Consider the following 57671-nt stretch of genomic DNA (forward strand, 5'->3'; position numbering starts at 1 on the left):
GCTCGCCCTGAACGCGGTCAGCCGCGGCTGGTTCACCCGGGAGACCGGGCTCCTCTACCGCAAGTGGGACGGCCAGGTGACGGCGGCACCCGCCCATGTCGACACCGCCGAGCGCACGGCGCGGATGGCGATCGCCCACGCTCGTGCCCGGTCCCTGGCCTCGCTGGGCTGGCGCCACCCGGTCACGGGCTGAGCAGCCGAGCGGCCGCGCCGAGCCCGGCCCGCTGGTCAGCCGCTCCGGCCGCGCCCCGACTCGCCCAGGGATATCGCCTGGGAGGGACACCACATCGCCGCCTCCCGCACCTCCGGCTCCTCCCCGGCCCCCTCGCGTCCGGGCAGGACGGCCACGTACCCGTCGACCAGGGTGAAGACGGACGGCGCTCTGTGCACGCAGTCGTGGGAGCCGTAGCACCGGCCGGGATCCACGGAGATCTTCATGTGCCCTCCCCTCACGAGGCGGTCACGAGCCCGCCCCCACAGATCTGCCTGCCCTCCCGACAAGCCCTTGAACCGGTCCGCGCACCCGGACAACGCCCCCACCCTTTGCCCTTAGGGGCCCAGAAAGGCCCTAGAAGCCCTAGAAGCAGTCCTCGGCCTGCTCCTGGATCCCCACACCGGTCCGTACGCGTCCCGCCGTGGCCAGCCAGTGCGCCACCCTGCGTACCGTCGTCTCGTCGAGCCGCTCGACGACGGCCTGTACGGCGGTAACGTCGTCCGGGGTGAGGTCATAGAGGCCGGCCTGGCCCAGCCCGGCCATGAGCGCCTGATGCCGACGGTCGAGCATCCGTTCGACGTGGCTGGCGCTGCCCCGCGCCTGCCCAGCCGCACTCGCACCCGGCCCGTCCGCACTTCCACCCGGGCCGGCAGCGACATCGGTATGGGCCTCGGCATCGGTGAGGTCCGCACCGGCATCGGCATCGGCATCGGCATCGGAGGTGTCGGTGTGGGCGTCGGCGGCCCGCCTCAACGCCTGCGCGGTCCCCTCCTGCCGCGCCCACGCCCCGTCCTTCGGCCCCCACAGCGCGACGACCGGTTCCTGCCCCCGGGCTCGCATGGTGTGGGTCATCTCGCCCAGCGCGTACAGCACAGGCGCGCGATGGGGCGACTCCGCGCCCACCCGCCAGGAACCCGAGCTTGCGTCCGAGCCGGAACCTGAACCGGAGCCGGAACCCGAGTCCCATCCCGAGCCGGAACCCGGGTCCGACCCCGAGCCGGAACCCGGGTCCGGCACGTGGAACAGCGCCACCCAGCGCGGCTCCCCCGGCGGCTGCGGACTCTGCGGATGCGTCCGCGAACGTGTCTCCACTTGCGCTCACCCCCTGCGACAGCGGCACGGCGAGGCGACCATAACTGACGGATCGTCAGGTATCCAGGGGTGCGCACAGGGAGCGGACACGATTCGGCACCGGTCTCTCCCCTCGTGGAGACCGGTGCCGAACTCGGGCGGACACGGTGGCTCCGGGCCGTGTCGGCGGCGGTGCGGAGCGTGTTTCAAGAGGTCAGCGCCGTGCCCGGCGGCTGTGCCGCGATCGTGCCAGCCGAGCCGTGGATGGAGGAGGCCCTCCTCCTCAGAGGCCGACGAAATCGCAGGTCAGGGAGGTAGAGTGAGTTTTCCGGTCCGGATGTCCAGGCGGCGGGAGTAAGGGGTGGATGCCTTGAGTTCCGACTCAGGGGCAGCACGCACAGCCTTCGCGGAACGTCTCGCGCTGTTGTACAAGGAAGCCGGCAACCCACCCCTGAAGAGCGTCTCGGAAGCGGTCGTACGACTGCAGCGCGTCGACGAACGAGGACGACCCGTACGGGTCTCCGCCCAGCGGATCAGCGACTGGCGGCGGGCGAAGAACGTACCCGCGCAGTTCGCCGCCCTGGCGGCGGTGCTCCAGGTCCTGGTACCGGCGGCCCGGCGCGCACGGCCCGCTCCGGTCGCCCCGGGGCTGTACGACATCGGCCAGTGGCAACGGCTCTGGGAGCGGGCGGTGGCCGATCCCGTGCTCCCCGCCGGCTCCACCGGCGGTTCCGCCGCCTCCTCCGGAGACGGAACCGCGGCACCGGACCGGCAGCGGGGTCGGGACCCGGCCGAGGAGCCCCCGCCCGTACCCGGCGGGGTGTGCCCCTACCGGGGGCTCGCCTCGTACCGGCGGCAGGACGCCGGCTGGTTCTTCGGCCGGGAACGCAGTACCGAGGCCCTGGTGAACCAGCTGCGGGCGGCCGAGGACACGGGCGGGCTGGTGATGCTGGTCGGCGCCTCCGGGGCAGGCAAGTCCTCCCTGCTGAACGCCGGTCTGGTCCCCGCCCTGGCCGCAGGCGCCGGGGACGACGACACACCTGCCCGGCCGATCCTGCAGTTCGTCCCGGGCGCCGATCCTCTCGGCGAGCTGACCCGCCGTATCCCCGGACTGGCCTCTGTCGTCTCGGCCGCCCGGCGGTTGTCCACCGGACCCCCCGACACGGACATCGCACCGGCCGCCCCGCACGCCCCCTCCCCCCGGCACCCGGATCCCCCACCGCTCCCCGAGGCCGTACGGCAGGTGCAGCAGGCCGTCACCGCCTGGGCCCACCGCCCCGGCGCCTCTGCCGCGCCCCGCCCCGTACTGATCGTCGACCAGTTCGAGGAGACCTTCACCCTCTGCCCCGACGAGAGCGACCGCCGCACCTTCATCCAGCTCCTGCACGCCGCCTGCACCCCGGCCGGCCCCGGCACACCGGCGCCCGCGCTGGTCGTGCTCGGCGTCCGCGCCGACTTCTACGAGCGGTGCCTCGACCACCCCGAGCTGGCCGACGCCCTGCAGCACCGCCACATGGTGCTCGGACCGCTGACCACCGCCGAACTGCGCGAGGCGGTGACCGGCCCGGCCAAGGCGGTCGGCCTGGAACTGGAACCCGGCCTCGCCGAACTGATCGTCCGCGAGGTCAGCGCCGACGGCCCGCGCGGCGCCCACGACGCGGGCGTCCTGCCACTGCTGTCGCACGCCCTGCTCGCCACCTGGCAACGCCGCAAGGCGGGACGGCTGACGCTGGCCGGCTACCGGGCCGCCGGCGGTATCCAGGGCGCGGTCGCGGCGACCGCCGAGCGCGCCTGGTCCCGCCTCGACCCGGCCGCCCGCACCGCGGCCCGGCTGCTCCTGCTGCGCCTGGTCCGGCTCGGCGAGGACACCCGGACCACCCGCCGGCGCGGCACCCGGCGCCAGCTGGCACAGGAGTCGAGTGACCCCGGAAAGACGGAGGAGTCGCTGGAGGCGCTGGTCCGCGCCCGGCTGGTGACGCTGGACGCGGACACCGTGGAGATCACCCACGAGGCCCTGCTGCACGCCTGGCCGCGCCTGCGCGAGTGGATCGACGAGGACCGCGGCGGCCATCTGCTGCGCCAGCGGCTGGAGGAGGACGGCCGGGCCTGGGAGAGCTCGCACCGCGACTCCTCCCTCCTGTACCGCGGATCCCGGCTCGAGCAGGCCCACACCTGGGCGAAGTCCGCCGGCGACACCTCGCTGACCCGCAGCGCGGTCGATTTCCTGGCCGCCTCGGTGCGGCTGCGACGTCGCACGGTGTGGCTCGGGCGGGCCGCGGTGTCCGCCGTGCTGGTCCTCGCGATCGTGGCCGCCGGTGCGGCGGTGGTCGCCTGGCAGCAGCGAAACGACGCCGTGTTCGGCCAGGTCGTCGCCGAGGCCGACCGGGTGCAGTACACCGACCCGTCGCTGTCCGCCCGGCTCGACCTGGTGGCGCACCGGCTGCGCCCGGACGACGAGGACACGTCGAGCCGCCTCCTGTCGATCGTCAACGCACCCCTGGCCACCCCGCTGTCCGGGCACACCGGTGCCGTCTACCTCACCACCTTCAGTCCGGACGGCAGAATCCTCGCCACCGCCAGCTACGACCGCACCGTGCGCCTGTGGGACGTGCGCGACCCGGCCCGGCCGGAACCGTTGGGCGGCGCCCTCACCGGGCACACCAGCTGGGTGAGCAGCGCGGTCTTCAGTCCGGACGGCCGCACCCTGGCCAGCGCGGGCGACGACGGCACGATCCGGCTGTGGGACGTCACCGACCCCGCCGCGCCACGCCCGCTCACCACGCTCACCGGCCACCGGGGCACCATCTACCTGATCGCCTTCAGCCCCGACGGCCGGACCCTCGCCTCAGCCGGCGAGGACGACACCGTCCGGCTGTGGGACATGACCGACCCGCCGAACGCGACCGCCCGCGGCGCCCCCCTGACGGGGCACACGGCGGCCGTCCGGTCGGTCGCGTTCGGCCCCGACGGGCACACCCTGGCTTCGGGCGGCGACGACGACACGGTCCGCCTGTGGGACGTCACCGACCCGAACCACGCGAAGGCGCTCGGTTCCCCGCTCACCGGACACTCCGACCTCGTGCACTCGGTGGCCTTCAGCCCGGACGGACACACCCTGGCCAGCGGCAGCGCGGACGACACCATCCGGCTGTGGGACGTCACCGACCGGGACCGCGCCGAAGCACTCGGCTCCCCGCTCACCGGACACACGGGACCCATCTGGTCGGTGGCGTTCAGCCCCGACGGCAACCTGCTCGCCGCGGCCAGCGCCGACAGTACGGCGAGCCTGTGGAGCGTGGCGGACCCGGCGAACCCGTCGCGGGTCGGTGAGCCGCTCGCGGGCGGCAGCGGCGAGATGTACGCCCTCGGCTTCCGCCCCGACGGCCGCACCCTGGCCACCGGCAGCGGCGACAGCAAGATCCGGCTGTGGTCCGTCCCGACGTCCGACCTGATCGGCCGCAACGGCGCCTTCCGCCCTGACGGCAAGGTGCTCGCCACGGCCGCGCGGGACGGCCGGATACGGCTGTGGGACGTGGCACGGCCGGACCGGCCCGTGCGCCTGGGCAAGCCGTTCCTGTCGGCGGACGGCGGCCAGCGAATGTTGGCGTTCTCCCCCGACGGCCGGACCCTGGCGATCCTCACGAGCAACCGCACGCTGTCCCTCTGGGACGTCTCCGACCCGGCCCGCCCGGTCGCCCACGCCCCACCCGTCGCCCTGAGCACGCGGTTCATGGGCCCGGACGCGCTGGCGTACAGCCCGGACGGCCGCACGGTGGCCACCGCCTACACCGACCGCACCGTGCGGCTGTGGAACGTCACCGACCCGGACCACATCGTCCCCTACGGCCCCCCGATCACCGGCCACCACGGGTACATCAACGCCCTCGCCTTCAGCCCCGACGGCCGCACCCTGGCCAGCGGCAGCGCGGACCGCACCATCCGGCTGTGGAACGTCTCCGACCCGGCACACCCCTCCCGGCTCGGCCGTGCCCTCACCGGTCACACGGGCCCCGTCAACGTGCTCGCCTACCGCCCCGACGGCACCACCCTGGCCAGCGGCAGCGACGACGACACCGTCCGCCTGTGGGACGTCACCGACCCGACGCACGCCACCGCGCTCGGCTCCCCGCTCACCGGTCACAGCGAGGCGCTGGCCTCACTGACCTTCCGCCGGGACGGCCGTACGCTGGCCAGCGGCGGCACCGACAACACGGTGCGGCTCTGGGACGTGTCCCGCCCGTCGGACGCCACCCCCATCGGCCAGTCGATGAGCCCGCACGCCCGCACCGGCACCTACCTGGCCTTCAACCCACGCACCCACCGGCTCGCCGTCTCCAGCGGCGTCGACACCGTGCGCCTGTGGAACCTGGACGTCGACGACGCCGTCGACCGCATCTGCTCGACGACCCGAGGCGTCCTCACCCCCGAGACATGGCAGGAGTACCTGCCCCGCCTCTCCTACGACCCGCCCTGCGACGACTGACCCCGAGGAATCCCAACCCCGGATTCGGTTCCCGCCACCCCATCTGCCTTGTTAGCCTTGGCCCAAGCCCGGTCGCTGCCGCATCCCCCGTCGTCAGCGACCGGGCATCTCCATGCCCGGCCCCGTCGGCCACCCCGATGTTTCACGCGACCCGATGTTTCACGTGAAACACCAAAAGACCCCCGGTCCACCGGACCGAGGGTCTTCACTGTGGGGCTAACAGGATTTGAACCTGTGGCCTCATCCTTATCAGGGATGCGCTCTAACCAACTGAGCTATAGCCCCGCCGCGCTCTGCGGTGTATGTCCCGCGCGCTGACTCCTGAAGATTAGCGCACGACCGGGGCAGTCCCAAAATCGGTTGTCGGGGTACCGCCCCGGAGGGTTCAGCGGCGGGTCACTCGTCCTCCGCCAAGGTCAGCTCGATGCCGCCGACGAAGCCGGCGGAGAGGTTGTAGATGAAGGCGCCGAGAGTGGCGAGCGCCGTGGCGAGGACGACGTCGATGACCGCGATGATCGACGCGAACATCAGCACGTGGGGGAGCGAGAGGAACGACTGCAGGTCGAATCCGTTCGACTCGTTGGAGCCGGTCGCCTCGGAGATGGTGCTGCCCACCGAGGAGAAGACGCCCATCGCGTCCATGACCATCCACAGCATCGCCGACGCCACGATCGTGCAGATGCCCAGCGCGATGGAGAGCAGGAAACTGACCTTCATCACCGACCACGGGTCGGCCTTGGCCACCCGCAGCCGCGCCTTGCGGACCCTCGGCATGGTGCGGGCGCCCGTCCGGGGCCGCCGTACCGCGGCCCCCGCCGGGGCCGGAGCGCCGGCGCCCTGCGCCGGGTACGCCTGCGGCGGGTGGTACGGCCCGGAGGGCTGCTGCGTCTGCCGTTCCCCCGGCAGCGGGGAGGCCGCCTGCGGGCCTCTGGTGTCGGTCACAGTTCCCCCCTGGGATGTCTGCGCGTCGGGAGAGGGCGTGCCGGAGTCCGTCACCTTGACCGCCTTGAGGTTGGTCGTGTGCGGGTCCGCCACCGGTGCGGCGGAGCCACGGCCGCCGCCCTTCTGCTCCGATTCGGCAGAGGTCCCGGTCGATGCCCCGACCGAACCGGCGCCCGTGGCTCCGCTCACGATGACTCACTCCTCGTGCTACTCGGCCGAGGGCGCCTCACCCTCGTCCGTGCCGGTGGTCGCGGCATCCTCGACGGTCTCGTCCACGGCGTCACCGCCGTCGACCTCCTCCGCCTCGCGCCCCGCCTCGGCGTTACGAGCGATGCCGACCACGGCATCGCGCTTGCCCAGGTTGATCAGTTGGACGCCCATGGTGTCACGGCCCGTCTCCCTGACCTCGTTGACTCGCGTACGAATCACACCGCCGGACAGCGTGATGGCGAGGATCTCGTCGGTCTCCTCGACCACCAGCGCGCCGACGAGCGAACCGCGGTCCTCCACGATCTTGGCGGCCTTGATACCGAGGCCGCCGCGTCCCTGGACGCGGTACTCGTCGACAGCGGTCCGCTTCGCGTACCCGCCGTCCGTCGCAGTGAACACGAACGTACCGGGTCGAACAACATTCATCGAGAGCAGTTCGTCGCCCGGGCGGAAACTCATGCCCTTCACACCCGAGGTCGCCCGGCCCATCGGACGCAGCGACTCGTCCGTCGCCGTGAACCTGATCGACTGCGCCTTCCTGCTGATCAGCAGCAGATCGTCGTCGGCCGAGACCAGTTCGGCGCCGATCAGCTCGTCGTCCGAACCGTCCTCGCCCTCCCGCAGGTTGATGGCGATCACACCGCCGGAACGGGGCGAGTCGTAGTCCTTCAGCGGGGTCTTCTTCACCAGACCGGCCTTGGTGGCCAGTACGAGGTACGGGGCCACCTCGTAGTTCCGGATCGCGAGGATCTCGGCGATCGCCTCGTCCGGCTGGAAGGCGAGCAGGTTGGCCACGTGCTGACCACGCGCGTCCCGGCCGGCGTCGGGCAGTTCGTACGCCTTCGCGCGGTACACCCGGCCCTTGTTGGTGAAGAACAGCAGCCAGTGGTGGGTGGTCGAGACGAAGAAGTGGTCGACGATGTCGTCTTCCTTCAGCTTCGTGCCGCGCACGCCCTTGCCGCCGCGCTTCTGCGCCCGGTAGTCGTCCGTCTTGGTGCGCTTGACGTAGCCGCCGCGCGTGACGGTGACGACGATGTCCTCCTCGGCGATCAGGTCCTCCATGGACATGTCGCCGTCGTAGGGCACCAGCATGGTCTTGCGGTCGTCGCCGTACTTCTCGACGATCGCGGCGAGTTCCTCGCTGACGATGCCGCGCTGGCGGACCGGGGAGGCCAGGATCTCGTTGTACTCGGTGATCTTGGCCTGGAGTTCGTCGTGCTCCTGGACGATCTTCCGGCGCTCCAGGGCGGCCAGGCGGCGCAGCTGCATCTCCAGGATGGCGTTCGCCTGGATCTCGTCGATCTCCAGCAGCTCCATCAGGCCGCCGCGCGCGATCTCTACGGTGTCGCTGCGCCGGATCAGCGCGATGACCTCGTCGATGGCGTCCAGAGCCTTCAGCAGGCCGCGCAGGATGTGCGCCCGCTCCTCGGCCTTGCGCAGCCGGAAGCGCGTACGGCGGACGATGACCTCGATCTGGTGCGTCACCCAGTGGCGGATGAACGCGTCCAGGGAGAGGGTGCGCGGCACGCCGTCGACCAGGGCCAGCATGTTGGCGCCGAAGTTGGTCTGCAGGTCCGTGTGCTTGTACAGGTTGTTCAGGACGACCTTGGCGACCGCGTCCCGCTTGAGGACGATGACCAGGCGCTGGCCGGTGCGCGACGACGTCTCGTCGCGGACGTCGGCGATGCCGCCGATCTTCCCGTCCTTCACCAGGTCGGCGATCTTCTGCGCCAGGTTGTCGGGGTTGACCTGGTAGGGCAGCTCGGTGACCACCAGGCACTGGCGGTTCTGGATCTCCTCGACCTCGACCACCGCGCGCATGGTGATCGAGCCGCGCCCGGTGCGGTACGCCTCCTCGATGCCCTTGCGGCCGACGACCAGCGCGCCGGTCGGGAAGTCCGGGCCCTTGATGCGCTCGATGAGGGCGTCGAGCAGCTCCTCGTGCGAGGCCTCCGGGTTCTCCAGGTACCACTGGGCGCCGGCGGCGACCTCGCGCAGGTTGTGCGGCGGGATGTTGGTCGCCATGCCGACCGCGATGCCGGCCGAGCCGTTGATCAGCAGGTTCGGGAAGCGGGACGGCAGGACGGTCGGCTCCTGGGAGCGGCCGTCGTAGTTGTCCGTGAAGTCGACGGTCTCCTCGTCGATGTCGCGGACCATCTCCATCGACAGCGGTGCCATCTTGCACTCGGTGTAGCGCATGGCCGCCGCCGGGTCGTTGCCCGGAGAGCCGAAGTTGCCGTTGGAGTCGACCAGCGGCATCCGCATCGACCACGGCTGGGCGAGACGGACCAGCGCGTCGTAGATGGAGGAGTCGCCGTGGGGGTGGTAGTTGCCCATGACGTCGCCGACCACGCGCGCGCACTTGTAGAAGCCACGCTCGGGGCGGTAGCCGCCGTCGTACATCGCGTAGAGCACCCGGCGGTGGACGGGCTTGAGGCCGTCCCGGACGTCGGGCAGCGCGCGGGAGACGATGACGGACATCGCGTAGTCGAGATACGAGCGCTGCATCTCGGTCTCGAGCCCGACGGGCTCGACACGCATGGCCAGGGCCTCTTCGCCCGGCGTCACGGAGGTGTTGTCGTCGGTCATTGCTGGTGAAGGTCCTTCCTGGTGCGGTCAGCTGAGACCGACTCAGATGTCGAGGAAGCGGACGTCCTTGGCGTTGCGCTGGATGAACTGCCGGCGCGCCTCGACGTCCTCGCCCATCAGGACCGAGAACAGCTCGTCGGCCTGCGCGGCGTCGTCGAGGGTGACCTGGCCGAGGACCCGGTGCTCCTGGTCCATGGTGGTCACGCGCAGCTCCTCGGCGTTCATCTCGCCGAGACCCTTGAAGCGCTGGATCGAGTCCTCGCGCACCCGCTTGCCGCGCTGGCGGCCCATCTCCAGCAGGGCGTCGCGCTCCCGGTCGGAGTACGCGTACTCGACGTCCTCCCGGCCCCACTTGATCTTGTACAGCGGGGGCCGGGACAGGAACACGTGCCCGGCCTCGACCAGCGGCCGCATGAAGCGGAACAGGAAGGTCAGCAGCAGGGTGTTGATGTGCTGGCCGTCGACGTCGGCGTCCGCCATCAGGATGATCTTGTGATAGCGGAGCTTCTCGATGTCGAAGTCCTCGTGCACGCCGGTGCCGAAGGCGGAGATCAGCGCCTGGATCTCCTGGTTCTGCAGGATCTTGTCGATCCGCGCCTTCTCGACGTTGAGGATCTTGCCGCGGATCGGCAGGATCGCCTGGTACTCCGGGTTCCGGCCGGACTTGGCCGAGCCGCCGGCGGAGTCGCCCTCGACGATGAAGATCTCGCACTTGACGGGGTCGTTCGACTGGCAGTCGGAGAGCTTGCCGGGCAGGGACGCCGACTCCAGCAGGCCCTTGCGCCGGGTCAGGTCGCGCGCCTTGCGGGCCGCCACGCGCGCGGTGGCCGCCTGGATGCCCTTGCGGACGATGTCCGCGGCCTCCACCGGGTTGCGGTCCAGCCAGTCGTTGAGGTGCTCGTAGACCGCCTTCTGGACGAAGGTCTTGGCCTCGGTGTTGCCCAGCTTGGTCTTGGTCTGGCCCTCGAACTGCGGCTCGCTCAGCTTGACCGAGATGATCGCCGTCAGGCCCTCGCGGATGTCGTCGCCCGTGAGGTTGTCGTCCTTCTCGCGCAGCAGCTTCTTGTCGCGCGCGTACTTGTTGATCAGGGAGGTCAGCGCGGCCCGGAAGCCCTCTTCGTGGGTACCGCCCTCATGCGTGTGGATGATGTTGGCGAAGGAGTACACGCCCTCGCTGTAACCGCTGTTCCACTGCATGGCGACCTCGAGGGACAGGCTCTTGTCCTTGTCCTCGGCCTCCAGGTCGATCACCGTCGGGTGGACGACCTCCCCCTTGCGGGAGTTGAGGTACTTCACGAAGTCGACGATGCCGCCCTCGTAGTGGTACGTGACGCTCTTGGGCTCGTCCTTCTCGTCCGCGCCCGCCTCGTCCGCGCCGGCGGTGGCCTTGGCCGACGCGCGCTCGTCGGTGAGCCGGATCGTCAGGCCCTTGTTGAGGAACGCCATCTCCTGGAAGCGCCGCGACAGCGTCTCGAAGGAGTACTCGGTGGTCTCGAAGATCTCCGGGTCCGCCCAGAAGGTCACCGAGGTGCCGGTCTCCTCGATCGCCTCGTGCTGCGCCAGCGGTGCCGTCGGGACGCCCATCTTGTAGTCCTGCGTCCAGCGGTGTCCGTCGGTCCTCACCTCGACGGACACCTTGCTGGACAGGGCGTTCACCACGGACACGCCCACGCCGTGCAGACCGCCGGAGACCGCGTAGCCGCCCCCGCCGAACTTGCCGCCCGCGTGCAGCACCGTCAGCACGACCTCGACGGCCGGCTTGCCCTCGGAGGGGACGATGCCCACGGGGATGCCTCGCCCGTTGTCGACGACGCGTACGCCGCCGTCGTCGAGGATCGTCACGTCGATCGTGTCGGCGTGCCCGGCCAGCGCCTCGTCGACGGAGTTGTCGACGACCTCGTACACCAGGTGGTGCAGACCGCGCTCACCGGTCGAACCGATGTACATACCGGGGCGCTTGCGGACCGCGTCCAGGCCTTCGAGGACGGTGATGGCGCTCGCGTCGTAGGACGCGGTGACGGAGGCCTCGGCGCCATGGGCCTCGGCCTCGGTGGACGGGATGTTCTCGTTGGGGTTGCCGGAATCGGCCACGAAGCGCCCTTTCTGGCACAGCACAAGCCAGGCTCCTGGGGGCCTCCCCGGTGGGGGAGCGTCGCCGGAGCGGCTGCGGCATGGTGCGTTGATAAGCCTTGATTCAGCGTTGCTCAGCTTTTCCCGGACGATCCCCTCGTTCGGGGCGGGATTGTCTCCCAGTCTACCGGTACCACTGACAGCGATGAGGGTTTGCCGGTACCTGAGTCCCCATGTGCCGCCCTGAACCGGACTCGGCCGACTCCCGATATACGGAAGGGGTCCCCAAGACGCTCACAGCGGCACTCAGCGCTTCGAGGTGTCAACCCTTGGCTACCGGGGAGTCACGACTGAATGCGTACGGGATTGCGGGCATTTGCCCCGCAGAACGCCGCGCGGCCGGGGCGGAACCCTCGATCCGCCCCGGCCGCCCGCCTCGCCCAGCCCCGCACGACCGGCAGGCGCATGCCTCACACGTGATGTACGTCACCCATAAGTGTCGCCGGGTCCGCTGCTGCCCGGAGCCCGCAGCGGACCGTACCGGCGCGGGCCGCCACCCGGCCCCTGCACCCTGATCTGTCGCACCGCCCCGTGTCCCAGGTCCTGGTTCAGCCGCGCCACCAGCGTCGGCGCCAGCAGCCGCAGGTTCGTCGCCCAGGCCGTGGAGTCACAGCGCACCACCAGCAGGCGCTCCTCCTCGTCGTACCGCTCGGGCACACAGTGCTTGGCCACGTCCTCACCCACGATCTGCGGCCACCGGCCCATCACCCCGCCCACCGCGGCCGGCGCCTCCCAGCCCCGCTCCGTCAACAGCCGGTTGATCGCCGCACCGAGCGCCATGGGGTCGCGCCCGTCGGCCCGCGCGCCGGAGCGCAGGCCGCCCCCGCGCCGGGCCTGCTTCTTCTGCTGCGCCGCATCGCCTCGCGCGCGTGCCTGCTCGCGCGCCGCGCGGAGCGCCACGCGCGCGAGGTCGACACCGGAGGGCTGCGGAGACTTCTCGGGCTCCTCGGCACTCATACGCGCTCCACCGTCCCGTCGGCCACCGCGTACCGGGCCCCGGCCAGCACGTCCGGCACGTCGTCGTCGACCGCGGCCGTCACCAGCACCTGCTCGCCGGGCGCCACCAGCTCCGCCAGCCGCTCCCGCCGCCGCGCGTCCAGCTCGGCGAACACGTCGTCCAGGACCAGTACCGGCTCGTTGCCCTCGGCGCGCAGCAGGTCGTAGGAGGCCAGCCGCAGCGCCAGCGCGTACGACCAGGACTCGCCGTGCGAGGCGTACCCCTTGGCGGGCAGTTCACCGAGCTTGAGCACCAGGTCGTCACGGTGCGGGCCGACCAGGGTGACGCCCCGCTCGATCTCCTGTTTGCGGGCCTCGGCCAGCGCCTCGCTCAGCCGTTCGTACAACTCCTCGCGCGTGTGCGCACCGCCCAGCGGAGCCGAGGGCCGGTACTCCAGCGCCACCGGGCCGCCGCCCGGCGCCAGCTGCTCGTACGCCTTGTCGGCCAGCGGCTGCAGGGCCGCGATCAGATCGAGCCGCCGCGCCAGCAGCTCGGCACCCGCGCCCGCGAGGTGCTGGTCCCACACGTCGAGGGTGGACAGGTCCATCGACCTTCCGCCGTGCCGCCGCGCCAGGGCCGCCGACTTCAGCAGGGTGTTGCGCTGCTTGAGCACCCGCTCGTAGTCGGACCGCACCCCGGCCATCCGCGGCGACCGCGCGGTGATCAGCTCGTCGAGGAAGCGCCGCCGCTCGCCCGGATCGCCCTTCACCAGGGCGAGATCCTCGGGCGCGAACAGCACGGTCCGTACGATGCCCAGCACGTCCCGGGGTCTGACCTGCGAGGACCGGTTGACGCGGGCGCGGTTGGCGCGGCCCGGGTTCAGCTCCAGCTCGATCAGCTGCTGCCGTTCGCCCTGGCGGACCTGCGCCCTGATGACCGCGCGCTCGGCGCCCATGCGCACCAGGGGCGCGTCGGAGGAGACGCGGTGGCTGCCGAGAGTGGCGAGATAGCCGACGGCCTCGACGAGGTTGGTCTTGCCCTGCCCGTTGGGGCCGACGAAGGCCGTGACGCCCGGGTCCAGTGGGACCTCGACCCGGGCGTACGAGCGGAAGTCGGCCAGCGACAGATGCGTGACGTGCATGGTCGGAGCCGACCTCCTCAACAGCCTGTGGACCGCCGTGCGGTCCTGTGGATCACTTCTTCTCGACGGCGTGCCCGCCGAACTGGTTGCGCAGCGCGGCGATCATCTTCATCTGCGGAGAGTCCTCCTGCCGGGAGGAGAACCGCGCGAAGAGGGAAGCCGTGATCGCGGGCAGCGGCACGGCGTTGTCGATGGCGGCCTCCACCGTCCAGCGTCCCTCGCCGGAGTCCTGTGCGTAACCGCGCAGGTCGTCGAGGTGCTCGTCCTCGTCCAGGGCGTTCACGGCGAGGTCGAGCAGCCAGGAGCGGACGACCGTGCCCTCCTGCCAGGAGCGGAACACCTCGCGGACGTTGTCCACGGAGTCGACCTTCTCCAGCAGCTCCCAGCCCTCGGCGTAGGCCTGCATCATGGCGTACTCGATGCCGTTGTGGACCATCTTCGCGAAGTGGCCCGCGCCGACCTTGCCGGCGTGCACCGCACCGAAGTCGCCCTCCGGCTTCAGCGCGTCGAAGACCGGCTGCACCCTGGCGATGTCCTCGGCATCGCCGCCGTACATCAGCGCATAGCCGTTCTCCAGGCCCCAGACGCCGCCGGAGACGCCGCAGTCGACGAAACCTATGCCCTTCGCGGCCAGCTGCTCGGCGTGCTTCTCGTCGTCCGTCCAGCGGGAGTTCCCGCCGTCCACGACCACGTCGCCGGGCTCCAGGAGTTCGGCCAGCTCGTCGACGGTGGACTGGGTGGCGGCGCCGGCCGGAACCATGACCCAGACGACGCGCGGGCCGCTGAGCTTGCCCACAAGCTCTTCCAGGCTGTGGACATCGGCGAGGTCCGGGTTGCGGTCGTATCCGACGACGGTGTGGCCCGCGCGGCGGATCCGCTCGCGCATGTTGCCGCCCATCTTGCCGAGGCCGACGAGACCGAGCTCCATCAGTTGTTCCTTAGGTCGCTGTGGCGTGTGGGGCACATGGTGCCGACGCACGAGCCTAAACCCGGACGCTGACGCACAACTGTGGGCATAGGCGCTCATACGTACGCCCTGACCTGCACAGGCTCCCGCGGACCCCTGCCTCGGCCGCGGTGCCGGGCACCCACAAGCACCCGGCACCCTGTGGACGACCGTCAGCCGCTGAGCCGCACCGGCATGATCAGGTACTTGTAGGCCACGTCCGCCTCGGCGTCCAGGGCGGGCTTGCCGCTCAGCAGCGCCGGCTTGGTGGACGTGGTGAACGACAGCTGCGCGACCGGCGAGTCGATCGCGCTGAGACCGTCCAGCAGGAACGTCGGGTTGAAGGCGATCGAGATGTCGTCGCCCTCCAGCTGCGCGTCGACACGCTCCACAGCCTGTGCGTCGTCGCTCGAACCCGCCTCCAGGATCAGCACGCCCTGCTCGAAGCTCAGCCGCACCGGAGTGTTGCGCTCGGCCACCAGGGCCACACGCTTGACGGCCTCCACGAAGGGCGCGGTCTCGATCACGGCGACGCTGTTGAACTCGGTGGGGAAGAGCGTCCGGTACTTCGGCAGATCGCCTTCCAGCAGCCGCGTGGTGGTGCGGCGGCCCGCACCCTCGAAACCGATCAGGCCCTCGCCGGAGCCGGAGCCGGAGAGCGCCAGGGTGACGCTGTCACCGGCGCCCAGCGACTTCGCGGTGTCCAGCAGCGTCTTGGCGGGCACCAGGGCGACCGCGGAGGCTTCCGGGTTCTCCGGCTTCCACAGGAACTCGCGGACCGCGAAGCGGTAGCGGTCGGTGGAGGCGAGGGTGACGGTGTCGCCCTCGATCTCGATGCGCACACCGGTCAGCACCGGCAGGGTGTCGTCCCGGCCGGCGGCGATGGCCACCTGCTGCACCGCCGAGGAGAACACCTCGCCGGGGACGGTGCCCGTCGCGTTGGGCATCTGCGGCAGCGCCGGGTACTCCTCCACCGGCAGGGTGTGGAGGGTGAAGCGGGAGGAGCCGCAGACCACGGTCGCCCGTACACCGTCTGTGGAAATCTCCACCGGCCGGTTGGGGAGCGCGCGGGAGATGTCGGCGAGCAGGCGGCCGGAGACCAGCACCGTGCCCTCCTCCTCGACCTCCGCCTCGACGCTCACCCGCGCGGAGACCTCGTAGTCGAAGCTCGACAGGCTCAGCTGCCCGTCCTCCGCCTTCAGCAGCAGGCCGGCGAGGACCGGCGCCGGCGGACGGGCCGGGAGGCTGCGCGCCGCCCAGGCCACTGCCTCCGCGAGTACGTCGCGTTCCACCCGGATCTTCACCGTAAGCCGCCTCCTGCTGTTGCCGGCGCTTCTCGCCCTGCTTCGCTTCGTCGTCTGTCTGGGTGTCGCGGCTCCCTGTGCCGGGAAGGACACCGGGAACCAGTCTGACGCACCGCACTGACAGCTGGTGCCCCTGTGGGTCAAGTCGTGACTCGGGGCGGCCGGGCAGCTCGGAGCGAGTTGTGCACAGGACCCGCTTCAAAACGATTCCCGGGCTCTCTCTAGTCGGGAGTAGTAGTAGGGCCTGTGGATACCGTGGATAACTTCGTTTCCGCAGCTCAGAGGCGATATTTTGTCCACTGGTCCTGTGGGCGGAGGCGGTGGACAACCCGGGGCTTCTGTGGAGAACGGAAAGTTCTGCACACCCCGTGCACAGGTTGGTGCGACTTCTCCCCAGCGCCGTCCCCAGCTTTGCGCGTCTTTCCCACAGGGCCTCCGGGCAACGTGGTGTGACGCCTTTCACTCGACCCGGTCAGGGGACGCGTCGCGTTGCCGAACAGTGGACAGAGATGTGGAGAAGCCGGTGATCGCTGGGGACAAGGGGCCCTAGCCTGTGGGTGGCCGGTGGACAACTCCGCGCACAGCCTGTGGACCGGCAATTCGTCCACAGGCTGTGGATTTCTTTCGTCCACGAATCCACACCCCGCTGACCTGGCAGGACGCCGAACCGGTCGACCGACCTGTGGACACGATCTGAACAACTTCCCGGTCCCCAGCGTGTGGACGGAAGAAAGTCACCGAATCTGTGGAGAGCGGCCGTAACCCGGCAGGTAATCGAACAACCGGTGTCCGCCGGGCATCCACACCGGTCGCCCGTGCCGGTTCCGGAAGCTCCCTCACGGCGCACCGTCGTCTCACCGGACAGCGCCCTTCGGCGCCCTTCGGGCCTCTGGGAGCCCTGCTGAGCCCGTCGGCACCCCGAGGTGTCCCGAGAGCGCCCTACATGTCGGCACACGCCTCTGAGCCGCCCACGTCCTCCACCGCGCGCACGCCCTTCCCCGCGCCCATGTCCTTCACCGCGGGCACGCCCTTCCCCGCGCCCTCGCCTCGGACGCGCGAAGGCGCCCCCGGAACTCGTCCAGGGGCGCCCACAGGCTGTGGAAGGCGGCGCGGCGGCCGCAGGGTCCGCGCCTCGGTCAGCCGGCCTTGATGCGGTTGGTCAGCTCGGTCACCTGGTTGTAGATCGAGCGACGCTCGGCCATCAGATTGCGGATCTTGCGGTCGGCGTGCATCACCGTGGTGTGGTCACGGCCGCCGAAGAGGGCCCCGATCTTCGGCAGCGACAGATCCGTCAGCTCCCGGCACAGGTACATGGCGATCTGCCGAGCGGTCACCAGCGCGCGCCCGCGCGAGGTGCCGCACAGGTCCTCGACGGTCAGTCCGAAGTAGTCCGCCGTGGCGCTCATGATGGCCGTCGAGGTGATCTCGGGTGCCGAGTCCTCCCCGCCGGGGATCAGGTCCTTCAGGACGATCTCCGTCAGGCCCAGGTCCACGGGCTGCCGGTTGAGCGAGGCGAACGCCGTCACCCGGATCAGCGCGCCCTCCAGCTCACGGATGTTCCGCGAGATCCGCGAGGCGATGAACTCCAGCACCTCGGGAGGGGCGTTCAGCTGCTCCTGCACCGCCTTCTTGCGCAGGATCGCGATCCGCGTCTCCAGCTCGGGGGGCTGGACGTCGGTGATCAGACCCCACTCGAAGCGGTTGCGCAGCCGGTCCTCCAGCGTCACCAGCTGCTTCGGCGGCCGGTCGCTGCTGAGGACGATCTGCTTGTTGGCGTTGTGGAGCGTGTTGAAGGTGTGGAAGAACTCCTCCTGTGTCGACTCCTTGTCCGCCAGGAACTGGATGTCGTCGACCAGCAGGATGTCCATCTCGCGGTAGCGCTTGCGGAAGCTGTCGCCCTTGCCGTCGCGGATGGAGTTGATGAACTCGTTGGTGAACTCCTCCGAGCTCACGTACCGCACGCGCGTACCCGGGTACAGGCTCCGTGCGTAGTGCCCGATGGCGTGCAGCAGGTGGGTCTTGCCGAGCCCGGACTCGCCGTAGATGAACAGCGGGTTGTACGCCTTGGCGGGTGCCTCGGCGACGGCGACGGCGGCCGCGTGCGCGAAGCGGTTGGACGCGCCGATGACGAAGGTGTCGAACAGGTACTTCGGGTTCAGCCGCGCGGTCGGCTCCCCGGGACCGCCGGACGGGGCCGGCTGGCCGCCGAGCGGTCCGGAGCCGCTTCCGGTGCCGCCCGGCGAGGGCAGGGACGGTACTCCCGGGCCGCCTCGGTGCGCGGGACCGCCGCCCGCCTGCGGCTCGGGCAGCTCCCGCCGCCCGCCGTCTCGCTGCTCGTAGTCGCCGCGCTGCTGGTCATAGGCCGGCTCGTACGGCTCGTACGGCTTCTCGTACTGGTCGTACGGCTTCTCGTACGACGGACGCTCCGGTGCCTGCTGGTGGTAGTCGGGGGCCGGAGCGCCGTAGGAGTCCTGCGGCGGTGACGCGTACGGGTCGCGCTCGGGGAAGCCGAGGCGCTGCTGCTGCCATCCGTAGTCGTCCTGCTGGGCGCGCGGCCAGGCGCCCGGCTCGGGACGCTGGTACTCGCCCGGGTAGGCCGGGCGGGCGGTGGGCAGCTGGTCGCCGCGGTGCCGGCCGTAGCCGCCGTCGTACGGCGGGGTGTCGTACCCGCCGTCGTACGGGTTGGACGACGGCAGCTCGGGCTCCTCGTAGCGCGGCTGCCGCTGCGACTGGGCGGGCGGCGCGGGCGGGGGACCACCCACGGAGTCGTCGACGGTGATCGCGATGCGGATCGGGCGGCCGCACTCCCGGCTCAGCGTCTCGCTGACGATCGGGGCGAGCCGGCCCTCCAGCACGTCCTTCGCGAACTCGTTCGGCACGGCCAGCAGCGCGGTGTCCGCGACCAGGGCCAGCGGCTGGGTGCGGCGCAGCCAGTGCTCGTCCTTCGCCTCGACACCCTGGCCACGGCCCTCACCGAGGAGCTGCTCCAGAACACGTGGCCACACTGCGGCAAGATCGGCAGGTACGTCGGCCACAGAGCACGCTCTCTCACGGGGTCACACGATCGTGTGATCGTGAGACGGATCGGGATGTAAATCGGGTGGGTGGGGGACAAGGGAACGAATCGGAGTCCAGCCACGGTAGTCAGCGCGACCGGTACGGTTCAAGTTGTTGTCCCCAGGCTGTGGACAGTGTCCCCCGCAGGCCGTCGGTTTGACCGGATGGCGTAGCCCCGCGTACCGTAACCAGGTCGAGTTGTCGATGGCTGCTGCCGCCTGCCTCCGATGGGCACAGATCGCTACAGGTGATCGGAAAGCGGTGCACTCGGGCGTGACGCGAGCTACTCGTGGGCGCACGGTGACAGCCAGGACGGCACCCCGCCACCACCGATTTCTTTCTGGAGCCCCCGAGTGAGCAAGCGCACCTTCCAGCCGAACAACCGTCGTCGCGCGAAGACCCACGGCTTCCGGCTGCGTATGCGCACCCGTGCCGGCCGCGCGATCCTCGCGTCCCGCCGTAGCAAGGGTCGCGCCCGCCTGTCCGCCTGATCCCGGTCAGGTCATGCCGTCGTGCTGCCCACCGAGAACCGGCTGAGGCGGCGCGAGGACTTCGCGACCGCGGTACGACGAGGGCGCCGGGCCGGACGCCCGACGCTCGTCGTCCACCTTCGAAGCGGTGCCACGGACCCGCACGCGCCTGGGGAGAGCGCTCCCCCGACGCGTGCGGGTTTCGTCGTGAGCAAGGCAGTGGGCGGCGCGGTCGTACGCAATACGGTGAAGCGTCGACTGCGCCATCTCATGCGGGACAGAGTCGCCCTCCTTCCCCCCGGTAGCCTGGTAGTCGTACGAGCGCTGCCCGGAGCGGGTGACGCCGGCCACGCACAGCTGGCCCAAGACCTTGATGCCGCCCTTCAACGGCTGCTGGGAGGGGGCGCGCGATGAAGTATCCGCTGCTGGCTCTGATCAAGCTGTACCAGTGGACGATCAGTCCGCTTCTCGGGCCGGTCTGCAAGTACTACCCGTCGTGCTCCCACTACGGGTACACCGCCATCGACCGGCACGGCGCGATCAAGGGAACGGCACTCACCGCCTGGCGCATCCTGCGGTGCAATCCGTGGTCGCTGGGCGGTGTGGACCATGTGCCGCCGCGTAAGCGTCCGCGGTGGCACGAGATGGTGCGCGAAGCCTGGCGCACACGCAGGGGCGGGCCCTCCGCCGCCGAAACGGCCACCGAGGACAATGTGTCCTCGAGCCCGGCCGCAGAGACACCGTCCCATGCCCAAGGAGCATGATTAGTGGACACGATTGCCAGCCTCTTCAGTTTCATCACCTGGCCCGTTTCCTGGGTCATCGTCCAGTTCCACAGGGTGTACGGCGCGATCTTCGGCCCTGACACCGGGTGGGCCTGGGGCCTGTCCATCGTGTCCCTGGTGATCGTGATCCGGATCTGCCTGATCCCGCTCTTCGTGAAGCAGATCAAGGCGACGCGGGCCATGCAGACGCTCCAGCCCGAGATGAAGAAGATCCAGGAGCGCTACAAGAACGACCGGCAGCGCCAGTCCGAGGAAATGATGAAGCTGTACAAGGAGACGGGTACCAACCCGCTCTCCTCGTGCCTTCCGATCCTCTTGCAGTCGCCGTTCTTCTTCGCCCTGTACCACGTGCTCAACGGCATCGCCAAGGGCGACACCATCGGGTACATCAACCAGGCCCAGCTGGAGAGCGCCAAGCACGCGCACATCTTCGGCGCCCCGCTCGCGGCGAAGTTCACCGACGGCGCGTCGACGATCGAAGCGCTCGGTGCCACCCTCACCGACGTCCGGGTCGTCACCGCCATCATGATCGTCCTGATGTCGGCGTCCCAGTTCTTCACCCAGCGCCAGCTGATGACGAAGAACGTCGACACCACGGTGAAGACGCCGTTCATGCAGCAGCAGAAGATGCTGATGTACATCTTCCCGGTCATGTTCGCCGTCTTCGGCATCAACTTCCCGGTCGGTGTCCTCGTCTACTGGCTGACCACCAACGTGTGGACCATGGGCCAGCAGATGTACGTCATCCACAACAACCCGACCCCGGGTTCCAAGGCCCAGGCCGCCTACCTGGAGCGCCTCCAGAAGCGCGTCACGGAGCACGGCAAGATCCGCCGCCGCAGCGAGAAGGTCATCGTCAAGGCGATCGTCGCCAAGGGCCGGGACCGCAACGAGCACGAGCGGAAGTTCATCAACGGTCTGAACAAGGCGGGCCTCGCGGCACAGGCCGACGGCACCGTCGTCAAGGGCGAGACGCAGTCCGCCCAGATCGAAGACGGCGGCACCACGACCACCACCACCGCCACCGCCCGGCGTCAGCAGCCCAAGCGGCAGAGCAAGGCCCAGCGCCAGACCGGGGGCCCCAAGGCGGCCGGCGAGACCACGTCGCTGAGCAAGGGCGACGAGCCGCAGGACGCCAAGCCCGCCGACGCTGCGAAGAAGGCCCCCTCCAAGCCCGGCTCCGGTGGCCGCAGCAAGGCCCAGTCCGGGCAGCGCAAGGGTGGCCCGCAGCGCCCCAAGTCCCCGTCCAAGAAGTAAGAAGGAGCCCATCCCGTGACGGAAGGCACCACCTCCTCCGCCGAGGGTGCAGACACCCTGACCCGCCTGGAGCAGGAGGGCGAGATCGCGGCGGACTACCTCGAGGGTCTGCTGGACATCGCCGATCTCGACGGCGACATCGACATGGACGTCGAGGCCGACCGTGCCGCTGTGTCGATCATCAGCGACAGCGGCAGCCGCGACCTGCAGAAGCTGGTCGGCCGGGACGGCGAGGTGCTGGAGGCGCTGCAGGAACTGACGCGCCTGGCGGTGCACCGGGAGACCGGAGACCGCAGTCGGCTGATGCTGGACATCGCGGGCTACCGGGCCAAGAAGCGCACCGAGCTCTCCGAGCTGGGCGCCAAGGCCGCCGCCGACGCGAAGAACAGCGGCGAGCCGGTCAAGCTCAAGCCGATGACGCCGTTCGAGCGCAAGGTCGTGCACGACGCGGTCAAGGCAGCCGGCCTGCGCAGTGAGTCCGAGGGCGAGGAGCCGCAGCGCTTCGTCGTCGTCCTCCCCGACTGATTCGGTCCTACGTCATCCCGGCCCCGTCTGTTGCGCAGGCGGGGCCGGTCTTTGTCAGCCTGATAGTTCTGGTGGTCGGCGCGCGAGGCGCTGATGCGGTACGGAAGGACGGTCCCCGTGACGGAGGCAGCGGAGCTCCCCCCTGCGCCCGAGCAGGCTCGCGCGGTATTCGGTGATCGCTTCGCGGATGCGGTCCGGTACGCCGAGCTGCTGGCCGAGGCCGGTGTGCAGCGGGGGCTCATCGGCCCCCGCGAGGTGCCCCGCCTCTGGGAGCGGCACCTGCTGAACTGCGCGGTGCTCTCGGAGGTCGTGCCCGAAGGCGTCACCGTGTGCGATGTCGGCTCCGGCGCCGGCCTGCCCGGAATCCCCCTGGCTCTCGTCAGGGACGATCTCAAGATCACTCTGCTGGAGCCGCTGCTGCGGCGGACGAACTTCCTCACGGAGGTCGTCGAGCTGCTCGGCCTGGACCACGTGACCGTGGTGCGTGGCCGTGCCGAGGAGGTCATGGGCAAGCTCCCGCCCGTGCACGTGGTGACGGCGCGGGCTGTGGCTCCGCTGGACCGCCTGGCCACCTGGGGCATCCCCCTGCTGCGCCCGTACGGTGAGATGCTCGCGCTCAAGGGCGACACCGCCGAGGAGGAGCTGAAGAGCGCGGCGACCGCGCTGAGCAAACTCGGTGCGGTGCAGACGTCCATCCTTCACGTCGGGGACGGCGTGGTCGACCCACTGTCCACGGTCGTGCGTGTGGAGGTCGGGGAAAGCCCCGGCGGTGTGCGATTCGCGGCCAAGCGGGCGAAGGCGGCCCGCACGGGACGGACACGCCGACGTCGTTGAGCGGTACTCCACACAAGCTGCCCCGCCCCGCATGACGGAGTGTCGCGCCGGTTCCGCCGACAGCGCTGTGCATCGTGTTTCACGTGAAACGTCGCTCACTGCTGCACGGCATCATCAGCCGGGGCCGGGCCGCGGCCGAACCCCGCGACCGTAAGCCTCTCGGTTCACTCGATGAGGGATCGGAGTTGTCCACAGAGGTGGATTTCTCCACAGAACGCCCGGCCTCACTGGTTCACGACCCCGGAGGCATGGGAGGCTCTGTTCATTGCGAGCCTGAAGTCGAGGAGAGTGAATCCTTGCGGTCCGACGCCAACATCGCGGGACCGATGACCGATCCGGTCCCCGGTCCCCGTACCGAGTCGTTCGGGGAGGATGTTTCACGTGAAACACCGCCTCCGATGGACGACACTCCGATCGGTCGTGCTGCCCAACTGGCGGTAGAGGCTCTGGGCCGCGCCGGTGAGGGCCTCCCGCGGCCCGAGCAGACGCGTGTCATCGTGGTCGCCAACCAGAAGGGCGGAGTGGGCAAGACGACGACGACCGTCAATCTCGCCGCCTCTCTGGCCCTGCACGGTGGCCGTGTCCTGGTGGTCGACCTCGACCCGCAGGGCAACGCGTCCACGGCGCTGGGGATCGACCATCATGCCGAGGTTCCCTCGATCTATGACGTGCTGGTCGACAGCAGGCCGCTCTCCGAGGTCGTGCAGCCGGTCCCCGATGTGGAGGGCCTGTTCTGCGCTCCCGCCACGATCGATCTCGCGGGTGCGGAGATCGAGCTGGTGTCCCTGGTGGCGCGGGAGAGCCGGCTGCAGCGGGCCATCCAGGCCTACGAGCAACCGCTGGACTACATCCTCATCGACTGCCCGCCCTCACTCGGCCTGCTGACGGTCAACGCGCTGGTGGCCGGTCAGGAGGTCCTGATCCCGATCCAGTGCGAGTACTACGCGCTGGAGGGGCTGGGGCAGCTGTTGCGCAACGTCGACCTGGTGCGGGGGCACCTCAACCCCGCCCTGCACGTGTCGACCATCCTGCTCACCATGTACGACGGCCGGACCCGACTCGCGTCCCAGGTCGCGGAAGAGGTGCGCACCCACTTCGGCGACGAGGTGCTGCGGACGAGCATTCCCCGCTCGGTCCGTATCTCCGAGGCGCCGAGCTACGGACAGACCGTGCTGACCTACGATCCCGGATCGAGCGGTGCGCTGTCCTATCTTGAGGCGGCCCGAGAGATCGCTCTGAGGGGAGTCAGCGTCAGTTATGACGCCTCACACGCCCATACCGGCGCGCAGAGCAACCCGAACATGGTGGAGGGGATCCAGTGAGTGAGCGACGGAGGGGGCTGGGTCGTGGTCTCAACGCACTGATCCCCAACGCCTCCACGGAGAAGTTGCCGGCGTCCGCGGCGGTGGGAAACGGCGGCAGCGCCTCCCCCGGCGGGATGCCGGTGCTGACGACCGATCGTGGGGTGGCCGCGGCGAAGGTGGCCATGCTGGCGTCTGTTTCACGTGAAACAGAGGAGCCGGCCCTCAACAGCGGTCCGGAGCAGCCGTCGGCCCCCGTGGGCGCCTACTTCGCGGAGATCCCGCTCGACGACATCACGCCGAACCCGCGTCAGCCGCGTGAGCACTTCGACGAGGACGCCCTGCAGGAGCTCATCACCTCCATCCAGGAGGTCGGGCTGCTTCAGCCGGTCGTCGTCCGGCAGCTGGAGGCCGGGCGTTTCGAGCTCATCATGGGCGAGCGCCGTTGGCGGGCCTGCCGTGAAGCCGGGCTCGATGCCATCCCGGCGATCGTGCGGGCCACGGAGGACGACAAGCTTCTCCTGGACGCCCTGCTGGAGAACCTGCACCGGTCCCAGCTGAACCCGATCGAGGAAGCGGCCGCCTACGATCAGCTGCTGAAGGACTTCAACTGCACACACGATCAGCTGGCCGACCGCATCGGGCGCTCCCGCCCGCAGGTCTCCAACACGCTGCGTCTGCTGAAGCTCTCTCCGGCTGTGCAGCGTCGGGTGGCGGCGGGAGTCCTGTCCGCAGGGCATGCCCGGGCCCTGCTCTCCGTGGAGGACTCTGAGGAGCAGGACCGGCTCGCCCACCGGATCGTGGCCGAGGGGCTCTCGGTGCGTTCCGTCGAGGAGATCGTGAACCTGATGGGTTCTCGCCCTCAGTCGGCGCCCCGTGCCAAGAAGCCCCGTGCAGGCGCCCGCGTCTCCCCGGCGTTGTCCGACCTCGCCACTCGGCTCTCGGACCGCTTCGAGACCCGGGTGAAGGTGGACCTGGGGCAGAAGAAGGGCAAGATCACTGTGGAGTTCGCCTCCATGGAGGACTTGGAACGGATCCTCGACACGCTTGCCCCCGGGGAGGCCCCCGCCCTGCAGAAGGGGCTTACCGAGGGCGGCAGCGAAGAAGCCGATTCCTGAGCCACAGCTGCCGTCGGTTCGGGCCATTGGCCCTGTCGACCACTGAGCGGGTCGTGTCCGGTGTGTGCCGGAACACGACCCGCTCTTTGCTTTTTGTCGGTGTCGAGAGAATCGCATCGTGGATACGATGCGTGAAGGTATGGCGCGATCACCGGTCGGAGCGCTCTGCCGGCGCTCGCGGTGGTGCGGGTGAAGGAAGTGAGGAACAGCCTTCATGGGGCGTCGGCTTGTACCGCTCACGCTGGACAACCTTCAGGACCTTCCGCAGCGGTGCCGTTCATGCGTCTTCTGGGAGTTGGACCCCGTCAGCGGCGAGGCCGCGGTGAGGGCAGGAACGGCCGCGCTGGAGAAAGAGTCATGGATCTCCGCCGTACTGCTCGACTGGGGATCCTGCGGCCGCGTGGTCTACGTCGATGATGTCGCGGTCGGCTTCGTGCTTTACGCGCCGCCCGCCTACGTGCCGCGCTCCATGGCGTTTCCCACCAGCCCGGTGTCGCCCGACGCGGTCCAGTTGATGACCGCGTTCATCCTGCCCCGGTACCAGGGGCAGGGACTGGGCCGGGTCATGGTGCAGACGGTCGCCAAGGATCTGCTGCGTCGAGGCTTCAAGGCGATCGAGGCGTTCGGCGATGCCCGCTGGAAGGATCCGGCCTGTCTGCTGCCGGCTGACCATCTCACCGCGGTGGGCTTCAAGACGGTGCGTTCTCATCCCCGATATCCGCGGCTGCGGCTGGAGCTGCGCTCCACGATCTCCTGGAAGGAAGATGTGGAGATGGCGCTGGACCGGCTGCTGGGGGCGGTTCAGAAGGAGCCCGCGCTGCGACCGCTGTGAAGCTGTCGGCAATGAAGAAGCGGGGCCGACCCCCTCAGGGTCGACCCCGCTCATGTTTCACGTGAAACATCGGCAGCCGGAGCCACAGCTCGGCGTGTCACTCGGCGATGAAGTCCTCAAGATCGCGCAGGATCGCGGCCTTCGGCTTGGCGCCGACGATCGTCTTGGCGACCTCGCCGCCCTGGTAGACGTTCAGGGTCGGAATGGACATGACGCCGTACTTCGCGGCCGTACCCGGGTTCTCGTCGATGTTCAGCTTGACGATCTCGATCTTGTCGCCGTGCTCGGCGGCGATCGCCTCAAGGGACGGAGCGATCTGGCGGCACGGGCCGCACCAAGCGGCCCAGAAGTCCACCAGGACCGGCTTGTCGCTCTTGAGTACGTCCTGCTCGAAGGAGTCGTCGGTCACGTTCTTCAGGTTGGCCACGGGGGGCTCCTCGGTGGTCGTTGCGTGTGGAGGGGGGAGGAAGGAGGTCAGACGGAGGTCTTCTCGGGCTCGGCCTGCTGCTCGGTGTCCGCGAGGGCGGCGAGGAAGCGCTCGGCGTCCAGGGCGGCGGAGCAGCCGGTGCCGGCCGCGGTGATGGCCTGGCGGTAGGTGTGGTCCACCACGTCGCCGGCGGCGAAGACACCGGTGGCGTTCGTCCGCGTGGACGGGGCGGCCACCTTCAGGTAGCCCTCCTCGTCCAGGTCGAGCTGGCCCTTGAAGAGTTCGGTGCGCGGGTCGTGGCCGATCGCGATGAACAGGCCGGTGACCGGAAGGTCGGACAGCTCGCCCGTCTTCACGTTCCGCAGCTTCAGCCCGGCGAGCTTCTGCTCGCCCTGGACCTCGGCGACCTCGCTGTCCCAGACGAACTTGATCTTCGGGTCGGCGAAGGCACGCTCCTGCATGGCCTTGGAGGCGCGCAGGGTGTCCCGGCGGTGGACGACGGTGACCGACTTGGCGAAGCGCGAGAGGAAGGTCGCCTCCTCCATCGCGGTGTCCCCGCCGCCGATGACGGCGATGTCCTGGTCCTTGAAGAAGAAGCCGTCGCAGGTGGCGCACCAGGAGACGCCGCGGCCGGAGAGCGCGTCCTCGTTCGGCAGACCGAGCTTGCGGTGCTGGGAGCCGGTCGCCACGATGACGGCCTTGGCCTGGTGCACGGTGCCCGAGGTGTCCGTGACGGTCTTGATCTCACCGGTCAGATCGACGGAGACGATGTCATCGGGGACCAGCTCGGCGCCGAAACGCTCGGCCTGGGCGCGCATGTTGTCCATGAGCTCGGGGCCCATGATGCCGTCCTGGAAGCCGGGGAAGTTCTCGACCTCGGTGGTGTTCATCAGGGCACCGCCCGCGGTGACAGCCCCCTCGAACACGAGCGGCTTCAGCGACGCGCGCGCGGTGTAGAGCGCTGCGGTGTAGCCGGCAGGCCCGGAGCCGATGATGATCACGTTACGGACGTCGCTCACGGCTGAATTCCTCGTCTCTGGTCTGCTTCGTTCGACCGGTGGGAGCCTCTCTGAACTCTCACCCCACCCAACGGATCCTAAGGGGCGCGCATTCCCGGTGTGGCCGGGCACACGGAGGGTCACGGACGGAGAGCGGGCATCGGAATTCCGTCGGCGTGTCAGGGTCGTACGTAGGTGTCCTTCAAGAGGACTTCGGCCCGGACGGACGGGTGCTGCAGGCATGCCGTGTCCACGAGGTAGGCCGTGACGCGGGTGCTGTCCGAGGCGTCGGGAAGGACCACCAGAAGGACGGTCCGGCCTTGGTAGACGCCCGGCTCGGTGGCCAGGGCCGTGTCCTGCTTGCCGATGGCCTTCTCGACACAGGCGGGAACGGTCGGCTGGGTCAGGACCCGGGGCGACTGGGTGTCGGCCCCGCCCTCCATGCCCAGGCCGTAGGGAGTCCGGGAGCCTGTGTCCTGCGCGAGCAGCGTGGACACGTGCTGTCGCAGCGTGGTCGCGGCGAAGGTGTCCGCGGCGGTGGAGCGCCGGTGAGCCGTGGGGTCGTCGCTCGTGTCGCCGTTCAGGAGCGACGACACCAGAACGGAGCCGAGGCTGAGAGCGACCGCGCCGAAGACCGCGCCGAGTACGGCGATCTTGCGGCGTCCACGGCGGGGACGCTCCTTGCGGCCCGGCCCGGTTCCGGCAGCGCGGGCGTGTCCCGCCGGGCGGTCGGGAGCTGATGTTTCACGTGAAACGCGGAACGCGGCGCCCTCGGTGGCGGACGTCCTCTCCTCGGCGAGCGCGTCCTCGATGCGTTGGGCGACCTCGTCCGGCATGGGCTCCGGCTCCGGCAGGGAGCCGAGCAGGTCCTGGACCTCCTCCAGTGAGGCCTGGACGTCGGCGCAGAGGGCACACCCGTCCAGGTGCCGACGCAGATCCGTGGCCTGGGTGGGACTGAGTAGACCTTCGACGAGGTCGGAGATCTCCGTGACGTCCGGGTGCCCGGTCATGTCCGTCGTCGATGTCACGCTCGCCCACCTCCGCCCTTCACAGCAGCTGAGTCGCCTGTCCCGGCACCACCCGGACCCTCGGGGGGAGGACCCGCTGCGGGTGGGACGGATGTCCCCTGCGCCCGGTTCCGCCCCGTCCTCGCTTCTTCCTCGTCGTCGGCTCTTTCCGGCCGGAGATGGGTGAGCAGGGGGAGGAGTCTGGCCCTGCCCCGGGCACAGCGGCTCTTGACCGTGCCGACCGGCACGTCGAGGACCTGAGCGGCCTCGGCCACGGGATAGCCCTGCATGTCGACCAGGACCAGGGCGGCCCGCTGGTCCGGCGGAAGCGTGCCGAGAGCTTCGAGGAGCTGGCGGTGGACGTCATTGCGCTCGGCCGGGACGGAAGCCGACTCGTGCGGCTCCAGCAGCTGCTCAAGGCGCTCGGGGTCATCGACCGGCGCGGTCTTGCGGGAGGCGGCCTTGCGGGCACGGTCGAGGCAGGCATTGACCGTGATGCGGTGGAGCCAGGTCGTGACGGCCGACCGGCCCCGGAAGGTGTGCGCGGCCCGGTAGGCGGACACCAGAGCGTCCTGGACGGCGTCGGCGGCCTCCTCGCGGTCCCCCAGCGTCCGCAGAGCCACCGCCCACAGCCGGTCGCGATGACGGCGTACGAGCTCACCGAAGGCGTCGGGGTCGCCGTCCACATGGTGGTCGAGCAGGGCTTGGTCACTCACCCCGTCGAACCGGACGCCACCGTCCGCCATCGGCCCCCTCCCCCTCCGGTGAGACGTCAGCCCGTGAACTTCAGGTCGGTGATGGCCTGTTTGTAGCCGGCGCCACTGTAGCTGTCGCCCGGTGCGTACGGCAGGGCGGTGAGCCACACCAGGACGTACCGCGTCTTCACCGCTCCGGTCACCTTGACGGTCGCCTCGGTTCCTGTCGTCGTCAGGGTGCCGAGCCGCCGCATCGAACTCACCGGTGTGGCGGAACTCGTCGAGTCCGTCGCGTACAGCGTGATCGTGGTGTGGCCACCGGAGTTCCCGGGATACTTCAACCCTATCGACGCGGCCGACACCCTTTGTTCGGAGCCGAGGTCGTAGACGATCCCGACGCCGGGCTTGAAGGACGGCTTCATCTCGGGCCCGTCCACGAAGCTCTTCGTACGCCAGTAGGTCGAAGAGCTCCCGTCATAGGTTTTGGCCACGTCCTCCGGCGCCTGGGCGTCCCCCTTGGCGACGTACTCCGTGGCACCCGCGATGGTGAGTGGCTTGGCCGGCTTGGCGGTGGGGTTCTTGTCCTCGCCGTCCGTCGTCTGGGTCTGGTTGGTGTCGTCGGACTGGCTGCCCTGGTCCATCAGGGCGTCCGCGAGCTGCCAGCTGCCCAGGCCCAGCGCGGCGATCAGCAGGGCCGACACCGCCCACTTCAGGGCGCGTCCGGTGCGGCTCTGCAACGGCGGGGGAGGTGTGGGCACCGGCTGGGCGGCGCCCGGGTGCGGCGCGGAACGGCCGTAGCTGCCCTGCTGGTAGGTGGTGCGCTGGTATTCGGGCGGAGCGGTGAAGGCGGGCTCCGGCGGCCGGATGCGGGGCATCTCGCCGATCGCCTTCACCAGCTCCTCGGGAGTGGCGCACGCGGCCTCGTGGCGGGATGCGGTCGCGCCGTCGTTGACGAGGGCCCGCATGGACAGTTCGGACAGGCCGCGGTGGACACCGGCCCGCACCTGGTCGGGGGCGATCAGTCCGATGTCCTTGGGCAGCCCGGACAGGCCGTAGGCGTCGTTCTCGTACGGCCAGCGCTGGGTGAGCGCCGCGTACAGCAGCGCTCCGATCGCCTCGGTGTCGGTGCGCTGCGGGGTGTCCGAGCTGATGCCGCGCAGGGCGGCGTTCACGGCGAGGCCCCGGATGCGCCACTGGCCGGTGGAGGTGCGCAGCACCGCGTTGGGGTTGAGCCGCAGATGGGCCAGTCCCTCACGGTGCGCGGCGGCCATGGCGGCGGCGATCTGACTCACCATCTGATAGGCGTCGTGCGGCTCCAGGGGACCGGTGGTGAGCAGCGTGGTGAGTTCGGTGGCGTCGGGGAGCCATTCGTGGACGACGTAGACAAGGTCGTTCTCCTCGACGGCGTCCAGTACCTGGACGAAGCGAGGGTCACCGAGCAGCGCGGCGGACCGTGCGGCGGCCAGCACGGAGCGGGCCCGCGCGTGGTCGGCCGGCAGGACGTGGACCCCGACGGCGCGCCGTAGTTTCTCGTCGACTGCGCGCCAACTGCTGAACCCGTCCAGACGGGTGACGCAGTCCTCCAGCCGGTACCGCCTGGCCAGTTTGTGGCCGCTGTGCAGCTCTGGCGGTGAGGCCTTTCCGGGACGCTCGGTCCCGCCGCTCCCCTGTGCCTCGTCGTTGTCCGTGTCCCGCTCCCGGTTCGTGGCCACCCCGTCGGCCGTGGACTGGTCCGCCTGCGCGGTCAGCGGCTTGTCACCGCTGTTGTCTGCCACGTCGACGGCAGCCGTGCTCCGTTCCGCCACCGTCGTTCCTGCCTCCCCATTCCTTGCGCGCGTCCGACCCGGTGCGCGCCGTCCGACGCCGAACCCAATTGTGCCCACAGTCCGGCGCTATGCACGACACACGGCGGCGGACGATGGTTGTGCGTGTACCCTCTCCCGTCTCAGCGACCCAGGCGCCCACGGACCGTACCGACGAGCGAGTTGAGCTCATCGATCCGCATCCGCCGGGCGGCGACGTAGAAGATTCCCAGTAGGACGGCACCGCCGGCGAGCAGCGCGGCCAGGGAGCCGCCGACGCCCTGACCGAGGCTGTGGCCGATGCCGTAGCAGGCCGCGCCGCTGAGCGCCGCGGCCGGTACCGAGGCGATGCACAGCCTCGCGTACGTGCGCAGCACGCGGGCTCCGTCGAGGTCGCCGCCGAGCCGCTTGCGCAGCCGGCTCCAGGCGACGCCGACGCCGATCGCGTAGGCCAGGCCGTAGGAGGCGGCCATCCCGGCCACCGCCCAGCGGGCCGGGAGCACGAAGTAACAGACGGCAGAGGCACCCGCATTGACCGCGGCGACGATGACCGTGTTGTAGAAGGGGGTGCGGGTGTCCTCGTAGGCGTAGAAGGCCCGCAGCACCACGTACTGCACGGAGTACGGGATCAGGCCGAGGCCGAAGGCCATGAGCATGTAGCCCATGTTGGTGGCCTCGCTGGTGCCCGAGGACCCGAAGATCAGCGTGCACATGGGGATGCCGAGGGCGAGGAAGCCGAAGGCGATCGGCACGATCGCGACGGCCGTGGTGCGCAGTCCCTGGGAGATGTCGTCGCGGACGGCCCCTCCGTCGCCCTCGGCGGCCGAGCGGGAGATCCGCGGGAGCAGGGCGGCCATCAGGGAGACGGTGATGATGGCCTGCGGCAGGCCCCAGATCAGCTGGGCGTTGGCGTAGGCGGCGAAACCGGTGCCGTCGACAGGTGAGTTGTCGCCCGCCGCGGTGGAGAGCTGGGAGACGACGAGCGCGCCGGCCTGGTTGGCGAGGACGAACAGGAAGGTCCACTTGGCGAGCGTGGCCGCCTTGCCGAGCCCGTGGCCCTTCCAGTCGAAGCGCAGCCGCATCCGGAAGCCGGTCTCGCGCAGGTACGGGATCATCGCCAGCGCCTGCACGACCAGGCCGAGCAGGATGCCGATGCCGAGCAGCCGCTGGCCCTCCGGCGGGATGGTGGTGACCTCCATGCCGGAGTCGGCGGCGGTGCCGTACACCCACAGGAACATGCCCAGCGTCACGATGATGACGATGTTGTTCAGGACCGGCGTCCACATCATCGCGCCGAACCTCCCGCGCGCGTTGAGGACCTGGCCCATCACCACGTGGACGCCCATGAAGAAGATGGACGGCAGGAAGTACTGGACGAAGGTGACGCCCACCTCGTTGGCCGCCGGGTCGCTCGCGACCGAGTCCGACAGCAGTCGGATCAGCAGCGGTGCGGCGAAGATCGCGGCGACCGTCAGCAGCCCGAGCACCACCATGACGAGGGTGAGCAGGCGGTTGGCGTAGGCCTCGCCGCCGTCCTCGTCCTCCTTCATGGCACGCACCAGCTGCGGCACGAAGACGGAGTTCAGGCCGCCGCCGACGGTGAGGATGTAGATCATCGTCGGCAACTGGTAGGCCACCTGGAAGGTGTCACCGAGCAGGCCGACGCCGAGCGCGGAGACGATCATCGCGGACCGGATGAACCCGGTGAGCCGGGAGACCATGGTGCCGGCCGCCATCACGGCGCTGGACTGCAGCAGCCCGGCCGCCTTGCCCTTCCGGGCGGGCGGATCGGGGGTGGCTTCGGGTTCCTCGGCGGGCGCCGTGGTGCCCAGGTTCATGGTGCGGTCGTCGCCGGCCGCGGGGGGCACCGGGGCGTAGTGCTGCGGCACCGCCGCCGGGTTGCCCGGCGCGGGGGCCGGCCCGGGCACCACCGGCTCCGTGGGCGTGCCGGGGAGGCCGCCCCGCTGCTGGTCCCGGAAGAGGTGCGCGAAGGCGTCCGGCTGCTGCTGTTCCTCACCGGAGTGCGTCATCAGGTCGTCCACGCCCACGAACTGGGTGGTGCGGGGGTCGTCACCGTACGGCAGGTACTGGGTGGGCCCCTCCGGCTCGGGCGCCGGTGGCTGCGCCCACACACGCGGGTCGGGCGCGTACGGGGACTGCTGGGGCTGGGCGTACAGAGGCTGCTGGGGCTGCTGGGGCTGCTGGGCGCCAGGGGGTGGCGGTGGGTGCGCGGCACGGTCGTACAGCGCCTCGGCGACCGGGTCCTGCGCGCTGAGGTCCTGCGCTCGGTAGGGGTCCTGGTCGTAGGCGTCCTGGAGGTACATGTCCGCGGGATGCTGCGGCGGCACCTGACCGTGCTCGGGCGGCGGGCCCTCGGGGTGGCCCGAGCTGCCCGCGGCCTGGCCGCGGTCACCGTCGTACGGCGCGTTCATGGTTACCCCACCTCATCGTCCCGGGCCCACGGCCACGACATCCTCAACGGTCCACTCTCTCACCCGTGCCGGAAGGGTCGGCGCTTTCCGTTGCGGTGTCCGGTGTCCCGTCACTCGGCTGCTCCGGCTCGTCCGCCCCGGAGCGGACGCCGGACTCCTCCGCGGGCGGACCGTCGGAGCCCGCCGGGTTCTCCGGCTCGCCGGAGTTCTCGGCCGCGGCCTCGGCACCGTCCTCAGCGGCCCCGTCGGCCTCGCCGGCCTCGTCTGTCTCGTCCGGTTCCGCTGCCTCGCGGGCGGCGGCGCGCTTGCGCTGGCTGTACATCCGGAAGCCGGCCAGCACCAGCAGCAGCACCCCGCCGCCGATGACCAGCATCACGGTGGCCGTGATCTCGGTGACCTTCACGTCGAAGGTGACCGGAGCACCGTACGGCTGGCCGTCCTGCGTGTACAGCTGCGCGACCACCGTCGTCTGACCGTTGGTGTTGGCGGAGGTGGTGAACTTCACCGAGGCGTTGTGGCCGCCCGCGACCGCGATGGGCTGCTCGTCGTAGTCCTTGCCGGCGATCTCCAGCCGGGTCGGGTTGGTCGACGACAGCCGCAGCACCAGATGGTCGACACCCTGCACCAGGTTGTTCTGGACGGTGACGGGGATGGTGGCGCTGCGCCCGGAGAGCTTGGTGTCCGACTTGTCGATCAGCCTGACCTGGCCGGTGAGCGTCGCCAGGTACGACCGCACGCTCGCGCGGTAGCCGACGGCCTCGGTCGGCCGGCCCCGCCACGAGGCGGACATCTCCCGGTTTATGGCCCGCCCGAAGGGGGTCACCACGCGGGACTGGTCGGTGAGGATCACCTTGAAGTTGTCGAGCTTGTCCTGAGTGGCCGCGATCTCCTGGAAGGCGGCCCGCGGCAGTTCCCGCTTGCGCAGGGCCGAGGGGTACGACGACCCCGAGGGGACCCGCCTGGTGGCCTTCGGGTCGGGCTTGGCCGCGCCGGCCGCCACGAGCCCCTGCGCCTGCGACCAGGTGCTGCCCTGCAGGGCCGACACGGCCTCGGCCATCGCCCGCGCCTGCGCCGCGGTGAGCATTCGCTGCGGGGCGACGACGATGCTGCGCTGCTTGTTGACCTGCTGGCCGAGCGCGAGGCTCTGCGCGAGGAACTGCTGCACGGCGAGCGTGGATGCCGAGGCGCGCGTCAGGTCGCCCTCGAAGGCCGTCGACAGCCGGTAATCGGCGACGACCGCCGTGGTGCCGCCCCCGATGGGGCGGGCGGCGGACGGCGTGTACGACAGCTCGTCGGTCTCCTTGAGGCTGTCGCTGCGCGCGATCACCTTGTCGGCGCCCGCGGACGTGGCGACCTTGACGATCGAGGGGTCGACCGCGCCCTGCACCGGCCAGGCGAAGTCGGTGCTCGGCGTCACGTGGAGGACCGTCTGGACCGTGGTGGCGGCGACGTCGGTGGCCGCCTTGAGCTGGCTGAGGGAACCGGTGACATTGGTGCCGTTGTGGGCGAGGGAGGCCAGGTCGGGGTCGGCGAAGGGCAGGGCGACGACCTCCTTGCCCGCCACCGCCTGCTGCAACCGGGCGAGCCACTCCTTGGCGACGGCCTGATGGGAGCCCGGCGTGGTGGTGTCCTCACCCGTGCGGAGACGGTAGCCGCCGGCCATGGCGTCGACGGACGCCAGTAGGTCCGGGTCGATCACCCAGGTGACGTCCAGCTCCTTGCCCAGCGAGAGCAGCTGGTCGAGGCGACCGCCGGGGGAGATCTCCGTGGCGAGGTCGTCGTCGAGGAAGATCGGCGTCTGCTCCTCGTTCGATCCGGTCTCCGCCGTCATGTGGACGGTCGAGACCAGCGGCCAGAGCACCGTCGTCCTCGTCCGGGTGTCCGGTTCGTCCGGCTGCCAGGGCAGGAACGTGCGCTGGACACCCAGCGTCTGGTCCCACGACTGGGCGGAGGGCCGGCCGGACAGGGTGACGCCGAGCGGGTAGACGCCCTCGTCGTCGAGGTTGAGCTTGTCGACGGGCACAGAGATCGTGAAGTGCTCCGCGACACCCGGGCTGAGTTCGGCGAACTCCGCGCTGTAGGCGTCGTCCAGCTCCCTGCCGTCGTAGGCGGGCAGCTCATCGGCGTGCCGGGCGGTGTCGGCGACCGCCGAGCGGGTGCTCAGTGCGGAGCCGAGCCGCAGGTTCACATGGGCGTCGGTGACCTTCTTCGTGCCCCTGTTGGTGACCGAACCGGAGATCGTCACGGTGTCACCCTCGGCGGGGGCGCTCGGGGTGAGCGAGTCGACGGAGACGGCCACGGATCCCTTGTCCGCGGTCTCTCCGACACCCTCCCGGCCGGTCGCCTGCGCGGCGGACGGCGCGGGCAGCTGGAGCAGACCGGCCAGCAGAGGCGCCCCCACGAGCAGTGCTCCGGTGCGCCGCAGCCACCGGCGGGCAGGTGAGGGAGTCATCCCCGGGGTGTCTGCCGCCTCGGCCACGCGTTCGTCCGTCCCTTGTCCTCAGTAGTCCGTCAGTGATCCGTCAGTGGTCGTCGGAAAGTGCGTCCACGCATGGTAACGATGTGCGCCGAGGGTAAGTGCCGCGGAGTGCTCCACAAGATCAGCGGACCGGCGGGGGCGTCCTCTATGTGTACCTATTAACGGGGCGCCCGCGACGTGCACGGCCACGTACCCTTTTCTGTTGTGCCGAACGCCAACGAAGACAACAGCGCCCTGAGCCAGGTGCAGCACCGCGCGGTCAACGAACTGCTGCGGGTCGCCCCTGTCGCCGACGACCTCGCCCGCCGCTTCCAGGAGGCCGGCTTCTCACTCGCCCTGGTCGGTGGCTCGGTCCGGGACGCGTTGCTCGGTCGGCTCGGCAACGACCTGGACTTCACCACCGACGCCCGGCCCGAGGACGTCCTGAAGATCGTGCGGCCGTGGGCCGATGCCCTGTGGGAAGTCGGCATCGCCTTCGGTACGGTCGGGGCGCAGAAGAGCGGCTACCAGATCGAGGTCACCACCTACCGGTCCGAGGCATACGACCGGACCTCCCGCAAGCCAGAGGTGTCCTACGGCGACTCCATCGAGGAGGACCTCGTCCGCCGTGACTTCACCGTGAACGCGATGGCGGTCGCCCTCCCCGAGAAGGAGTTCATCGACCCGTACGGCGGCCTCGGCGACCTCGCCTCCCGAGTGCTGCGCACCCCGGGCACACCCGAGGCGTCCTTCTCGGACGACCCGCTGCGGATGATGCGGGCCGCGCGGTTCGCCGCGCAGCTCGACTTCGAGGTGGCGCCCGAGGTCATCACGGCCATGGCCGAGATGGCCGGACGTATCGAGATCGTCTCCGCCGAACGGGTTCGGGACGAGCTGAACAAGCTGATCCTCTCCGCCAACCCGCGCAAGGGCCTGACCTTGCTGGTCGACACCGGGCTGGCCGCACACGTGCTCCCGGAGCTGCCCGCGCTGCGGCTGGAGCGGGACGAGCACCATCGCCACAAGGACGTCTACGACCACACTCTGATCGTCCTGGAGCAGGCCATCGCGCTGGAGGAGAACGGCCCCGACCTGACCCTCCGGCTGGCGGCGCTGCTGCATGACATCGGTAAGCCGCGTACCCGCCGTTTCGAGAAGGACGGACGGGTCTCGTTCCACCACCACGAGGTGGTCGGTGCGAAGATGACCAAGAAGCGGATGACCGCGCTGAAGTACTCCAACGAACTGGTCAAGGACGTCTCACGACTGGTGGAGCTGCACCTGCGGTTCCACGGCTACGGCACCGGCGAGTGGACGGACTCGGCCGTCCGCCGCTACGTCCGGGACGCCGGGCCCCTCCTCGACCGACTCCACAAGCTGACCCGCTCCGACTGCACGACCCGCAACAAGCGCAGGGCCGCCGCGCTCTCCCGGGCGTACGACGGTCTGGAGGAGCGGATCTCCCAGCTGCAGGAACAGGAAGAACTCGACGCCATCCGCCCGGATCTCGACGGCAACCAGATCATGGAGCTCCTCGGTGTCGGCCCCAGCCCTGTCATCGGCAAGGCGTACAAGCACATGCTGGAGCTGCGCCTGGAGCACGGCCCGATGGGGCACGACGCCGCGGTGGCGGCCCTCAAGGAGTGGTGGGCTCAGCAGGACTGAGGCGGGGCCGTGAGGTGAGCGGGGGTCACGTTTCACGTGAAACGCGACCCGCTGAACACGAATGAGGGCGATGTTTCACGTGAAACATCGCCCTCATTCGCTGGCTTCTTACTTCTTGTAGTCCTTCAGGCACAGCAGGAAGTCGGAGCTGCCACCGCTCTCGGTGTACGTGTACTCGAAGTCCTTGGCCTCGGCCTCGCACTTGGCGTTCGCCGCGATTTCGGTCGAGTAGCTGCCCTTGATCTTGGCGAGCACGACGTACTGGGCTTTGGTGGAGGTGCAGTCCACGACTTCCAGCTCGGGATTGGTCTGGCTGCTGTTGCCCTGGTGCATGCAGTCGCCGACCTTGGCGGTGTTGGCGTCGTCCCGGCTCGATATGAAGCCGTAGACGGCCGCACCGGCCACAGCGAGGACGATCACGACGGTCCTGATCAGCTTGAAGCTGATCTTGCGGCTGGGCTGCGGCGGAACGGGGGCGTGCGGAGCTGCGCCGTTCGGGGGGTACGGGGCCTGAGGCTGGCCGACGGGCGGCTGGCCCTGGGCGTACGGGTTCTGGCCCTGCGGCGTCGGAGTGGTCACGTGGGAAGCCCCCCTGGAGACATGCTGAATGGTGATGCGCGTGGCGCGAAATAAGACGCACGTAAAGTACCGGCCCCTTATGACATCCCTGTGCCGCACAGCGTGCTCTGTGGCGCCGATGTGACACTCACGTGCGCGCAAAACGGCTCATAGTCGCTGCAATCGCCGCGTAGATAACGGCAATTGTTATCACCAGTGCCTCGGAGCGGCCGTCCGGGGGGAGCATCAGGGCGGCCGCTCCGGCGGCGCCCACGAAGGCGACGTTGAAGAACACGTCGTAGAGCGAAAAGGTCCGGCCACGGAACTCGTCGACGACGGTGGCCTGGACGACGGTGTCCGTGGAGATCTTGGCGCCCTGGGTGACCAGCCCCAGGACGACGGCCAGGACCAGAGCCGGCTCCTTGGCGAAGGGCAGGGCCAGGGCGGGTTCGAGGAGGGCCGCCGAGGCGGAGCAGACGACGATCCAGCGGGCCGGTCCCAGCCGGCCGGCGGCCCACGGGGTCACGACGGCCGCCAGGAAGAAGCCCGCGCCGGAGAAGCCCACGGCCAGCCCCAGCAGCGCGAGCCCCTGATCCGGGTCGGAACGCGGCGACCAGGCGTACCGGCACAGCATCAGCACCATGACGGTGAGCGCGCCGTAGCAGAACCGCATCATCGTCATCGCGCCCAGGGCCCATGCCGTCGGCCGGCGCGGCGGCTCGGCGAGATGTCGTAGCGCCGCCGTCAGGCCGCGGGCAGTGCCCCGCAAGGCCGCAGAGAGCCGGGTCGGCACCAATGCGGGCTCGGGGCCGAGCAGTTCGCGGCCCATCCGCAGGGACGCCAGTGCGGAGCACAGGTACAGCGCGGCCCCGAGCAGGACCACGACGGCATCCGAGCCGGAGGTGACGATGCGTACGGCGAAGGCGAGGCCGCCGCCCGCGGTGGCGGCGAGCGTGCCGGCGGTCGGTGAGAGGGAGTTGGCCACCACGAGGCGCTCGGTGTCCACCACCCGGGGCAGAGCGGCCGACAACCCCGCGAGGACGAAGCGGTTGACGGCGGTGACGCACAGTGCCGAGACGTAGAAGAGCCAGTCAGGGACGTGAGCGACCATCAGCAGCGCCGTGGCCGTGGCCAGCAGGGCGCGTAGCACATTGCCGTAGAGAAACACCTGGCGGCGGCGCCAGCGGTCCAGCAGGACGCCGGCGAAGGGGCCGATCAGGGAGTACGGCAGCAGCAGCACCGCCATCGCGGAGGCGATCGCCCCGGCCGACGTCTGCTTCTCCGGGGAGAAGACGACGTACGTGGCGAGCGCGACCTGGTAGACGCCGTCCGCGCCCTGGGAGAGCAGCCGGACGGTCAGCAGGCGCCGGAAGTTCCGGAAGCGCAGCAGGACGCGCAGATCACGGACGACGGGCATGGGGCCCAGCCTCACATACGGGGAGAGTCCCCGGGCCGTTATGACCCGGGGACTCTTCTCGGCCCTGGCAGGAGCGGTTTCGCGAGGTCGGTGACTAGCGCTCGACTTCGCCGCGGATGAACTTCTCGACGTTCTCGCGGGCCTCGTCGTCGAAGTACTGGACCGGCGGGGACTTCATGAAGTAGCTGGACGCCGACAGGATCGGGCCGCCGATGCCGCGGTCCTTGGCGATCTTCGCGGCACGCAGGGCGTCGATGATGACGCCGGCGGAGTTCGGGGAGTCCCAGACCTCGAGCTTGTACTCCAGGTTCAGCGGGACGTCACCGAAGGCGCGGCCCTCGAGGCGGACGTAGGCCCACTTGCGGTCGTCGAGCCACGCCACGTAGTCCGACGGACCGATGTGGACGTTCTTCTCGCCCAGCTCGCGGTCGGGGATCTGGGAGGTGACGGCCTGCGTCTTGGAGATCTTCTTGGACTCCAGGCGCTCACGCTCGAGCATGTTCTTGAAGTCCATGTTGCCGCCGACGTTCAGCTGCATCGTGCGGTCCAGGATGACGCCGCGGTCCTCGAACAGCTTCGCCATGACGCGGTGCGTGATGGTGGCGCCGACCTGGGACTTGATGTCGTCACCGACGATCGGGACGCCCGCCTCGGTGAACTTGTCCGCCCACTCCTTGGTGCCCGCGATGAAGACCGGCAGGGCGTTGACGAAGGCGACCTTGGCGTCGATGGCGCACTGGGCGTAGAACTTCGCCGCGTCCTCGGAACCCACGGGCAGGTAGCAGACCAGCACGTCGACCTGCTTGTCCTTCAGGATCTGGACGACGTCGACCGGCGCCTCGGCGGACTCCTCGATCGTCTCGCGGTAGTACTTGCCGAGACCGTCGAGGGTGTGGCCGCGCTGAACCGTGACACCGGTGTTGGGCACGTCGCAGATCTTGATGGTGTTGTTCTCGGAGGCGCCGATCGCGTCCGCGAGGTCGAGGCCGACCTTCTTGGCGTCCACGTCGAACGCGGCGACGAACTCCACGTCCTTGACGTGGTAGTCGCCGAACTGGACGTGCATCAGGCCCGGGACCTTGGACGCCGGGTCGGCGTCCTTGTAGTACTCGACGCCCTGCACCAGCGATGCGGCGCAGTTGCCCACGCCGACGATGGCTACGCGAACCGAACCCATTCCGGTTGCTCCCTGTGTGTACGAGTGAGGCCCTGACTGGGCGCTCACGTGGCGGTGTCGTCGGGCGTATCCGTCCGGGGGGTGTCCCCGGAGCGGGGCAGGCCGCCCGTCGTTCCATCTGTGGTGTTCTGTTGAGCGGTCCCCCCGGAGGCGGAACCCCTCAGGTCCCGTCCGGCCCGCTCGCTCTCGATGAGCTCGTTCAGCCAGCGCACTTCGCGCTCCACGGACTCCATCCCGTGGCGCTGGAGCTCAAGCGTGTAGTCGTCGAGGCGTTCCCGGGTGCGGACCAGGGAGGCGCTCATCTTCTCCAGACGCTCCTCGAGCCGGCTGCGGCGGCCCTCCAGCACGCGCATGCGGACATCCCGGGAGGTCTGGCCGAAGAAGGCGAAGCGAGCGGCGAAGTGCTCGTCCTCGTACGCGTCGGGTCCGGTCTGGGAGAGGAGCTCCTCGAAGTGCTCCTTGCCCTCCGCCGTCAACCTGTAGACGATCTTGGCGCGCCGCCCGGTGAGGGGCGCGGCGAGCGCGTCCTCGGGTTCGCTGCCCGGCTCCTCTGTCAACCAGCCGTTGGCGACCAGCGTCTTGAGGCACGGGTAGAGCGTGCCGTAGCTGAAGGCGCGGAACACTCCCAGCGACGTGTTGAGTCGTTTGCGCAGCTCATAGCCGTGCATCGGAGATTCGCGGAGCAGGCCGAGTACGGCGAACTCAAGGATGCCGGACCGCCGGCTCATGATCGCCCCCTCTCCCTTATCTCGCGCTGATGTATCGACTCGATACATCAAGACGATAGAACGGCCTTCCGGATGGGACAAGGGGGAGGATCGTGAACGGGATCACATCACCGATTCGTTGGAAGCGAGTTGCCTGATTTGGGGTGAACTTCGGGGCTCGGCGGGTTTTGGCGGTGCGTAGTCTGTGCGCCATGCACACCACTGGGAACTGTGTGACGCCGGGGGGCGTCGATGTTCTCGGTGCCGTACGGGTGAATGCGGAACAGACCACATCCGTACATCGGGGGGACCGGAAACCAGCCGCTGTTTCCAGGCGCGCGCGGGTGCGCCTGCCCGAGGAGTAGTCGTTCGATGAGCGAGCACCGTCGCAAACCGCCGCAGCCGCAGGAAGGCGGACGTGCCGCGGCCCGACGCGGCCAGTCCGGCTCGTCCTCCGGCCGCCGTGCGGCACCGCGAGGCGCCACCGGTTCTCCTTCCGATTCCTATGGATCGGATCCCCACGGCCCGGGAGGCGGTCAGCAGCCGTACGGCGGTCGCGCCGAAGCCCGACGCGCGGCGCAGAGAGGCGCCGGGGGCCGGCGCAGGGCGGCCGAGCCCACAGGGGGGCGCCGGGGCGCCCCGGTCGGCCCCGGCCGTGGCCGCGGCCGTCAGACGCCGCCCAAGAAGCGTTTCATCGACTACCCCCGCTGGGGCAAGGACGGCTATCGCCGCTGGGTGCCGTCCTGGAAGCTCGTCTCGGCCCTGTTCCTCGGCTTCTTCGGCAGTCTCCTGGCCGCGGCGGGCATCGCCTACGCCATGGTCGGCGTGCCCAAGGTCGCCGATACGGCGACGGCGCAGAACAACGTCTACTACTGGGCCGACGAGAGCCAGATGGTCGCCACCGGTGGTGAGACCAACCGTCAGATCGTCGACCTGTCCCAGATCCCCGAGGCGATGCGCTGGGCGGTGATCTCACAGGAGAACAAGACCTTCTACACCGACAGCGGCATCGACCCCAAGGGCATCGCCCGAGCCTTCTACAACATGGCGCGGGGCGGACAGACGCAGGGTGGCTCGACCATCACCCAGCAGTACGTCAAGAACGCCATGCTGGCCGACCAGTCGCAGACGATCTCCCGCAAGGTCAAGGAGATCTTCGTATCCATAAAGGTGGGCGCGGAGGTCGACAAGAACGAGATCATGGCCGGCTACCTCAACTCCGCTTACTACGGGCGCAACGCCTACGGGATCCAGGCGGCCGCGCGGGCGTACTTCAACAAGGACGCCATCAAGCTGAACGAGGGCGAGTGCGCCTTCCTGGCGGCCATGCTCAAGGGAGCCACGTACTACGACCCGGCCGGGGCGCAGTCCATCGATCCCGCGGCCACGCCTGACGCCAACAAGAAGCGCGCCCTGACCCAGATGCAGGACACGCTCGACAAGATGGTCGAGTACGAGCACCTGGACGAAGCCGTACGGGCCAAGTACACGACGCTCCCCAAGGTGCAGAACCCGCGTTCCAACACCCGGCTGAGCGGTCAGATCGGCTACCTGGTCGACCTTGCCAACGCGTACCTGCTCAACAACACGGACATCACCGAGACGAGGCTGCGTCAGGGCGGTCTCTCCATCTACACGACCTTCGACAAGAAGAAGGTCGAGAAGCTGGAGAAGGTGGTGGCCGACGTCCGCAAGAAGAACATCAAGCCGGACGAGCGGCCCGAGGACACGCACGTGCAGTTCGGCGCGGCGTCGGTGGACCCGGCGACCGGCGCCATCCGGGCCATCTACGGCGGTGAGGACGCGACCAAGCACTTCACCGACAACGCCGACCAGACCGGCGCCCAGGTCGGTTCGACGTTCAAGCCGTTCGTGCTCGCCGCCGCCATGAGCTGGGGTGTCCGTGACCCCGACGGCGGGTCCTCGCAGGCCCAGGACGAGCGCACCATCGTCTCCCCGAAGAGCCTGTACAGCGGTAAGAACAAGCTCAAGATCAAGAACTACGACGGGACGATCTGGAAGAACGAGGAGGGCAAGGAGTGGTTGCAGCCGAACGACGGCAACGTCTCCCTCGGCTCGCCGCCGAAGTACAAGATCGACCTGCGTGAGGCCATGCGCGAGTCGGTGAACTCCGCCTTCGTGCAGCTCGGCATGGATGTCGGCCTGGACAAGGTGAAGGACGCCGCCGTCGCCGCGGGCCTGCGCGAGGACAGCCTGACGGGCACCAGCTTCCCGGCGTTCTCCATCGGCATCTCCGACCCGAGCGCGATCCGGATGGCGGGCGCGTACGCGACCTTCGCGGCCAGCGGCAAGCAGCGCGACCCGTACTCCGTGGACAGGGTCAAGAGCGAGACCGGCGTGATCTACGCCCACAAGACCGCCACCAAGGAGGCCTTCACCGCGAAGGTCGCCGACAACGTCACCGACGTGCTGAAGACGGTCGTCGACAGGGGCACGGGTACGACGGCCCGGCTGCCCGGCCGTGATGTGGCCGGCAAGACCGGTACCACCGACGAGAACCGGTCCGCCTGGTTCGTCGGCTACACCCCGCAGCTGTCCACCGCGGTCTCGATGTTCCGCTACGACGACGACGAGTCGAACAAGGACCGCAAGTTCCTCTCGATGTTCGGTACGGGCGGGCAGAAGAAGATCCACGGCGCCTCGTTCCCGGCCCAGATCTGGCACGACTACATGGCGGAGGCCCTGGAGGGCACGCCCAAGAAGTCGTTCCCGACGCCCGAGCCCATCGGCGAGGTCCTCAACGAGGAGCCGGAGCCCAGCCCGAGCCCCTCCCCCATCGAGTCCGAGGAAGCCTCCCCGTCCCCCTCCCCGTCGCCCAGCCGCCGGCCCGGCAAGCCCTCGCCGTCCCCGAGCGACACCTGCAGCGGCTTCAGCTGGAAGTGCGATCCCAGCATCGGAGGCACGGACGGGGGGCCGACCGACGGCACCACGGGTGATCCCACCGCCGATCCCTCGCCATCCGACTCGCCCACCGACGGAGGTGGCAGACCAGGCGGAGGCGGCATCTTCGGTTAGCGCCGCGCTTTCGGCCGGCGCCACGTCGCCCGACACGCGTGTTTCACGTGAAACATGTGGATGTTCCACGTGAAACAAGGGCCGCCACCCCACATCCGGGGTGGCGGCCCTCGGTGCTTTCCTAGGTCCGTACGGCAGGATGTGGGCCATGCCCAGCGCAGAATCGACGCAAGCGAGCATGCACGGTCCGGACCCGGTGCCGCCGACCAGGGATGACGAGGTCGCCCGGGCCGGCAGCGAGCTGATCGGCGGCCCCCTGGGCCGACGTGCCCTGCTGGGGGCGTCCTGGTGGACCCCCGTCCGGGTCATCGCGCTGGTGGCGATCGGCATGTTCGCCCTCGGCCTGGTCCAGAAGGCGCCCTGCTACACCAGCGGCTGGTTCTACGGCGCCAGTTCCCAGTACACCCACGCCTGCTACTCGGACATCCCTCACCTGTACCAGGGGCGCGGCTTCGCCGACGGACTCGTTCCCTACTTCGACAAGCTCCCCGGGGACATGGAGTACCTGGAGTACCCCGTGCTGACGGGGGTCTTCATGGAGGTGGCCGCCTGGCTCACCCCCGGCAGCGGAAGCATCCAGCACCAGGAGCGGTGGTACTGGATGGTCAACGCCGGGATGCTGATGGCGTGCGCGGCCGTCATCGCCGTATGCGTCAGCCGTACCCACGCCCGCCGCCCGTGGGACGGCCTGCTGCTCGCGCTGGCGCCCGCCTTCGCGCTCACCGCCACCGTCAACTGGGACCTGCTGGCGGTGGCCCTGACGGCCGCCGCCATGCTGATGTGGTCCCGGGGCCGCTCCCTCGCCTTCGGAGCGCTGCTGGGCCTCGCCACCGCCGCCAAGCTCTATCCGGTCTTCCTGCTCGGCCCACTGCTCCTGCTGTGCTGGCGCGCCGGCCGGTGGCGGGACTTCGGACGGGCCTTCGGCGGGGCCCTCGCGACCTGGCTGATGGTCAACGTGCCGGTCATGCTGTTCGCGTTCGACGGCTGGTCGAAGTTCTACACCTTCAGCCAGGAGCGCGGCGTCGACTTCGGCTCCTTCTGGCTGATCCTGGCGCAGAACTCCTCCGACCCGCTCACCACGGACTCGGTGAACACCCTCGCCTCGCTGCTCGTGGTGGTCTGCTTCCTCGGCATCGGCTGGCTGGCACTGGCCGCGCCCCGCCGCCCCCGCCTCGCGCAGCTGGTGTTCCTCATGGTCGCGGCCTTCATCGTGACCAACAAGGTCTACTCGCCGCAGTACGTGCTCTGGTTGGTGCCGCTGGCGGCGCTGGCCCGGCCCAAGTGGCGTGACTTCCTGGTCTGGCAGGCGTGCGAGGTGGTGTACTTCCTCGGCATCTGGATGTATCTCGCGTACACGACCAGCGGGGACGCCCACAGGGGACTGCCGACCGACGGCTACCACTGGGCCATCGGCGTGCACCTGGCCGGGACGCTGTACCTGTGCGCGGTGGTCGTACGGGACATCCTGCTGCCGGAACACGACGTGGTGCGCCAGGCCGGAGACGACGACCCGTCGGGCGGCGTCCTGGACGGAGCGGAGGACGTCTTCGCGCTGGCCCCCGCGCACCGCCCGGACCCGCTCCCGGCGTCGTACGCGGGCCCCCAGGTGGAGTGGGGCCGCGCGGAGGCGTCCGAGGGGCGTTCTGAGCCCTCCGCCGGACCAGAGGGCGGCTGATCCCCAGGAGAGACTTCGAAGGCACGAGAAAGGCCGTACACGGGCTTCCGTGTACGGCCTTCGCCGTCGCGGGCGGTGGCTCGGCACCGCCTCGCTGCGTTCAGCGGTCCACGAGCCGGTCGAACTGAGTGGTCGTGTGCCGCAGATGTGCCACCAGCTCGTCGCCGACCTGCGGTTCGGGGGCGTCGTCGGGGACGAAGAGGATCGACACCTGCATGTGCGGCGGCTCTGCGAACCACCGCTGCTTGCCGCCCCAGACGAAGGGCGAAAGATTCCGGTTGACGGTGGCCAGACCGGCCCGGGCGACGCCCTTGGCGCGCGGCATGACCCCGTGCAGCGCCTTGGGGGCCTCCAGACCCACCCCGTGCGAGGTACCGCCCGCCACGACCACCAGGTAGCCGTCGGAGGCGGCCTTCTGCTGGCGGTAGCCGAAGCGGTCGCCCTTGGCGACGCGGGTGACGTCCAGGACCGCGCCGCGGTACTCGGTGGCCTCGTGGTCGCCCAGCCACAGCCGGGTGCCGATCCGGGCGCGGAAGCGGGTCTGTGGGAACTGCTGCTGCAGGCGGTGCAGTTCCTCCGCCTTGAGGTGGCTGACGAACATCGTGTGCAGCGGCAGCCGGGCGGCGCGCAGCCGGTCCATCCAGCCGATGACCTCCTCGACGGCGTCCGAGCCGTCGGTCCGGTCCAGCGGCAGATGGATCGCGAAGCCCTCGAGGCGGACGTTCTCGATGGCGGCGTGCAACTGCGCGAGATCCTGCTCACTGACGCCGTGGCGCTTCATCGAGGACATCACCTCGATGACCACGCGTGCGCCCACCAGGCCGTACACGCCGTCCACGGACGACACCGAGCGGATGACGCGGTCGGGCAGCGGCACGGGCTCCTCGCCACGCCGGTACGGCGTCAGCACCAGCAGGTCACCGCTGAAGAAGTCCTTGGTCCGCGCGGCCTCGTACGTGGTGCCGACCGCCAGGACGTCCGAGCCCAGCCGGGTGGCCTCCTCCGCCAGCCGTTCGTGCCCGAAGCCGTAGCCGTTGCCCTTGCAGACGGGAACCAGGCCCGGGAACTGCTCCTGCACGTGCTTGTGGTGCGCCCGCCAGCGCGCGGAGTCGACGTAGAGCGTGAGCGCCATGGCCGGACCTCGAACCTTTCTGGTCTTAGCGGTCTATGTGGGGTGAGCGGATTCTGAGGGGGTGTCAACCGATTGTGACGGCTCAGCGACGCGACATGTAGATGTCGAGCGCCTTGTGCAGCAGCTTGTTCAGCGGGAAGTCCCACTCACCGAGGTACTCCGCCGCCTGGCCGCCGGTGCCGACCTTGAACTGGATCAGGCCGAAGAGGTGGTCGCTCTCGTCCAGCGAGTCGGAGATGCCGCGCAGGTCGTAGACCGTCGCGCCGAGCGCGTACGCGTCGCGCAGCATCCGCCACTGCATGGCGTTCGACGGCCGGAACTCGCGGCCGATGTTGTCGGAGGCGCCGTAGGAGTACCAGACGTGCCCGCCGACGATGAGCATGGTCGCCGCCGACAGGTTCACGCCGTTGTGGCGGGCGAAGTACAGCCGCATCCGGTTGGGGTCCTCGGTGTTGAGGGCCGTCCACATGCGCTGGAAGTAGGAGAGCGGGCGAGGACGGAAGTGGTCGCGCACCGCGGTGATCTCGTACAGCCGCTGCCACTCCTCCAGGTCGTGATAACCGCCCTGGACGACCTCGACACCGGCCTTCTCGGCCTTCTTGATGTTGCGCCGCCACAGCTGGTTGAAGTTCTTGTGCACCTCTTCCAGGGAGCGGTTGGCCAGCGGCACCTGGAACACGTAGCGGGGCTGCACGTCACCGAAGCCGGCGCCGCCGTCCTCGCCCTGCTGCCAGCCCATCCGGCGCAGCTTGTCGGCCACCTCGAAGGCACGAGGCTCGATGAAGTCCGCCTCGATGTCGCGCAGCCGCTTCACGTCCGGGTTCTGGATGCCCTGCTTGATGGAGGACGCCTCCCAGCGGCGGATGATCACCGGCGGGCCCATCTTCACCGAGAAGGCGCCCTGCTGCTTGAGGTGCGCCAGCATCGGCTCCAGCCAGTCCGTCAGGTTCGGCGCGAACCAGTTGATGACCGGGCCTTCGGGCAGATAGGCGAGGTAGCGCTTGATCTTGGGCAGCTGCCGGTAGAGGACCAGGCCCGCGCCGACCATCTCGCCGGTGCGCCCGTCGAACCAGCCGAGGCTCTCGGAGCGCCATTCCGCCTTGACGTCAGCCCAGGCCGGAACCTGCATGTGGCTCGCCGACGGCAGGCTCTGGATGTACGCCAGATGCTGCTCGCGGCTGATCGTCCTCAGGGTCAGGCTCATGTCGGGGCGCTCCTCGGGCTGGTGTGTCCCCATGGGTACAGGGGCTCCGGCTCTCGCGCCGAAGCCTACTGCGCCCGGGGGCGCGCACCGACTGGGCGCACGCCACCTTCACCCCGGCCGTCCCTGTGGCCGGGGTGTGGCGCGGTGTCGTGCGGACACCGGGACGCGAGAGCCGGCGTCCCGGTGTCCGGGTGTCAGAAGAGGCCGCCGAACAGGCCGCCGTGCGCCATGCCGAGGAAGAAGCCGACGCCGCTGGCGCCGAGGCCCAGGATCAGCCCGAAGCGCTCGCGGGTGGTCTCGGAGACCCACTGCCCGTAGGCGCCGGTGAGGATCCCCAGCAGACCGGTCCACGAACTCACCAGATGGAGGCTGTGGAACATCGCCGTGACGAACGACACCACGCCGAGCACCAGGGTCACCGCGAGCAGTGTGTCCTGGAGGGGGTGGCGTCTGCCGTCGGTGGCGAAGAGGGAGCCGACTCCGGTGTTGGGTCGCAATGCCTGTGCCATGGGGCACCTCCTGCGGAAGGCGGCGCATCGTAGCGCCATACACACCCGACGTGTCCAGATTGACGGTGAGGGCGGGCGGATTTCAACCGGAAGCGGGTGTCCGGGTAGTCTGTACCGTCTGCACCGGTGTCTGCCCAGGCCCAGCCAGGGAGTCCGCCCAGCTCAGAGCGGGGTCGTCGAGAGACGACCCCGATTGTCAGTGGCGGCCGATACCGTTGCGTACGCATCACAACCCTCCTGCCACGGAACGACCGTGGCCGCTGAGTCCAAAGGAGGTGGGTTCCACATGCGTCACTACGAGGTGATGGTCATCCTCGACCCCGATCTGGAGGAGCGCGCCGTCGCCCCCCTGATCGAGAACTTCCTCTCCGTCGTCCGTGAGGGCAACGGCAAGGTCGAGAAGGTCGACACCTGGGGCCGTCGTCGTCTCTCGTACGAGATCAAGAAGAAGCCCGAGGGCATCTACTCGGTCATCGACCTGCAGGCCGAGCCTGCGGTCGTCAAGGAGCTCGACCGCCAGATGAACCTGAACGAGTCGGTCCTCCGGACCAAGGTCCTCCGCCCCGAGACCCACTGAGCCCGCTGCTCAGCTGATCTCGGGATTCGAGTAGCACCACCAGCAGCCCGCAAACCCGCCGAGAGGTTCCCCCATGGCAGGCGAGACCGTCATCACGGTCATCGGCAATCTTGTCGACGACCCCGAGCTGCGCTTCACCCCCTCCGGTGCGGCGGTCGCGAAGTTCCGTGTCGCGTCCACCCCCCGCACCTTCGACCGTCAGACCAACGAGTGGAAGGACGGCGAGAGCCTCTTCCTGACCTGCTCGGTCTGGCGTCAGGCGGCGGAGAACGTCGCCGAGTCGCTTCAGCGAGGCATGCGCGTCATCGTGCAGGGCCGACTGAAGCAGCGGTCCTACGAGGACCGTGAGGGCGTCAAGCGCACGGTCTATGAACTGGACGTCGAGGAAGTCGGCCCCAGCCTGCGCAACGCCACGGCCAAGGTCACCAAGACCACCGGCCGCGGTGCTCAGGGTGGTGGCGGCGGCTTCGGCGGTGGCCAGCAGGGTGGTGGCGGCGGCTGGGGCGGCGGCCCCGGCGGCGGCCAGCAGGGCGGCGCTCCCGCCGACGACCCCTGGGCGACCGGCGCTCCCGCCGGTGGCCAGCAGGGCGGCGGCTGGGGCGGCGGCTCCGGCGGCTCCGGCGGCGGTGGCGGCTACTCGGACGAGCCCCCCTTCTAGGTCTTCGGACCGAGGGTGGGCCGTATCCCCACTTCTTGATCACACAGGAGAATCACCATGGCGAAGCCGCCTGTGCGCAAGCCGAAGAAGAAGGTCTGCGCTTTCTGCAAGGACAAGGTCACGTACGTGGACTACAAGGACACGAACATGCTGCGGAAGTTCATTTCCGACCGCGGCAAGATCCGTGCCCGCCGCGTGACCGGCAACTGCACGCAGCACCAGCGTGACGTCGCCACGGCTGTCAAGAACAGCCGTGAGATGGCGCTGCTGCCCTACACCTCCACCGCGCGCTAAGGGAAGGGTGACCGAATCATGAAGATCATCCTCACCCACGAGGTCTCCGGCCTCGGTGCCGCGGGCGACGTCGTGGACGTCAAGGACGGTTACGCTCGCAACTACCTGATCCCGCGGAAGTTCGCTATCCGCTGGACCAAGGGTGGCGAGAAGGACGTCGAGCAGATCCGTCGCGCTCGCAAGATCCACGAGATCCAGACCATCGAGCAGGCCAACCAGATCAAGGGTCAGCTCGAGGGTGTGAAGGTCCGTCTGGCCGTCCGCTCCGGCGACGCCGGTCGTCTCTTCGGTTCCGTCACCCCGGCCGACATCGCCTCGGCGATCAAGGCCGCCGGTGGTCCCGAGGTCGACAAGCGCCGCATCGAGCTGGGTTCGCCCATCAAGACGCTGGGCGCCCACGAGACGTCCGTGCGTCTGCACCCCGAGGTTGCCGCCAAGGTCAACATCGAGGTCATCGCGGCCTGAGTGCCGCGGCTCGCTTGAGCAGTGAGGGGTCGTGCCTTTCGGGGTACGGCCCCTTTCGCATGCCCCGGGCAACGAGAGCCCGGGGCCCGGGTGGCTTCATGCGGAGCGGGGGTGTTTCACGTGAAACGGTCATCGGGTCGCCCCGGTGACGGCCCAGCGGCCGGATCGACCCCGCAGCCACAGAGTCCCCATCCGTACCGCCATCATCAGCGTCATAGCCGCCCAGAGGGCAGTGAGTCCGCCGCCCAGCACAGGCACCAGCAGGGCTACCGGGGCGAAGACCGCCAGGGTGAGCAGCATGGCCCAGGCGAGATACGGTCCGTCTCCCGCACCCATCAGTACGCCGTCGAGAACGAAGACGATTCCGGAGACGGGCTGGGAGAGGGCCACAATCACCAAGGCGGGCAGGGCGGCGTCGCGCACCGCGGAGTCGTCGGTGAACAGGGACAGGAACAACGGGCGGGTGACCATCACCAGCACGCCGAGGGCCACACCGACCGCGGCGCCCCACTGCACCATGCGGCGGCAGACCGCCTGGGCGCCTGCCGCGTCGCCGGCGCCCAGATAGCGACCGATGATGGCCTGTCCGGCGATGGCGATGGCGTCGAGCGCGAAGGCCAGCAGACTCCACAGGGACAGGATGATCTGGTGGGCCGCGACGTCCGCGTCCCCGAGGCGGGCGGCGACGCCTGTGGCGATCATCAGGATGGCCCGCAGCGAGAGGGTACGGATCAGCAGCGGTGTGCCGGCCTGCGCCGAGGCTCGTATTCCTGCGGCGTCGGGTCGCAGGGAGGCACCGTGCCGACGCGCGCCCCGGACGACGACCGCCAGATAGACCGCGGCCATCCCGCACTGGGCGATGACGGTGCCCCAGGCGGAGCCTGCGATGCCGAGCCCGGCGCCGTAGACGAGTACGGCGTTCAGCGCGCCGTTCGCGACGAAGCCGGCGACTGCGACGTACAGCGGTGTCCTGGTGTTCTGCAGTCCGCGTAGGACACCGGTGGAGGCGAGGACGACGAGCATGGCCGGAATGCCGAGAGAGGAGACGCGCAGATAGGTGGCCGCGTAGGGGGCGGCGGTCTCGGAGGCGCCGAAGAGCTCGACGAGCGCCGGTGCCGTGGGCAGGACGGCGGCGATCACGACGGAACCTAGGAGAAGGGCCAGCCAGATGCCGTCCATGCCCTGTCGGATGGCGGCGGAGAGGTCACCGGCTCCGACCCGGCGGGCGACGGCCGCCGTGGTGGCGTAGGCGAGGAAGACGAAGACGCTGACGGCCGTGGCGAGCAGGGCGGAGGCGACGCCGAGGCCGGCGAGTTGGGCGGTGCCGAGGTGGCCGACGATGGCGCTGTCGGCCATGACGAAGAGGGGTTCCGCGACGAGTGCGCCGAACGCCGGTACGGCGAGCGCGACGATCTCCCGGTCGTGCTCGCGCCGGGTGGCTCTGGGGGGCGCGGGGGCCTGTGTCATGGGCATCAATCTAATCGTCCACAGGTAAGAGATGCAAAACTGGATTGCCCCTTACTGTGGCGGTTGCTCTGTGTCACTTCGCGCACCGTTCGAAGCGATCCGGGTCCGACTGGGCAAGTTTTTCTTCTGCACAGCCAGTGGATGGGAAGTGTGCAGGTCAGGGCCGTGACGGCGCGGAGGGCGAGGTCTTGTTCACAGGGCTGTCCACCGGCTCGTGCACAGGTTTTCGGGAGTTCTCCACAGCATCCGGCCCGTCGTCCACATGGCCTGTGGATAACCAGATTGGCTGACGTCCTCGCCGGGCCTACCGTGGTCCGGCGCCCGTTCCGTTTCCCGCTGGGGAAACCCGCACAAATCCGACGCGCCAGAACCGGAGCCAGGGCCTCTCAGTTGTCAGTGCCGTGCCGTAGAAATGACGGGCACGGCGAGGTCCGCTCGGCGGACGGGAGGAGGTCGCTCGGTGAGCATGTCCGAGCCCTTGGACGACCCGTGGGCCGACAGCGGTCCGAGTGATCGTCTGCCCTCTTTCCGCCGGCGCGGGGACGGCGGCCGCAGCCGGGACGAGCAGCACGAGCGCGGCCGGGAGGCCGCCGAGTGGGACGGCGGGGGCACGCCCTTCGAGCGGGTCCCGCCGCAGGACCTCGATGCCGAGCAGTCCGTCCTCGGCGGCATGCTCCTGTCCAAGGACGCCATCGCGGACGTCGTCGAGATCCTCAAGGGCCACGACTTCTACAAGCCCGCCCACGAGACGATCTACCAGGCCATCCTCGACGTCTACGCCAAGGGTGAGCCGGCCGACCCGATCACGATCGCCGCCGAGCTGACCAAGCGCGGTGAGATCAACAAGGTGGGCGGTGCCTCCTATCTGCACACCCTTGTGCAGACGGTGCCGACGGCGGCCAACGCCGAGTACTACGCCGAGATCGTGCACGAGCGCGCGGTGCTGCGCCGTCTGGTGGAGGCCGGTACTCGTATCACCCAGATGGGATACGCGGCCGACGACGACATCGACGAGATCGTCAACCGCGCCCAGGCGGAGATCTACGCCGTCACCGAGCAGCGCACCAGTGAGGACTACCTGCCGCTCGGCGACATCATGGAGGGCGCGCTCGACGAGATCGAGGCGATCGGCTCGCGCAGTGGTGAGATGACCGGTGTGCCCACGGGGTTCACCGATCTCGACGCGCTCACCAACGGTCTGCACCCTGGTCAGATGATCGTCATCGCGGCCCGTCCCGCGATGGGCAAGTCGACACTGGCGCTGGACTTCGCCCGGGCCGCGTCGATCAAGCACAACCTGCCGAGCGTCATCTTCTCCCTCGAAATGGGCCGCAACGAGATCGCGATGCGTCTACTGTCCGCCGAGGCCCGCGTCGCGCTGCACCACATGCGGTCCGGCACCATGACCGACGAGGACTGGACGCGCCTCGCCCGCCGGATGCCCGAGGTGTCCTCGGCGCCGCTCTACATCGACGACTCCCCGAACCTGTCGATGATGGAGATCCGCGCGAAGTGCCGTCGGCTGAAGCAGCGCAACGACATCAAGCTGGTGATCATCGACTATCTGCAGCTGATGCAGTCCGGCGGTGCCAAGCGTTCCGAGAGCCGTCAGCAGGAGGTCTCGGACATGTCCCGTAACCTCAAGCTCCTGGCCAAGGAACTGGAGGTGCCGGTGATCGCGCTCTCCCAGCTCAACCGCGGTCCCGAGCAGCGCACGGACAAGAAGCCGATGGTGTCCGACCTGCGTGAGTCCGGTTCCATCGAGCAGGACGCCGACATGGTGATCCTGCTCCATCGTGAGGACGCCTACGAGAAGGAGTCCCCTCGCGCCGGGGAGGCGGACATCATCGTCGGCAAGCACCGAAACGGCCCGACAGCCACCATCACCGTCGCCTTCCAGGGCCACTATTCACGCTTCGTGGACATGGCTCAGACCTGATCAGGTGCGCTGTAGGGTCTCAAATCCAGCTTCATGATCTCAGCGCTGCTGCATATGGATGGCATTTATGCAGCCATCATGAGACTCGCAGCTCGGAGCGTTCACTCTGGGTGGCGTAGGGCGCGACCTCTCCGTGCGGGGAGCGAACGCTGACACCGTGCGGTGGACGTCGCTGCGACGGTGAGTATCCGTCATCAACGTGGTGCTCTCGTAGAGGACCAAGACTGGCGTACGGTGCCTGCCGATCTCCTGCAGTCGGCTTGGCTCCAGTCGCGACTCGTGGATCACGTGATCCCGCATCGTCGCCGACCAGTAAGTGCCGGAGTAGTGCTTCTGGCTCTTGTGCCAGCGGAACGTCCGCCACGGAGGCGGACCGCTGCTGGTCAGAGCCGAACGCGGCCGGCCCATGACGCTGACTCCCTTGGGGAGGAGGGTGCTCAGGGCTATTCGCACGTCTCAAGATGGTGCGGCGTCGTAAAACCGGAGTTCACTCCGGGTCGGAAAGGCGATGAAAGGCTCCGTCGAACTCGTCAGACGCAAGCAGCTCGGCGATCACGCCCACCATGCCTTGGATGCCAGGGTCCCGAACGATCAGCCCGTCCGAGCACCAGAAGCACCGGCCCCCTGCGGCTTCTCCGGTCCCCTCCCATCTCCTCATCAGCCGGTCCACCTCGGCGAGGGTGAAGATCGTCGCACTCCAGCGAGAGCCATCGGGAAGGTGAACCTCGACATCCACATTGCAGACCTCCTCGAGCACCTCGTCAGGGCTTGGGAGGAACAGGGCCTCGAACCCTTTGGCGAGGACACGGTAATAGGGGCCGTCCCATCCGGCTCCGGTCTGCAGTTCGCTCGTCGTGGTGGTCACAGCAGGAGCATCCCAGCAGTCCAGATGACGGTCCACAGGAATTGGACACCGCAGCGGCCGGCGCACAGACCGCCGCCATCATGGGCTCGTGACGACATGGATGCGCTGCTACTGGGACGAGGAAGACACCTGGTTCTACTTCGAGTCGACGCCGAAGGCTGGGTGATTCGGCAGGTGGAATCGAAGGGCCTGAGTTGGCCTCGGTCGCAACTGCCTCCCTCGCCGAGTGGCAGCGGGCCCGCGCGAAACCTCAGGCTCACGGACAGTCAATCGGTCGACGCCGGTATCCGTAGCGAACGCCTGAACCGCCTGAAGATAGGCCGCCTCAACCTCGCCGTGATCGCTGGTGGTGTCCTCCACGCCGGTGTAGTGCCCGTGGTCGTCACGGTGGGCGGGGGCGTACTTACTGACGCGAAAGACGTAGGAGAGTCGCACGCCGTCATCTTCCAGCGCCGCCCGTAGGAAGTGCCACGGATTTGAGACAGGGCATCGGTATGCGCTGTGGGACAGGATCGGAAGCCGCAGGTCAGCGCGTCACGATCTGACACGAGCCGCGAGACCCTGCATGCGCGAACCTGGCCGGCTCGGTGATACGGAGTCGACTCCTGGGCGCCCACGGGGTGGACTGGGGCCATGACGAGTTCTCAGGATGAGTTGCTTCCCGGCACGCGGCGGGCGTTGCTGCACCGGATCGCCGTTGCCCAGGCCCAGGGGCGGGCTCCTTCACTGGTAGCAGCGGTCGTGCGGGACGGCCGGGTCGTGTGGCACGGGGCTCGGACGTCGGTGGACGGGCACGGGCCGGACGAGAACGTGCAGTACCGGATCGGCTCGATCACCAAGACGTTCACCGCGGTGCTGGTGCTGCGGCTGCGCGACGAGGGGAGGCTCGATCTCGTCGATCCGCTGGAGAAGCACCTGCCGGGCACACCGGTGGGAGAGGCGAGCATCGCCGAACTCCTCGCCCACGCGGGCGGTCTGGCGGCCGAGACGCCCGGTCCCTGGTGGGAGCGGACGCCGGGCTCACTGCGCCCCGGCATCACGGATGTCCTCGGCGACCAGCCACTGCTCCATCCCGTGGGCCGGCGCCACCACTACTCCAACCCCGGTTACGCCCTGCTCGGAGCCCTGGTGGAGCGGCTGCGCGGCGCCCCGTGGGAGGAGGTACTGCGACGTGAGGTCCTTGATCCCTTGGGGCTCGGCCGCACGACCACGCGCCCCGAGGCACCCTACGCCGGAGGGTGGGCGGTGCACCCGTGGGCCGATGCGCTCCTTCCCGAACCGCTGGAGGAGTACGGCCCGATGGCTCCCGCCGGGCAGCTCTGGTCCACTACCGGTGACCTGGCCCGTTTCGCGGCCTTCCTGATGCGGGGCGACGACCGGGTGCTGAGCATGCAGACACTGCGGGAGATGAGGGCGCCGGCGGCTCCTGTTGAGCCCGCGGATGTCGTGGACGGCGTCTCGTACGGACTCGGTCTGCAGCTCCAGCACCGGGACGGCCGGTTTCTGGTGGGACACTCGGGGTCCGTGCCGGGCTTCCTGGCGAACCTCACCGTCTGCGTGGAGGACGATGTCGCGGCCGTCGTCCTGGCCAACTGCACCTCGGGGCCGCTGCTGTCGCTGCTCGGTGCCGATCTGATCCGTGTCGTCGCCGAGGCGGAGCCACGGATTCCCGAGCCCTGGCGCCCTCTGCGTGAGGTGGACGCGTCTGTGCTGGAGCTGGCCGGTCAGTGGTACTGGGGGACCAGTCCGTTCGCCCTGAGAGTGACGGCCGACGGGCTCGTCTCGCTGGCACCGCTCTCCGGCGGTGGCCGGCGCTCGCGCTTCCAGCCGAACGGCGACGGCACCTGGACGGGGCTCGAAGGCTACTTCGCCGGAGAGCTGCTGCGGGCGGTACGACGGCCGGACGGTGCGGTGGACCATCTGGACCTGGGGTCCTTCGTGTTCACACGTCAGCCGTACGACACGACCGCTGAGGTGCCCGGCGGGGTGGACGCCGAGGGCTGGCGGGGGGCCGTCTAGGGAGGGCCCGCGGCCGGACGACGCGCCAAGGAGCTGTTTCACGTGAAACAAGCGCACGAGACAGCTCCCTGCCCCACGACAGCCCCTCGGCGACGAAGCCCGGTGCCGTCACAGCTGTAGCTTGAATCCCACGTGGGAGGCGACGAAGCCCAGCCGCTCGTAGAAGCGATGGGCGTCCGGACGGGCGTTGTCCGAGGTCAGTTGCACCAACTGGCAGCCCGCGCGGCGGGATTCCTCGACCGCCCACTCGATGAACCGGGTCCCCAGTCCGCTGCCGCGCTCGTCGGCGTGTACCCGCACCCCCTCGATGATCGACCGGGTGGCGCCACGCCGGGACAGACC

Annotated in this window: 47 protein-coding genes and 1 tRNA gene (2 of these 48 cut by a window edge); 20 read left to right on the forward strand and 28 right to left on the reverse strand. The window is 69.4% G+C overall.

Going from position 1 to position 57671, the window contains the following annotated elements:
* Positions 1-193: the end of a glycosyltransferase family 2 protein gene (locus tag ACSLTV_RS00810; protein ID WP_432133537.1), read on the forward strand. Its footprint begins 605 nt before the window's first position; the window shows 193 of its 798 coding nt (coding positions 606-798); its start codon lies beyond the left edge, outside the window; the stop codon is at positions 191-193.
* Between the two features lie 35 nt (positions 194-228).
* On the opposite strand, the gene ACSLTV_RS00815 is transcribed toward ACSLTV_RS00810, so the two are convergent.
* On the reverse strand, positions 229-438 hold the full coding sequence (locus tag ACSLTV_RS00815) for a ferredoxin (protein WP_432133536.1): 210 nt from the start codon (positions 436-438) through the stop codon (positions 229-231).
* Between the two features lie 139 nt (positions 439-577).
* Positions 578-1087 (reverse strand): hypothetical protein, encoded by a 510-nt coding sequence (locus tag ACSLTV_RS00820; RefSeq protein WP_435611442.1) that lies wholly within the window; start codon positions 1085-1087, stop codon positions 578-580.
* Positions 1088-1646: 559 nt separating this feature from the next.
* On the opposite strand from ACSLTV_RS00820, the gene ACSLTV_RS00825 reads away from it, so the two are divergent.
* Positions 1647-5768 (forward strand): nSTAND1 domain-containing NTPase, encoded by a 4122-nt coding sequence (locus ACSLTV_RS00825; protein ID WP_432133534.1) that lies wholly within the window; start codon positions 1647-1649, stop codon positions 5766-5768.
* Between the two features lie 211 nt (positions 5769-5979).
* Here the strand turns inward: ACSLTV_RS00825 and ACSLTV_RS00830 are convergent.
* The 9 genes from ACSLTV_RS00830 to dnaA all read right to left on the reverse strand — a co-directional run bounded on the left by ACSLTV_RS00830 (position 5980) and on the right by dnaA (position 19002).
* A tRNA-Ile gene (locus tag ACSLTV_RS00830) sits at positions 5980-6053 on the reverse strand.
* Positions 6054-6164: 111 nt separating this feature from the next.
* Positions 6165-6899 (reverse strand): DUF3566 domain-containing protein, encoded by a 735-nt coding sequence (locus ACSLTV_RS00835; RefSeq protein ID WP_432133533.1) that lies wholly within the window; start codon positions 6897-6899, stop codon positions 6165-6167.
* 18 nt (positions 6900-6917) lie between these two features.
* A complete protein-coding gene (gene gyrA, locus ACSLTV_RS00840) occupies positions 6918-9509 on the reverse strand; it encodes a DNA gyrase subunit A (RefSeq protein WP_432133532.1) in 2592 nt (863 codons plus the stop codon).
* Positions 9510-9551: 42 nt separating this feature from the next.
* A complete protein-coding gene (gene gyrB / locus ACSLTV_RS00845) occupies positions 9552-11624 on the reverse strand; it encodes a DNA topoisomerase (ATP-hydrolyzing) subunit B (RefSeq protein WP_435611443.1) in 2073 nt (690 codons plus the stop codon).
* A 441-nt stretch (positions 11625-12065) separates the two neighbouring features.
* Positions 12066-12596, reverse strand: a complete 531-nt coding sequence (locus tag ACSLTV_RS00850; protein WP_432136540.1) for a DUF721 domain-containing protein — start codon at positions 12594-12596, stop codon at positions 12066-12068.
* Positions 12593-13717, reverse strand: a complete 1125-nt coding sequence (gene recF, locus ACSLTV_RS00855; protein WP_435611444.1) for a DNA replication/repair protein RecF — start codon at positions 13715-13717, stop codon at positions 12593-12595. The genes ACSLTV_RS00850 and recF overlap by 4 nt, the downstream gene beginning before the upstream one ends.
* Before the next feature lie 52 nt (positions 13718-13769).
* Positions 13770-14645 (reverse strand): phosphogluconate dehydrogenase (NAD(+)-dependent, decarboxylating), encoded by an 876-nt coding sequence (gene gnd / locus ACSLTV_RS00860; RefSeq protein WP_435611445.1) that lies wholly within the window; start codon positions 14643-14645, stop codon positions 13770-13772.
* A 191-nt stretch (positions 14646-14836) separates the two neighbouring features.
* Positions 14837-15967: a DNA polymerase III subunit beta gene (gene dnaN / locus ACSLTV_RS00865; RefSeq protein WP_432136543.1), complete on the reverse strand. Its 1131-nt coding sequence runs from the start codon at positions 15965-15967 to the stop codon at positions 14837-14839.
* Positions 15968-17103: 1136 nt separating this feature from the next.
* On the reverse strand, positions 17104-19002 hold the full coding sequence (dnaA, locus tag ACSLTV_RS00870; RefSeq protein ID WP_432136544.1) for a chromosomal replication initiator protein DnaA: 1899 nt from the start codon (positions 19000-19002) through the stop codon (positions 17104-17106).
* Positions 19003-19377: 375 nt separating this feature from the next.
* Between dnaA and rpmH the strand changes: the two genes are divergently transcribed.
* The 9 genes from rpmH to ACSLTV_RS00915 all read left to right on the forward strand — a co-directional run bounded on the left by rpmH (position 19378) and on the right by ACSLTV_RS00915 (position 26146).
* Complete coding sequence (rpmH, locus tag ACSLTV_RS00875; protein WP_003956500.1) at positions 19378-19515, forward strand: 50S ribosomal protein L34; 138 nt, start codon at positions 19378-19380, stop codon at positions 19513-19515.
* A gap of 21 nt (positions 19516-19536) precedes the next feature.
* The gene (gene rnpA / locus ACSLTV_RS00880; protein ID WP_432136545.1) at positions 19537-19908 is read left to right on the forward strand and encodes a ribonuclease P protein component; all 372 of its coding nucleotides are present in this window, start codon (positions 19537-19539) and stop codon (positions 19906-19908) included.
* On the forward strand, positions 19905-20258 hold the full coding sequence (yidD, locus tag ACSLTV_RS00885; protein ID WP_432136546.1) for a membrane protein insertion efficiency factor YidD: 354 nt from the start codon (positions 19905-19907) through the stop codon (positions 20256-20258). The genes rnpA and yidD overlap by 4 nt, the downstream gene beginning before the upstream one ends.
* Before the next feature lie 3 nt (positions 20259-20261).
* Complete coding sequence (gene yidC, locus ACSLTV_RS00890) at positions 20262-21536, forward strand: membrane protein insertase YidC (RefSeq protein ID WP_435611446.1); 1275 nt, start codon at positions 20262-20264, stop codon at positions 21534-21536.
* Positions 21537-21551: 15 nt separating this feature from the next.
* Positions 21552-22061, forward strand: a complete 510-nt coding sequence (locus tag ACSLTV_RS00895; protein ID WP_432136548.1) for a protein jag — start codon at positions 21552-21554, stop codon at positions 22059-22061.
* Positions 22062-22178: 117 nt separating this feature from the next.
* A complete protein-coding gene (gene rsmG, locus ACSLTV_RS00900; protein ID WP_432136549.1) occupies positions 22179-22895 on the forward strand; it encodes a 16S rRNA (guanine(527)-N(7))-methyltransferase RsmG in 717 nt (238 codons plus the stop codon).
* A 248-nt stretch (positions 22896-23143) separates the two neighbouring features.
* A complete protein-coding gene (locus tag ACSLTV_RS00905; RefSeq protein ID WP_432136668.1) occupies positions 23144-24217 on the forward strand; it encodes an AAA family ATPase in 1074 nt (357 codons plus the stop codon).
* Positions 24214-25314 carry a ParB/RepB/Spo0J family partition protein gene (locus tag ACSLTV_RS00910; RefSeq protein WP_432136550.1) on the forward strand — a complete coding sequence of 367 codons (1101 nt, stop codon included), beginning with the start codon at positions 24214-24216 and terminating at the stop codon, positions 25312-25314. The genes ACSLTV_RS00905 and ACSLTV_RS00910 overlap by 4 nt, the downstream gene beginning before the upstream one ends.
* A 214-nt stretch (positions 25315-25528) precedes the next feature.
* Positions 25529-26146: a GNAT family N-acetyltransferase gene (locus tag ACSLTV_RS00915; RefSeq protein WP_432136551.1), complete on the forward strand. Its 618-nt coding sequence runs from the start codon at positions 25529-25531 to the stop codon at positions 26144-26146.
* Between the two features lie 97 nt (positions 26147-26243).
* Here ACSLTV_RS00915 and trxA read toward each other — a convergent pair whose 3' ends face one another.
* The 7 genes from trxA to ACSLTV_RS00950 form a co-directional block, all read right to left on the reverse strand.
* Positions 26244-26573, reverse strand: coding sequence for a thioredoxin (gene trxA / locus ACSLTV_RS00920; RefSeq protein ID WP_432136552.1), 330 nt, complete (start codon positions 26571-26573; stop codon positions 26244-26246).
* Positions 26574-26620: 47 nt separating this feature from the next.
* Positions 26621-27592: a thioredoxin-disulfide reductase gene (gene trxB / locus ACSLTV_RS00925; protein WP_432136553.1), complete on the reverse strand. Its 972-nt coding sequence runs from the start codon at positions 27590-27592 to the stop codon at positions 26621-26623.
* A 158-nt stretch (positions 27593-27750) separates the two neighbouring features.
* Entirely contained in the window at positions 27751-28599 is an 849-nt protein-coding gene (locus ACSLTV_RS00930) for an anti-sigma factor family protein (protein WP_435611447.1), read from the reverse strand.
* On the reverse strand, positions 28596-29324 hold the full coding sequence (sigM, locus tag ACSLTV_RS00935) for an RNA polymerase sigma factor SigM (protein ID WP_432136555.1): 729 nt from the start codon (positions 29322-29324) through the stop codon (positions 28596-28598). Before sigM ends, ACSLTV_RS00930 begins: the two co-directional genes overlap by 4 nt.
* A 26-nt stretch (positions 29325-29350) precedes the next feature.
* Positions 29351-31078 (reverse strand): protein kinase family protein, encoded by a 1728-nt coding sequence (locus ACSLTV_RS00940; RefSeq protein WP_432156563.1) that lies wholly within the window; start codon positions 31076-31078, stop codon positions 29351-29353.
* 140 nt (positions 31079-31218) lie between these two features.
* Positions 31219-33507 carry a murein biosynthesis integral membrane protein MurJ gene (gene murJ / locus ACSLTV_RS00945; protein ID WP_432136557.1) on the reverse strand — a complete coding sequence of 763 codons (2289 nt, stop codon included), beginning with the start codon at positions 33505-33507 and terminating at the stop codon, positions 31219-31221.
* Between the two features lie 43 nt (positions 33508-33550).
* Positions 33551-35986, reverse strand: a complete 2436-nt coding sequence (locus tag ACSLTV_RS00950) for a DUF6049 family protein (protein WP_435611448.1) — start codon at positions 35984-35986, stop codon at positions 33551-33553.
* A 204-nt stretch (positions 35987-36190) separates the two neighbouring features.
* Here ACSLTV_RS00950 and ACSLTV_RS00955 point away from each other — a divergent pair, with 204 nt between their 5' ends.
* Positions 36191-37630 carry a CCA tRNA nucleotidyltransferase gene (locus ACSLTV_RS00955; protein ID WP_435611449.1) on the forward strand — a complete coding sequence of 480 codons (1440 nt, stop codon included), beginning with the start codon at positions 36191-36193 and terminating at the stop codon, positions 37628-37630.
* A gap of 108 nt (positions 37631-37738) precedes the next feature.
* Here the strand turns inward: ACSLTV_RS00955 and ACSLTV_RS00960 are convergent, their stop codons facing one another.
* The 4 genes from ACSLTV_RS00960 to ACSLTV_RS00975 all read right to left on the reverse strand — a co-directional run bounded on the left by ACSLTV_RS00960 (position 37739) and on the right by ACSLTV_RS00975 (position 41510).
* On the reverse strand, positions 37739-38209 hold the full coding sequence (locus ACSLTV_RS00960; protein ID WP_435611450.1) for an LppU/SCO3897 family protein: 471 nt from the start codon (positions 38207-38209) through the stop codon (positions 37739-37741).
* 127 nt (positions 38210-38336) lie between these two features.
* Entirely contained in the window at positions 38337-39605 is a 1269-nt protein-coding gene (locus ACSLTV_RS00965) for an MFS transporter (RefSeq protein ID WP_432136561.1), read from the reverse strand.
* Positions 39606-39699: 94 nt separating this feature from the next.
* The gene (locus ACSLTV_RS00970) at positions 39700-40782 is read right to left on the reverse strand and encodes an inositol-3-phosphate synthase (RefSeq protein ID WP_432136562.1); all 1083 of its coding nucleotides are present in this window, start codon (positions 40780-40782) and stop codon (positions 39700-39702) included.
* A 44-nt stretch (positions 40783-40826) separates the two neighbouring features.
* Entirely contained in the window at positions 40827-41510 is a 684-nt protein-coding gene (locus ACSLTV_RS00975) for a PadR family transcriptional regulator (protein WP_432136563.1), read from the reverse strand.
* A 351-nt stretch (positions 41511-41861) separates the two neighbouring features.
* On the opposite strand from ACSLTV_RS00975, the gene ACSLTV_RS00980 reads away from it, so the two are divergent.
* Together ACSLTV_RS00980 and ACSLTV_RS00985 are read left to right on the forward strand one after the other, a co-directional pair.
* Positions 41862-44525, forward strand: coding sequence for a transglycosylase domain-containing protein (locus ACSLTV_RS00980; RefSeq protein ID WP_435611451.1), 2664 nt, complete (start codon positions 41862-41864; stop codon positions 44523-44525).
* A 148-nt stretch (positions 44526-44673) separates the two neighbouring features.
* Positions 44674-46200, forward strand: coding sequence for a glycosyltransferase family 87 protein (locus tag ACSLTV_RS00985; RefSeq protein WP_432136565.1), 1527 nt, complete (start codon positions 44674-44676; stop codon positions 46198-46200).
* A 100-nt stretch (positions 46201-46300) separates the two neighbouring features.
* Here ACSLTV_RS00985 and ACSLTV_RS00990 read toward each other — a convergent pair whose 3' ends face one another.
* From ACSLTV_RS00990 to ACSLTV_RS01000, 3 genes are all read right to left on the reverse strand, one after another.
* Complete coding sequence (locus ACSLTV_RS00990; protein ID WP_432136566.1) at positions 46301-47332, reverse strand: alanine racemase; 1032 nt, start codon at positions 47330-47332, stop codon at positions 46301-46303.
* A gap of 82 nt (positions 47333-47414) precedes the next feature.
* Complete coding sequence (gene femX / locus ACSLTV_RS00995; protein WP_432136567.1) at positions 47415-48536, reverse strand: peptidoglycan bridge formation glycyltransferase FemX; 1122 nt, start codon at positions 48534-48536, stop codon at positions 47415-47417.
* A 194-nt stretch (positions 48537-48730) separates the two neighbouring features.
* The gene (locus ACSLTV_RS01000; RefSeq protein WP_432136568.1) at positions 48731-49045 is read right to left on the reverse strand and encodes a hypothetical protein; all 315 of its coding nucleotides are present in this window, start codon (positions 49043-49045) and stop codon (positions 48731-48733) included.
* Positions 49046-49331: 286 nt separating this feature from the next.
* On the opposite strand from ACSLTV_RS01000, the gene rpsF reads away from it, so the two are divergent.
* The 4 genes from rpsF (at position 49332) to rplI (ending at position 51039) form a co-directional block, all read left to right on the forward strand.
* Complete coding sequence (rpsF, locus tag ACSLTV_RS01005; protein ID WP_005482942.1) at positions 49332-49622, forward strand: 30S ribosomal protein S6; 291 nt, start codon at positions 49332-49334, stop codon at positions 49620-49622.
* Positions 49623-49695: 73 nt separating this feature from the next.
* Positions 49696-50280: a single-stranded DNA-binding protein gene (locus ACSLTV_RS01010; protein WP_432156557.1), complete on the forward strand. Its 585-nt coding sequence runs from the start codon at positions 49696-49698 to the stop codon at positions 50278-50280.
* A 57-nt stretch (positions 50281-50337) separates the two neighbouring features.
* Positions 50338-50574 carry a 30S ribosomal protein S18 gene (gene rpsR, locus ACSLTV_RS01015; RefSeq protein ID WP_003949403.1) on the forward strand — a complete coding sequence of 79 codons (237 nt, stop codon included), beginning with the start codon at positions 50338-50340 and terminating at the stop codon, positions 50572-50574.
* Between the two features lie 18 nt (positions 50575-50592).
* Positions 50593-51039, forward strand: coding sequence for a 50S ribosomal protein L9 (gene rplI, locus ACSLTV_RS01020; protein ID WP_432136570.1), 447 nt, complete (start codon positions 50593-50595; stop codon positions 51037-51039).
* A gap of 129 nt (positions 51040-51168) precedes the next feature.
* Here rplI and ACSLTV_RS01025 read toward each other — a convergent pair whose 3' ends face one another.
* Positions 51169-52506 (reverse strand): MATE family efflux transporter, encoded by a 1338-nt coding sequence (locus ACSLTV_RS01025; protein WP_432136571.1) that lies wholly within the window; start codon positions 52504-52506, stop codon positions 51169-51171.
* A gap of 460 nt (positions 52507-52966) precedes the next feature.
* On the opposite strand from ACSLTV_RS01025, the gene dnaB reads away from it, so the two are divergent.
* On the forward strand, positions 52967-54445 hold the full coding sequence (gene dnaB, locus ACSLTV_RS01030; RefSeq protein WP_432156555.1) for a replicative DNA helicase: 1479 nt from the start codon (positions 52967-52969) through the stop codon (positions 54443-54445).
* A gap of 487 nt (positions 54446-54932) precedes the next feature.
* On the opposite strand, the gene ACSLTV_RS01035 is transcribed toward dnaB, so the two are convergent.
* Positions 54933-55310 carry a hypothetical protein gene (locus tag ACSLTV_RS01035; RefSeq protein WP_435611452.1) on the reverse strand — a complete coding sequence of 126 codons (378 nt, stop codon included), beginning with the start codon at positions 55308-55310 and terminating at the stop codon, positions 54933-54935.
* 633 nt (positions 55311-55943) lie between these two features.
* Between ACSLTV_RS01035 and ACSLTV_RS01040 the strand changes: the two genes are divergently transcribed.
* The gene (locus tag ACSLTV_RS01040; protein ID WP_435611453.1) at positions 55944-57329 is read left to right on the forward strand and encodes a serine hydrolase domain-containing protein; all 1386 of its coding nucleotides are present in this window, start codon (positions 55944-55946) and stop codon (positions 57327-57329) included.
* 108 nt (positions 57330-57437) lie between these two features.
* Here ACSLTV_RS01040 and ACSLTV_RS01045 read toward each other — a convergent pair whose 3' ends face one another.
* On the reverse strand, positions 57438-57671 hold the 3' portion of the coding sequence (locus ACSLTV_RS01045; RefSeq protein WP_432136575.1) for an N-acetyltransferase family protein. The gene runs 219 nt beyond the window's last position; the window shows 234 of its 453 coding nt (coding positions 220-453); its start codon lies off the right edge, out of view; it ends in the stop codon at positions 57438-57440.

It is taken from the genome of Streptomyces sp. bgisy159 (assembly GCF_965341775.1).
Lineage (GTDB): Bacteria > Actinomycetota > Actinomycetes > Streptomycetales > Streptomycetaceae > Streptomyces.

What these genes read in the sequence shown, in the direction of transcription:
- ACSLTV_RS00815 (WP_432133536.1), bottom strand. Translation starts at nt 438, where the DNA reads ATGAAGATCTCCGTGGATCCCGGCCGGTGCTACGGCTCCCACGACTGC.
- gyrA (WP_432133532.1), bottom strand. Translation starts at nt 9,509, where the DNA reads ATGACCGACGACAACACCTCCGTGACGCCGGGCGAAGAGGCCCTGGCC.
- ACSLTV_RS00850 (WP_432136540.1), bottom strand. Translation starts at nt 12,596, where the DNA reads ATGAGTGCCGAGGAGCCCGAGAAGTCTCCGCAGCCCTCCGGTGTCGAC.
- recF (WP_435611444.1), bottom strand. Translation starts at nt 13,717, where the DNA reads ATGCACGTCACGCATCTGTCGCTGGCCGACTTCCGCTCGTACGCCCGG.
- gnd (WP_435611445.1), bottom strand. Translation starts at nt 14,645, where the DNA reads ATGGAGCTCGGTCTCGTCGGCCTCGGCAAGATGGGCGGCAACATGCGC.
- yidD (WP_432136546.1), top strand. Translation starts at nt 19,905, where the DNA reads ATGAAGTATCCGCTGCTGGCTCTGATCAAGCTGTACCAGTGGACGATC.
- ACSLTV_RS00905 (WP_432136668.1), top strand. Translation starts at nt 23,144, where the DNA reads ATGGGAGGCTCTGTTCATTGCGAGCCTGAAGTCGAGGAGAGTGAATCC.
- ACSLTV_RS00915 (WP_432136551.1), top strand. Translation starts at nt 25,529, where the DNA reads ATGGGGCGTCGGCTTGTACCGCTCACGCTGGACAACCTTCAGGACCTT.
- sigM (WP_432136555.1), bottom strand. Translation starts at nt 29,324, where the DNA reads ATGGCGGACGGTGGCGTCCGGTTCGACGGGGTGAGTGACCAAGCCCTG.
- murJ (WP_432136557.1), bottom strand. Translation starts at nt 33,507, where the DNA reads ATGAACGCGCCGTACGACGGTGACCGCGGCCAGGCCGCGGGCAGCTCG.
- ACSLTV_RS00965 (WP_432136561.1), bottom strand. Translation starts at nt 39,605, where the DNA reads ATGCCCGTCGTCCGTGATCTGCGCGTCCTGCTGCGCTTCCGGAACTTC.
- ACSLTV_RS00970 (WP_432136562.1), bottom strand. Translation starts at nt 40,782, where the DNA reads ATGGGTTCGGTTCGCGTAGCCATCGTCGGCGTGGGCAACTGCGCCGCA.
- ACSLTV_RS00975 (WP_432136563.1), bottom strand. Translation starts at nt 41,510, where the DNA reads ATGAGCCGGCGGTCCGGCATCCTTGAGTTCGCCGTACTCGGCCTGCTC.
- ACSLTV_RS00980 (WP_435611451.1), top strand. Translation starts at nt 41,862, where the DNA reads ATGAGCGAGCACCGTCGCAAACCGCCGCAGCCGCAGGAAGGCGGACGT.
- ACSLTV_RS00985 (WP_432136565.1), top strand. Translation starts at nt 44,674, where the DNA reads ATGCCCAGCGCAGAATCGACGCAAGCGAGCATGCACGGTCCGGACCCG.
- ACSLTV_RS00990 (WP_432136566.1), bottom strand. Translation starts at nt 47,332, where the DNA reads ATGGCGCTCACGCTCTACGTCGACTCCGCGCGCTGGCGGGCGCACCAC.
- femX (WP_432136567.1), bottom strand. Translation starts at nt 48,536, where the DNA reads ATGAGCCTGACCCTGAGGACGATCAGCCGCGAGCAGCATCTGGCGTAC.
- ACSLTV_RS01000 (WP_432136568.1), bottom strand. Translation starts at nt 49,045, where the DNA reads ATGGCACAGGCATTGCGACCCAACACCGGAGTCGGCTCCCTCTTCGCC.
- rpsF (WP_005482942.1), top strand. Translation starts at nt 49,332, where the DNA reads ATGCGTCACTACGAGGTGATGGTCATCCTCGACCCCGATCTGGAGGAG.
- ACSLTV_RS01010 (WP_432156557.1), top strand. Translation starts at nt 49,696, where the DNA reads ATGGCAGGCGAGACCGTCATCACGGTCATCGGCAATCTTGTCGACGAC.
- rpsR (WP_003949403.1), top strand. Translation starts at nt 50,338, where the DNA reads ATGGCGAAGCCGCCTGTGCGCAAGCCGAAGAAGAAGGTCTGCGCTTTC.
- rplI (WP_432136570.1), top strand. Translation starts at nt 50,593, where the DNA reads ATGAAGATCATCCTCACCCACGAGGTCTCCGGCCTCGGTGCCGCGGGC.
- ACSLTV_RS01025 (WP_432136571.1), bottom strand. Translation starts at nt 52,506, where the DNA reads ATGACACAGGCCCCCGCGCCCCCCAGAGCCACCCGGCGCGAGCACGAC.
- ACSLTV_RS01040 (WP_435611453.1), top strand. Translation starts at nt 55,944, where the DNA reads ATGACGAGTTCTCAGGATGAGTTGCTTCCCGGCACGCGGCGGGCGTTG.